The sequence below is a fragment of the Magnetospirillum sp. 15-1 genome (assembly GCF_900184795.1).
GTDB lineage: Bacteria > Pseudomonadota > Alphaproteobacteria > Rhodospirillales > Magnetospirillaceae > Phaeospirillum.
Map to the genome: position 1 here is coordinate 1 of NZ_FXXN01000018.1, position 57,671 is coordinate 57,671.

Genomic DNA, 57,671 nt, shown 5'->3' on the forward strand with positions numbered 1-57,671 from the left:
GTGCTCGCCACCGGGGCCATCGATCTGTGGGTCGCCGATCTGCAGGACGTCTATCCCGGCATCATGGACGTAGCCGAGTGCTTCCACACCAAGGTGGTGACCACCAGCGATTCCGCCCGCCTGCCCGGCGCCATCGCCATGGGCTTCGACCACCGCCACGCCAATATCGGCGTTGATGCTCACCGTGCCGTGGGTGGTGGTCAGACTGCTCACATGGTTGCCGTCGCCGTCCACCAGGGCGTAGTGCAGCTTGTCGGCAATGGCCGGAGTGGCTCCCGCCACGTCGCCGGTATCGACATCGGCACCCACCGCGCTGCCCTTGATGGCGCTATGATCATCGGCGGTGACGAGGTCGTGAACGGTCACCGTCGGCGCGTCGTCGCTGCCGGTGATGGTGACCTTGACCGAAGCCGGGTCACTGGCCAGACCACCGTTATCGATGGACACCACCTTGAAGCTGTCATCCACCGTCTGGTCCTTGACCAGATGAGCGGCATCGGCATTGGGCGTGAAGGTGTATTCGCCGGTGTCGGCGTTGATGCTCACCGTGCCGTGAGCGGTGGTCAGGCTGCTCACATGGTTGCCGTTACCGTCCACCAGGGCGTAATGCAGCGTATCGGCGCTGGCCGGAGTGGCTCCCGACACGTCGCCGGTATCGATGTCGGCGCCCACCGCGCTGCCGGTCTTGGCGGAGTGATCGTCGGCGGTGGTGACGTCGCTCACGCTGACCGTCGGGGCATCGTCGGTGCCGACGATATTCACATGGACGCTGGTGGTCGAGGTGCCACCATGAGAATCGCTGACCTGAACCTGGAAGAGGTCGCTGACGCTCTGCTTGTCGGTCAGGTGCTTGGTCGCCTCATTGGCGACGAAGGTATATTCGCCCGTGGTCGGGTCGATGGTCAGAGTCCCGTGGTCATTGGTGATGGAATCGGTCACCTGACCGTTGGCATCCACCAGATGGAACGACATGGTATCGCCATCGGGGTCATGGGCGAGCACATGGCCGGTCACGGTGCCGGCCTGCAGCGTCGAGGACTCTCCCGCCGCATCGACCACGGGGGCGTGATTGACCGCGGCCTGGATGTCGGGGCCGTTATCCTTGGCCGCCTCGACGGCGCCGGCCGGAGCGGCCACCTGGGTGTTGACAGTGAAACCACCGGGGGGAGCCAGATTGACCGGCTGGGTGACCACCGCATCCTGCGGCTTGAATTCGGCGTCGGGCTTGGCGAGGTCGGGGAGTTCCTGCACGTTGAGCGCCTTGGCGCCGCCGGAGTTCGCCGCGACGGTGGGAGCCGCGTCCTCGACGTCGGCGGCCAGCCCTTGCAACTCGGGCGGCGCCACGGAACCGTCCTTGGCGGCGTCGATATTCACGTCGATGGCGATGTTGGCCCCGCCGGCGATGCCGTGCAGGTTCTGCACCTGCGGGTTACCGGTCGAACCCTGCTGCACGTTGGCGAGGTTGCCCAGTTGGGTATCGCTGACATCGGCGGAGCGCGCCACGTTCAGGCGGGCGTCGCCCATGTTCTGGTTCTGGACGTTCTGCAGCACCGTCAGGTCGTCTAGCGACTGCTGTGCGTTCTCCCCCGCGCCGTCATGCTGGTCTTCGGCATGCTGGTTGTTGGGCGGATTGGAGTTGTTGTTGTCGGCCATAGCAGAACTCCCCAGGCAAAAAAATACCCGGCCTCAAGGAGGTCCGGGTCCGCATCCGGTATTATGCGCGCCTGGCGTATGGATATGCAACCACCTTTCGGTACATACGTATGGCGGAGACCGGCCAGGACGAAGCGCCGGTATGACCATTGCACTCTCGGCATGGCCCCCTTGCGTTCACGGACATGGCATCCGGAAGACCTTCGGCGATACAGTCATTGTGCACCGCAGCAAAAGGAGACGCCGCCGTGCTTGAGGAATGGATTCGTAATATTCCCCTGCCCTTGGTCGAGCGCATCGTCGCCGACCGCGAGGTCCAGGGAAGCCCCATCTGGTCACTGGCCAGCATCGAACTGCTGCGCCGGCAACAGGGAACGCAGCGGGCCGCCTAGCCCACGGCGCCATAACGATCCGACTACATGTCGATGACGTGGAGCATGAATTCCATCGGATAGAACATGCCGACCAGCCCGGCGGCGATTCCAGCCTTGTCGTGGAACACCGACTTGAAGAATACGCCGCGCCGGGTCAGGCCGTCGCCATACCTCACCGAAGACGCGTAGCACTGGGTCCCCCCCGTTTCCATCAACCTGATGTCGGCCTCGTGGTAGACCTGGGCCAGATTGGACGGCGCGATCTCGAAGACGGTCTTGCCCACCACTTCGTCATGGCCATAGCCCAGCATCAGGCAGAAATGGCTGTTGCAGCCGAGATAGCGTCCCTCCCGGTCCTTGAAGAAAATGGGATGGGGAATGACGTCCATCAGCGCCGCCACCATGTCGGTGTCGGTCAGGATGTGCCACGGCGGCGACGGGTTCCCGGACATCAGGCCCTCTGCGCAAGAAATCGGTGGCCCACCTTCTAGCACCGGTGGACCGCAACCGGAAGCCCCGGTACAACCAGCATAATTTTATTACTTTTTGAGGGGGCAATTCGTAAGGGACTTGCGGTCCCGCGGACCCGCCGTCTATTCTTCCGAGCCTTTCGGAAACGGCGCGCGACGTCGAATCGTGCCTGTTTTCCAAGGCCCAAAACGGGCGAATAAACTTAGAGAGTGGGAAAGACATGGCAGACAGGGCTTTGATCACGGTCGACGGCAACGAGGCGTGCGCTTCGGTGGCTTACCGGGTCAGCGAGGTGGCGGCGATCTATCCGATCACGCCCTCTTCCACCATGGGCGAGCTGGCCGACCAGTGGGCCTCGGAAGGGCGCAAGAACATCTGGGGCGTGATCCCCGACGTGGCCGAGATGCAGCACGAGGGCGGCGCCGCCGGCGCGGTGCACGGCGCGCTGCAGGCCGGGTCGCTGGCGACCACCTTCACGGCCAGCCAGGGCCTGCTGCTGATGATCCCCAACATGTACAAGATCGCCGGCGAGCTGACGAGCTTCTGCATGCACGTCACGGCGCGCACCGTGGCGACCCATGGCCTGTCCATCTTCGGCGACCACTCCGACGTCATGGCCTGCCGCCAGACCGGCTTCGCCATGCTGGCCTCGGGCTCGGGCCAGGAAGCCCACGACATGGCCGCCGTCGCCCACGCCGCGACGTTGAAGGCCCGGGTACCGTTCGTGCACTTCTTCGACGGCTTCCGCACCTCGCACGAGGTGACCAAGATCGAGGAACTGAACGACGAGGACCTGCTGGACCTGCTGGACGCCGACGGCATCGCGGCGCACCGCGCCCGCGCGCTGTCGCCCGACCATCCGTCCCTGCGCGGTACCGCCCAGAATCCCGACACCTTCTTCCAGATGCAGGAAGCCCGCAACCCCTGGTACGACGCCTGCCCCGGCATCGTGCAGCAGGAAATGGACCGCTACGCCAAGCTGACGGGCCGCGCCTACAAGCTGTTCGACTATTGCGGCCATCCCGAGGCCGAGCGGGTGATCATCATCATGGGCTCGGGCGCCGAAACGGTGCACGAGACCGCCATCGCCCTGGCCGCCCGGGGCGAGAAGGTGGGCGTGCTGAAGGTTCGCCTCTACCGCCCGTTCTCCATTGACGCCTTCATTTCCGCCCTGCCGCCCAGCGTGCGCGCCATCGCCGTGATGGACCGCTGCAAGGAGCCGGGCGCCATCGGCGAGCCGCTGTATCTCGACGTGCTGGCGGCCCTGGCCGAGGCCAAGGCGGCGGGCAACCGCGCCACCGCCGCCGACCCGCTGATCATCGGCGGCCGCTACGGCCTGGCGTCCAAGGAGTTCACTCCCGCCATGGCCAAGGCGGTGTTCGACGAACTGTCCAAGGCCAAGCCCAAGACCCACTTCACCGTGGGCATCACCGACGACGTCACCCACCTGTCGCTGACCCCGGACGAGTCGTTCAAGCTGGACCAGCCCAAGGTCAAGCGCGCCGTGTTCTTCGGCCTGGGCGCCGACGGCACGGTGGGCGCCAACAAGAACTCCATCAAGATCATCGCCGAGAATGCCGGCTTCCAGGGCCAGGGCTATTTCGTCTATGACTCGAAGAAGTCGGGCGCCATCACCATCTCGCACCTGCGCTTTTCCCCCGAGCCGATCCAGTCGGCCTACCTGCTGGACGAGGCCGATTTCGTCGCCTGTCACCACTTCGTCTTCCTGGACAAGTACGAAGTGCTGCGCTACGCCGCGCCGGGCGCCACCTTCCTGCTGAACTCGCCCTACCCCAAGGACGAGGTGTGGAACCATCTGCCGCGCGAAGTGCAGCAGGAGATCATCGACAAGAAGCTCAAGGTCCATGTGATCGATGCCCGCAAGGTGGCGCTGGCCACCGGCATGGGCAACCGTATCAACACCATCATGCAGACCTGCTTCTTCGCGCTGTCGGGCGTGCTGCCCAGGGACGAGGCCATCGGCCACATCAAGAAGGCCATCGAGAAGACCTACGGCCGCAAGTCCGAGAAGCTGGTCGCCAAGAACTTCGAGGCGGTGGACGAGACCCTGCACCACCTGGAAGCGGTGAGCATTCCGGCCGAGGCCACCTCGAACCGCGCCCTGCCCCCCATCGTGCCCGAGGACTCGCCCGACTTCGTCAAGCGCGTCTCGGCCCTGATGCTGTCCAACCACGGCGACCGCCTGCCGGTCTCCGCCTTCCCGGTGGACGGCACCTGGCCGACCGGCACCGCCCGCTTCGAGCGCCGCAACATAGCCGCCGAGATTCCGGTGTGGGATGAAGGCCCGTGCATCCAGTGCAACAAGTGCGCCCTGGTCTGCCCGCACGCCGCCATCCGCGCCAAGGTGGCCTCGCCCGCCGACATGGCGGCCGCCCCCGCCTCGTTCAAGCGCATGGATTATCGCGGCAACGAGTTCAAGGGCGACGCCTACATCATCCAGGTGGCCCCCGAGGACTGCACCGGCTGTACGCTGTGCGTCAAGGTCTGCCCCGGCAAGGACAAGAAGGACCCCAACCGCATCGCGCTCCGCATGGAGCCCAAGGACCCCATCCTGGAGACCGAGAAGAAGAACTGGGCGTTCTTCGTCGACCTGCCGGAAGTGAACAAGGAGAAGCTGGGCACGCCGACGGTGAAGACCGCCCAGTTGCTGCAGCCGCTGTTCGAATTCTCGGGCGCCTGCCTGGGCTGCGGCGAGACCCCCTACATCAAGCTGATGACCCAGTTGTGGGGCGACCGCCTGATGATCGCCAACGCCACCGGCTGCTCGTCCATCTATGGCGGCAACCTGCCCACCACGCCCTACACCCAGAACGCCGAGGGCCGCGGCCCGGCCTGGGCCAACTCGCTGTTCGAGGACAACGCCGAGTTCGGCTTCGGCTTCCGTCTGGCGGTGGATCAGCACAAGAACCACGCCCGGCTGCTGCTGGCGGCCCTGACCGCCACCGGCCAGGTGCCGGAAAAGCTGTCCAACGAGATCGCCCACGCCCCCCAGGCCACCGAGGTGGAGATCGCCGCCCAGCGCGGCCGCATCCTCGACCTCAGGAAGGTGCTGGCCGGGCTCAAGACGGTGGAGGCCCGCCAGCTCGAGCAGGTGGCCGACTATCTGGTGGAAAAGGTGGTGTGGATCGTCGGCGGCGACGGCTGGGCCTATGACATCGGCTATGGCGGCCTGGACCACGTCTTCGCCTCGGGCAAAAACGTCAACATCCTGGTCATGGACACCGAGGTCTACTCCAACACCGGCGGCCAGCAGTCCAAGGCGACCCCCATCGGGGCCTCGGCCAAGTTCGCCATCGCCGGCAAGACCCTGCCCAAGAAGGATCTGGGCATGATGGCCATGGCCTACGAGGACGTCTACGTCGCCAACGTGGCCTTCGGCTCCAAGGACGTGCAGACCATGCGCGCCTTCCAGGACGCGGTGTCCTGGCCCGGCGTGTCGCTGATCGTCGCCTACTCCCACTGCATCGCCCACGGCTACGATCTGGCTCATGGCCTGGACCAGCAGAAGATGGCGGTGGAAGCCGGCTATTGGCCGCTCTATCGCTGGGACCCGCGCAAGATGGGCACCGGCGAAAGCCCGCTGACGCTGGACAGCAAGGAGCCCAACGGCAAGCTGTACGACTTCATGAAGGGCGAGGCCCGCTTCCAGATGGTGGAACGCGCCGATCCCGAGCGGTACCGCCGGCTGGTGGAAAGCGCCGAAACCCAACTGCGCCGCCGTTTCGCCATGCTGCGCCGCTTCGCCGGCCTGCCCGACGCCCCGCCGCCGGTGGGGGGCAAGGAGGCGGCCGAGTAGAGTTGCCGCCGCGAAATTGGGCTATCGCCCAAACCCATCCGGGGCTTTTGCCCCGGCCCCCCTTTGAATTCATCGGGGGAGCGTGATGAGAGAGCCCCTTCCGAAAACGGGAGGGGCTTTTTCGTTGGTTCATCCGGACTTCCGGTAAAGGACCCAAGCTGACCACCTATCCAGCCATTGGCCGGCACAGAAGACAGGCGGTATGTAATCAGGAATCAATATAGCGTTGGCTGCTCTGCGCCCATGATGGTCGTTAGCTTGATCTTAGCAACGTCTCCATAGCGGACGCGCCCGGTCAGCCCTTGCCTACCGGATGCTGGGGGAGATGGCTACGCTTACGTCGCACAGGCGGAGTGGCGCTTTTGGCTGCGGCCGCGTATAATGAGGCGTCGACTGCGCGCCCCCTCAAACGTTTATATTTATTGCGCCGAACATCTTTTGATCGTAATATCTGGGTGGATTTTTCGGAGGGATTATGCTTGAACATTTCCTGATTGCGATGGCCGCGCATGCCACAGTGGACATCTCGAAAGAAGCGCTCAAGTTCGCGTTCGACTATGTGGCGGCCCGTCGCCCCGATCTTGCTAAAGCCGCTGCGCAAGCGGAGACCTCCGGCAACCTTCAAGATATCGAGAAGGTTTTCCGGGACGCCGTGGGCGTGATCGTCGCCGAGGCGTCCAACGGATTGATCAAGATCGATGCGGGAGTCCTGGAAGCTCTCAACGGGATCAAATTTGACCACCAGCACGGTGAAGTCCAAATCGCAGGAGCACGGATTTCCTCCAAGGTACTTGTGACTGGCGGTGGCGCTGGTGCCACTGGCAAGACGGTGATTGGAGGGAATACCTCGTTGCGCAGCCAGGGAACCTCTATTGAGGTTGGAACCGGGTGTTCCATCGTCATGACCGGCGGCGCGACCATCAAGCAGACCTGAAACTCCGCCGCTAGGCGCTCGGTTCGCTGGGGTGCAACCCAGCACTTGATATCGATGTTATGGCCACCGGAGGACCGACCGAACTCAGGAGAGGGGCTTAGCATACCTGCCCGGCTCAAAGTCTAATTTCATCGACACGCGACAGAACCGGCCCTTTCCGACCGCAGCGGAAAGGGCCGGCATGGAGTCCACCTGACAGTAATCCGTGAGCATCATGCAATCTCCCCAGCCCATCAGGTCCAGGAGCCGAGGCTCCTGGTGGGAGTGCGAGGGCGAAGCTCTCGCATCGGCGTTCCCCGCTTGAATCGAACTCATCCAGGCCGTGCACCTTTCCCCTTGCCGCCCCCTCCCCGTCTCCGTTAGCCTCGGCGCCAGTGGTAATACCGGAGACGAGAGATGCGTATCCTGATCCTGGGTGCCGGGGCGACCGGCGGCTATTTTGGCGGGCGGCTGGCCGAGTCCGGAGCGGACGTGACCTTCCTGGTACGCCCCAAGCGCGCCGCCCTGCTGGCCGAGAAGGGATTGCGCATCCAAAGCCCGCACGGTGACGCCCGGCTGGCGGTCAAGACCGTCACCGCCGACACCCTATCGGGTCACTGGGACGTAGTCCTGCTGTCATGCAAGGCCTATGACCTGGACGAATCCATCAAGGCCATCGCTCCGGCGGTGGGACCGGACAGCGCCGTTCTGCCCATTCTCAACGGTCTGGCCCATTACGGCGCGCTGGACGCGGCGTTCGGGGCCGGGCGGGTGATCGGCGGGCTGTGCCACATCTTCTCGACCCTGGGCAAGGAGGGCGAGATTCTGCACATGAACGCCATCCACCGCATCACCTTCGGCGAGCGTTCGGGCGGCACCTCGCCCCGCACCGAGGCGCTGGCCAAGGCCTTTGCCGGCGCCAATTGCGAAACCCGCCATTCCCCCGAGGTCATGCAGGAAGCCTGGGAGAAGTATGTTCTGCTCGCCCCGCTGGCCAGCATGACCTGTCTGATGCGGGCCAGCGTCGGCACCATCATGGATACCGGGGACGGCGAGGCCCTGATGCGCGAGACGTTCGAGGAATGCGCCACGGTGGCGGCGCGGGCCGGACATGGGCCGCGCCCCGAGGCCCGCGATCTGGCGCTGGGCTTCCTCACCCAGAAGGGCTCGGCCATGACCGCCTCCATGATGCGCGATCTGGAGGCCGGCGGCCCCACCGAGGGCGAGCACATCGTCGGCGACATGCTGCGCCGCGCCCGGGCGGCGGGCGTGGCGGCACCGATGCTGCGCACCGCGCTGGCCCATCTGCAGGCCTACGAAATCAGACGGAAAGCCTGAGAGTCAGGCCTGCGGCCGCAGGAATTCGGCCAGCAGGAGGCGGCCCTCGTCGTCAAGGTCAAGGGAGACCTCCCGGATGACGGCGGGCTGGGCCGCCCGGCGAAAGGCGTCGCGCTCCTCGGCGGACAGGCGGGTGGCCGCCATGCGGCGGAACAGCGCCGGCAGGCCGCGCTCGGAATTCTCGATGCTCCGCGCCAGGGCCCGCCCCACCGTCAGGGCCGCGTCGGCCGCCCGGCGCACCGCCTGCTGTTCCTCGGCGGACAGGCTGTCGAAGCATTGCCGGTTGAACAGCCAGATCAGCGGCGAATACAGGTGATCGGTGAGGGTGACGTATTTCTGCACCTCGTCGAAGCGGCTGGACAGGATGACCTGCGGCGTATTCATCTGACCGTCGGCCACTCCGGCCGACAGGGCGGCCAGTTCCTCGCGGGACGAGATGGCCACCGGCACCGCGCCCAGGGCACCGACCATGGTTTCCTGCGACTTGAAGCCGGGAATCACGCGGATCTTCAGGCCGCGCATGTCCTCCGGCGTTCGAATCGGCCGGCGGGAATTGGTCACCACCGACAGCCCGCCGCCATCGCCGTAGCCCAGCACCATCATGCCGGTGCGCCGCTCCAGCCCCTCGGCCAGCATCATGCCGAACGGGCCGTCATAGACGGCCTGCGCCGCCTCGGCCGAGGCGGGAACGAAGGGAATCTGGGTGATGGCCAGCGGCGGATAGGCCGGGGCGACCCCGCCGATGGTGGCGAAGCCGGTCTGCACCACGTTGCGCCCGATCAGCCGGGCGATCTCGCGGTTGCCGCCCAATTGCCCGGCGGGAAAGATGCCGACCTTGAGGCGGCCTTCGGTCAGTCCCTCCACCTGCCGTTTGAACTCGGCCGCCATGGCGGCGGTGGGATTGCTGGCCGAATTCTGCTTCTGGGTGTGGGCCAGAAAAATCTCGCGGACCGGAGCCGGCGGCGCGGGCTGCTCCGCACGGGCGGCGCGGATGGCGGCCAAGGCTGCCAGGCCGCCGGCGGCGGCGCGGAGAACGGAACGGCGACCGGGCATGCTGCTCATTTCCCCTCGAAGTGAAGCACGCCGTCCCAGCCCTCGCCGGGCGGTGCGGCACGATGACCGGCCACCAGCCCGAGATACAGGCTGGCCGGCCCGTCCTCGCCATGAGCCGCCAGATAGGCCTCGAAAGCCTGGGCGGCACCGGCCCAATCCTGGGCCAGATACAGCTTCAAGGCGGCGTTCCACTCGGAACAGGCCTGGAGCTGCCCTTCGTCGGCGGCATAGGGGGCGCCGGGCTCCAGTGCCCCCACCAGTTCGAACAGCGGCACCGGCTGGCTGACCCCGGCGGGCGCCACCACGCCCAGGGGCCGGAACAGGAAGTGCCCGCGCCCCTCCTTCTCCACCGGGCCGGTGGCCAGGATCGAGGTGCCGAATATCTTGTTCAGACCCTCGATGCGCGACGCCAGATTCACCTCGGCTCCCAGGGCGGTGTACTGCATGCGGTCGCTGCAACCCACATTGCCGACCACCGCCATCCCGGAATGCAGGCCGAAGCGGGTCGGCATGGGCGGGAAGGCATTGGCGACCAGATCGTGGTTCAACTGCTCGGACAACGCCCGGCAGGCCAGCACCGTGCGGCAGGCGTTGACCACATGGTCGTCATCCAGGTTCGGCGCGTTCCAGAACGCCATGACGGCGTCGCCGATGAACTTGTCGATGGTTCCCCGGTGCTGGATGATCTCGCCCGACATCATCTCGAAATAGATGGACAGGCGGTGGGCGACGTCCTCGGGAGCCATGAACTCCGAGGTATGGGTGAAGCCCTGGATGTCGGTGAACAGGATGGTCAGCGGCCGCCGCTCGCCGTCGATGGTGGCGACCCCGCCCGAGTTCATGATGTTGCGGACCAGATCCTTGGGCACATAGGCGGCGAAGCAGCGCAGGGCGGCCTTCATCCGGCTGAAGGCCTCGGCCAGGGTGTGCACCTCGATGACCGCGGAACGGATGACGGTATCGGCGGTGAGGTTCAGGCTCTCGATGTCGCGCACCTCGCCGGTCAACGCCTCGATGGGCCGCGTCAGCAGACGGGATGCCCAGGCCACCCCGGCGCCGGCCAGGATCAGGAAGACGGTGCCGATCAGCAAAATCCGCAGACTGGCCCGGCGCAGCGGCGCGATGAAGTCGCTTTCCGCCGCCACCACGCCGATGGTCCAATGCTTGCCGAAATCCTCGGGAAAGGGCGTGAAGGATACCAGATAGGTCTCGCCCCCGGCTCCCAGCCCGGCCTCGAAGCGGTCCCCCAGGGAGGTGCGCAGGCGGGCGGCGTCGGCCACCACCCGGTCGGCGATCTGATCGACCCGGGCGATCTCCAGCCCTTCGGGTCCCTGGATGACGGCCTGCTCCGGATCGGGATAGCCGAGCAGGCGGTTCTCCTCGTCCAGGATGAAGATCCGCCCCTTGGTTCCCACCGCCCGCTCCGCCAGATGGCGGGACAGGGTCTCGGTCAGCAGATCGGCGGCGAACACCCCCATCAGGGCGCCGTCATCGGTGGTCAGGCGCTGCGACAGGGTCAGACCGGGCTTGCCGATGCTGCTGAACACATGGACGCCCGAGGTGGCGACGCCCGGCGTTTCCGCCGCCGCCTTGTACCAGGAGCGGCGGCGCGGGTCGTAGACCGCCTTGGGAGCCCGCTCGACCCCGACCACGTCACCCCAGGCGGTGATGTAGATCCAACTGTCCACCACCTCGCCCTCGACGGCGTCGATGATGCGAAGGGCGAAGCGGGCCTCGGGCGGCGGATGGCGGCCCAGCAGCCCCTTGCCGCCCGGCGGCGGCAGGCGGATCACCTCGTAGAAGGCGCCATCCTTGGCGAAGCCGAAGAACAGGGCATAGAGATCGGGAAAGGCTTCCAGCGTGTCGATCAGCGGGCGCAGGGTCTCGACCCGCCGCAGCTTCTCCCCCTCGGCCTTGCCGAAGGCGGTGGAGAGGTCCACCACGCGGGCCATGGGGACCAGCAGGTTGCGCACCCCCGACACCACGTCACGGGTGGCGCCGTCCATGGCGTTCTGGGCAAGCTCGGCGGCAAGGTGGGAGTTCTGGCGGTAAAGGACCGTGGTCATCAACCCGGTCAGCGGCAGCATGATACCGAGGAAGATGGCGGCGATGCCGACTCTCAGCCGGATTCTGGGCCGTTCCGACCGCTCACTCACCCTGCCCCCCAAAAACCATAAATTCCATGCGGACTATAGACCAGCCATCCGGATTGGAATAGTTACGGATTGTGTCGGGAACGTGTGAATTCCATGAATGGTCGACGGGCGACCGATCAGCAATCGGCGTACCAGCGGATGAAGAAGGTATCGTCGCCTTCCTCGCGCAGGCCCATGGTGGGAGCACCGGTATCGTCGATCAGCCCCATCTCGTGCAGCCAGCGCACCACCTTGCGGAAATGGGCGAGGTTGTGGAGGCTGGTGCCGCCTTCCAGCCAGTTCTGCTCGAGGAAGGCCAGCACGGCGGGCTGGCCCAGTTCGGCCTCCCACAGGATGCCGAGCAGCGAGCACAGCCCCTCCTCCACGTCGCGTTCGGGCAGGAACAGCGACTGCACCGCGTCGGCCTCGGCCTTGCGGCCGGTTTCCGGCCCGGCCCCCAGACCGAAATCCAGCACCGGCCGGCGCTCGGGCGAGGATAGCTGATAGTGGGCCACCTCATGGATCAGCACGCTGGGCTCCAGATGAACCGCCACCGCCTCGCCGTCCCAGGTGAAGTGCTCCTGGGGGCTCATCTCGAGAATCTTGAAGCCGAAGCGCCGGCACAGTTCCACCGCTCCCTTCTGATGCTCGGGGTCGGTGGACAGCGTCAGCAGATCATCGTCGGGCACCAGGGCGGTGACGCGGCGGAACACGGCAAGCGCCAGCGGGTCGATGGCCAGGGCCTCTTCGAAGCCGCTCTTCAGCCCGGCCAAGCCGGTATGGTCGATGGGAGTGAGGATCATGGCAGGGTTTTAGTCGCGGACCTTGACCTTGGCAAGGGGGGGCGCTAAAGGACGCCTCTGATTCCCCTTCGCCTCAAGGACCAAGCATGGACAGGATCCGCATCGTCGGCGGGACGCCGCTCAAGGGCACCATCACCATCGGCGGCGCCAAGAACGCCGCGTTGGCCTTGATGCCGGCCTGCCTGCTGACCGAGGAAACCCTGGCGCTGTCCAACCTGCCCCATCTGGTGGACATCACCACCATGGCCAATCTTCTGGCCCAGCACGGGGTGACCATGGCGCTGAACGGCAGCGCCACCAATGGCGGCCATACCGGAAGGGTGCTGGAACTGACCGCCGCCACCATCGGCAACACCACCGCGCCTTACGATCTGGTGCGCAAGATGCGCGCCTCGGTGCTGGTGCTGGGGCCGCTGCTGGCCCGCTTCGGCGAAGCCCGCGTCTCCCTGCCCGGCGGCTGCGCCATCGGCACGCGGCCCGTCGACCTGCACCTGAAGGCGCTGGAGCAGATGGGCGCCAGGATCGAACTGGACGGCGGCTATATCGTCGCCTCCGCCCCGGGCCGCCTCAAGGGCGCCCACATCATCTTCCCGCAGGTCACCGTGGGCGGCACCGAGAACATCCTGATGGCCGCCACCCTGGCCGAGGGCGAGACGGTCATCGCCAACGCGGCGCGCGAGCCCGAGGTCTCCGATCTGGCCGAGTGCCTGGTGGCAATGGGCGCCAAAATCGAGGGCATCGGCACCGGCACCCTCAGGGTCCAGGGCGTCGAGCGTCTGCACGGCGCCGAGTACTCGGTGGTCCCCGACCGCATCGAGACCGGCACCTACGCCGTGGCCGCCGCCATCACCAGGGGCGATATCGAACTGGTCGGCGCCCGCTTCGACCTGATGGAATCGGTCAACAAGGTGCTGATGGAATGCGGCGTCCACGTGGAGGAGACTCCGCGCGGCATGCGCGTCTCCGCCGACCGGGGCGAGATCACCGGCGTCGACATCATGACCGAGCCCTATCCCGGCTTTCCCACCGACATGCAGGCCCAGCTGATGGCGCTGATGTCCACGGCCAAGGGCGCCTCCATGATCACCGAGACCATCTTCGAGAACCGCTTCATGCACGTTCCCGAGATGACCCGCATGGGAGCGCGGATCAACGTCCACGGCTCGTCGGCCATCGTGCGCGGCGCCCCCAAGCTGTCGGGCGCCCAGGTGATGGCCACCGATCTGCGCGCCTCGGTGTCGCTGGTGCTGGCCGCCCTGGCCGCCGAAGGCGAGACCATCGTCAACCGCGTCTATCACCTGGATCGCGGCTATGAGCGGGTCGAGGAAAAGCTGGCCGCCTGCGGCGCCCGGATCGAGCGCCTCAAGGACGGCGCGGCGGAGTAGGGTATTTCACGGTTCTAACGCGGATTCGGTGGATTCACCACGAAGGCGCGAAGGCACGAAGAAGGAGGAAGGAATGGAATTTTTCTTCCTCTTCGTGATCCTTCGTGCCCTCGCGCCTTCGTGGTGAACAACCCTATTTGTGCAGCAGGGCGACAGCCTTGGCGAGCCAGCCCAGCTTCCAGGCCAGGGCCACGGCACCCACCACCACCACGGCGAAAACGGCGGAGCGCCACGGCGGCTCCTTCTGGGCATAGGGGTCCTTGAGGGAACGCTGGGCGCCTTCGGGCAGCCTGGCGAGATGGGTCAGCGCCGTTCCGAACGGAATGTTGATGCGGGCATGGGTGTTCACCGCCCAGCCGTTGGCGTCGAGGATCGGCCCCAGGTGGCGCTGGTGCAGCTTGAACGAGGCGATGATCATGCTTGGCCCCGATACCGCCAGCATGGCGCCGAACAGGGCCAGGGGAATCTGCCACCACGGCAAGGCCAGGAAGCCGGTGACCACAGAGGCCAGCGCCGTGCCGATGGCGCCGATGGCCAGACCCAGGGCGGCGAAGATGCCGGCGAAGCGTCCGGCGTCGAAGGGGGCGGGAGCGGCCGGCGCGGCGGCGGACGCCGCCGGGGCCGGTGCGGCGGGCGGGGCGGCCGGCTTGGCGCCCGGCAGGGGAATCTTGGGCGACACGGCGACGGCGGCCACCTGATCATCGGCGGCCTTGGCCCGCGCGGCGGCGGCCTTCTCCACCATCTGGGCGATCATCTTGCCCACCTTCTTGTAGGGCGCCCAGAAGGACTGGCGGATGCTGATGGGATGGTCGATGAGGTGGACGATGGTGGCATCCCAGTCCACGCCCTTGCGGTCATAGAACACGCCGTTGCGCCCGACCATCAACTGGTCGGAATCGCCGTCGGTGACGGCGGCGGCGATGTACATCTTCTCGCTGTCCTCGACGCCCCGGCGGCGGCATTCGCAATAAACCAGGTAGATGCGGCTGAGCGTGGCGATCACCGCGTGCTTGCCCGGCTCCTCCACCTTGACGCACAGGTCGCAGGACCGTCCGTCGATGAACAGCGTGCCGGCCTGGAACACCGCCTTGTGCTTCCTGGTGTAGAAGTCGCGGAAGGCGACGAAATTGTTGAGCAGCACCGCCAGATCACGGCAGCAGCGCAGCAGCTTGTCCACGGAATCGATGGCCATGGCCTCGGCCTCCAGGGCCAGGTCCTGGGCGATCAGCGCTTCGATGGCGGTGCGGGCCTCCATGCCCAGGATGGCCTTGATGCGCTCGGTGCCCAGCGCCCCCACCGGCCCTTCGGGCATATCCTTCGCCCAGGCGGCCCGCGCCGCGAAACGGCGTTTGAGCCCGGCCCAATCCTCGGCCGACAGGGTCTGGCGCTCGCCCAGCAGCGGCACCACCACCTCGGCCCGGAAGCGGTCCATGGCGGCGGCCCAGGCGGGGTTGAGCCCGGCCCCCAGCGGCAGTTCCGCTCCGGCGGTGACCGCCGCCAGGGGGAAATCGGCCAGTTCCGGGGATTCGGGCGACAGCAGGTGCCCGGCCAGCCCGGCCCAATCCTCTTCCGAACGGTTGAGCGGCCCGGCGGCACGGGCGTCGAAGGCGGCCAGGGCGCAACGGGTGAACCAGTCGTCCAGCTTGGCCGCCACCGCCGCCACCGCCTCGGCCGCCTTGCCGGATTCGCCGGCCACCGGGTTGAGATCGGCATCCCCGTCCGCCCTGCCGGCCCAGGCGGCATAGGCCTCGGCGGCCTCGAAGAAGGCCTTCACCTTATCCATGGATACGCCGGGCAGGCCGCCGCGGTCGGTCTCGCCGCCCAGGCAGGCGATGATGTCCTCGATCACCGAGCGCAAGGCCCGGTCCTCGACGATCTCGGCCGGCACGATGCCGTCGCCGTTGAAGTCGTTGGCGGCGAACACCTCCTGCACCCCCGCCACCTCGGTCAGGGTAATGGTGTGGGCGTCGGCCTTGCCGCTTTTCACCAGGATGCGCTTGGCCGCCGCCAGCACGGCGCGTCCCTCGGGCTTGGAATCGTCGATGGCCTCCAGCGGCAGCGCGTCCTCGCGCCGCAGCAGCAGATCGGGCTGCTTCAGCAGGTTTCCCGCCCATTCCACCACGGCGATGACCTCGCCGGCGCGGATACGGCCGTCCTTGTCGGCATCGATGATGTCCAGGGTGCGCTGGTCCAGCTCGATGCCCCGCGTCGGGCAGGACAGCGCCGCCCACAGCTTCTGGTCCAGGGACCCCAGGCTCATCAGCGCCCGGCCGGTGTCGAGCCGGACCTGGTCGAAGCCGCCGGCCCGGAAGAACTTCCACTGCATCGGCCCCTGGTTGCCGCCGGTTTCGTCGCTCATGTCCGCCCCCTGGAATTGAACCGTTCAATCATGCCCGAAGTGAGAGCGGAGGCAAGCGTTACACTGTGTTACCCCCACCCTTCCGGCAGACATCGCCTCGTTACCTTCGCATGTTCTAATACAAACATGAGCGGGGAAGAGTGATAGGAGGCTATCATGAAGACCATCCTCAAGACCCTCGCAGCCCTTGCCGCCGTCGCCGTCGTCGCCTCGTGCACCGCGAATGCGGCCGACCAGTCCACCACCCGGCAGGGCTGGGGTCCGGGCTGGCGCCACGAGCAGATGGTCAAGGCCTACAAGGACGGCACGTTCACCCCCGGCCAGGGTCCCGGCTTCGGGCGCGGCCCTGGGTACGCCATGTGGGGTGGTGGTCCCGGAATGGGACGCGGCATGATGGCTTCGGCCGTCGGCCCGGACGGCAAGATCGATCCGACCAAGCTGCCCGCCGATTGCCCGATGCGCCAGAGCCTGATCCAGGCCCCCACCCAGTAGACCCGGCCCAGTAGCAATCAATTGCGCAAAGTCCCGCCCCCGGCTTGACAGTCGGGGGCGGGACTTTGATTCTAGGGGGATGCGCAAATTCCTCGCCCCCCTGATCGTCTCGACCATGCTCGCCGCCCCGGCCTGGGCCAAGGACGAGCTCGCCATCGGCATCACCCAGTTTCCGGCGACGCTGAACCCGTCCATCGAGTCCATGCTGGCCAAGACCTATGTCCTGGCCTTCGCCCATCGTCCCATCACCGCCTACGATGCCTCGTGGCAGTTGACCTGCCTGCTGTGCGAGAAGCTGCCGACCATCGAGAACGGGCTGGCCAAGGTGGAAACGCTGGAGGGCGGCAGAAAGGGGATCGCCGCCACCTATGCACTGCGCGCCGACGCCAAATGGGCCGACGGCACGCCGGTGACCACCGACGACGTGGTGTTCAGTTGGGAGGTGGGCCGCCACCCCCAGTCGGGCGTGGCGGCGGCCGAACTGTTCCGCCGCATCACCCGGGTCGAGGTCAAGGATTCCCGCACCTTCACCCTGCATGTGGACAAGGTCACCTTCGACTACAACGCCATCAACGACCTGCACCTGCTGCCCGCTCATATCGAGCGCAAGCGCTTCGAAGGCGCCCCCTCCGAGTACCGCAACCGTACCGCCTACGACCAGGATTCCACCAATCCCGGCCTCTATAACGGCCCCTACCGCATCACCTCGGTGGTCCAGGGCAGTCATGTGGTGCTGGAGCCCAACACCTACTGGGGCGGGACAAAGCCGGGCTTCAAGCGCATCGTCATCAAGGCCATCGAGAATACCGCCTCGCTGGAGGCCAACCTGCTGTCGGGCGGCGTCGACATGATCGCCGGCGAGTTGGGCCTGCCGCTGGAGCAGAGCCTGGCCTTCGAGAAGCGCCATGGCGCCCGCTTCAACGTGATCACCAAGCCCAGCCTGAGCTACGAGCACCTGGACCTCAACCTGTCGTCGTCCCTGCTGTCCGAGCCCAAGGTACGCCGCGCCCTGCTGCTGGGCCTCGACCGCGAGACCATCTCGCGCCAGCTTTTCGAGGGCCGCCAGATCGTCGCCGAATCCGTGGTGCCGCCGCTCGACTGGGTCTTCGCCGCCGACCTGCCGAAAGCGAGCTTCGATCCGGTCCGCGCCAATCAATTGCTGGACGAGGCCGGGTGGATGGTCGGACCGGGCGGCGTCCGGGTCAATCACCGGCGCGAGCGCCTTTCCCTGGAACTGGTCACCACCGCCGGCAACCGTTCGCGCGAACTGATCGCCCAGGTGATGCAGGCCCAGTGGAAGAAGATCGGCGTCGAATTGCGGATCAAGACCGAGCCGCCCCGCGTGATGTTCGGCGACACGGTGACCCGGCGCAAATTCCCCCACATGGCGCTGTTCGCCTGGTACTCGGCGCCCGAGAGCGTGCCGCGCTCGACACTGCACTCCTCCATGATCCCCAATGCCGGCAACAACTGGTCGGGCCAGAACTACCCCGGCTATGCCAGCCCGGCCATGGACCAGTTGCTCGATTCCGTCGAGGTGGAACTGAGCAAGGACAAACGCAAGGCCATCTGGCGCGACATCCAGGCCCTTTACGCCGCCGATCTGCCGGCCCTGCCGCTGTTCTTCAAGTCGGATTCCTTCATCCTGCCCAAGGAATTGAAGGGGGTACAGCCCACCGGCCATCAGGACCCCTCCCCCTATTGGGCGGAGAACTGGCGGTGGGAGTGAGCGCCCGCCTGCTCCAGTCCGTCCTCGTCTTGTTGCTGATGTCCTTCGTGGTCTACGGCCTGATGGGTCTGATGCCCGGCGATCCCATCGACCTGATGATCGCCGGCGATCCCCGCCTGACCCCGGACGACGCGGTGCGGCTGAAGGCGCTCTATGGCCTCGACCAGCCGTGGATGGAACGCTGGCTGCGCTGGCTGGGGCAGTTCATCCAGGGAGAACTGGGCTATTCCCGCCTGTACGCCCGCCCGGTGGCAGAGGCCATGGCTCCGGCGCTGGGCAACAGCGCCCTGCTGATGCTGTCGGCCATGGCGCTCTCGCTGTCCGTCGCCATTCCGCTGGGCATCCTCGCCTCGCTCAGGCCCGGCGGTCCGCTCGACCGGCTGGTCAACCTGCTGGCCTTCGCCTCGGTGTCGGTGCCGGTATTCTGGCTGGGCCTGATGCTGATCGTGGTGTTCGCCGTCGGCCTGGGAATGCTGCCGGCCGGCGGAGTCGAGACCGTGGGCGGCGGCGGCCTTGCCGACCGCCTGCGTCACATGGTGCTGCCGGTGGCCGCCCTGGCCCTGGCCGGCATCGGGCAGGCGGCGCGGCACATGCGGGCCGCCATGATCGGCGAGGCCGGCGCCGATTACATCCGCACCGCCCGCGCCAAGGGGTGCGGCCCGACCCGCGTGGTGCTGGGCCATCAGTTGCGCAACGCCCTGCTGCCCATCACCACCATCGTGGCGCTGGAGTTCGGCGGGCTGTTCTCCGGCGCGCTGATCACCGAGACGGTGTTCGCCTGGCCCGGCATGGGCCGCCTGATCTACGAGGCGGTGATGGGCAACGACTTCAATCTGGCCCTGTCGGGGCTTCTGCTGGCCACCGCCATGACGCTGACCGGCTCCATCCTGGCCGACATGGCCTATCTGCGCCTCGATCCCCGGATCGGCCGGAAATGAGGAGCGGCGCCGTCATCCTCGCCCTGCTGCTGGCCGCGATCCTGGCCGCTCCCTGGCTGCTGCCCGCTCCCGACGCCCTGGACCTCATCGCCCGCTTCGGCCCGCCGTCGCCCGAGCATCCGCTGGGGACCGACGATCTGGGCCGCGATATCGGCGCCCGCCTTGCCCAGGGCGGGGTGGTTTCCCTCAGCGTGGCGGCCGTCACCGCCCTGCTGGCGGCGTTGATCGGCACCCTGGTCGGCCTGCTGGCCGGCTATCACGGCGGCAAGGCCGACGCCCTGCTGATGCGCCTGACCGACGGGGTGATGTCGCTGCCCCTGCTGCCGCTGCTGATCGTGCTGGCCGCCGCCGACCCCGCCAAGCTGGGCGTGCCGCCCGGCATGACCGAGTCCGAGGCGTTCGCCGTGCTGCGCCCCGCCGTGATCATCGCCTGCGTCGCCTGGACCGGAGTGGCGCGGCTGGTCCGTGCCGCCACCCTGTCGGTGCGCTCGCGGGATTTCGTCAGGGCGGCCGAAGCACTGGGCGCCAGACCGGCGCGTATCATGCTTCGCCACATCCTGCCCAACGTCGCCTCGCCCATCGTGGTGGCCACCACGCTGTCGGTGGGCAACATCATCCTGATCGAAAGCGCCCTGTCCTTCCTGGGCCTCGGCATCCGCCCGCCCCTGGCGTCCTGGGGCAACATGCTGACCGGCGCCATGGATGTGGTATGGAGTGCCCCATTGCTGGCCTTCTGGCCGGGCGCCGCCATCTTCGTCACCGTGCTGGGCTTCAACCTGCTGGGCGACGGACTGCAGAAGGCGCTGGACCCCAAACGCCTCAGTGACTGAACAGCACCGGCACGGTCATGGAATCCAGCATGTGCCGGGTGGCGCCGCCCAGCACCATCTCGCGCAGGCGGGAGCGGCCATAGCCGCCCATGACCAACAGGTCGACGTCCTCGTCGGCGGCACGGGACAGCAGCATCTCGCCCACGTTGAGGTCGTCCGAGGCCACGTGCTCGCACACCGCGTTGACCCCGTGGCGCGACAGGTGCAGACAGATGTCGGCACCGGGAATATCACCGTGCCCGGCCATGCCGTGGCTGGGATTGATGGCGATGACGTGCACCGTCTCCGCCCCGCTCAGCAGCGGCAGGGCGTCGTGGACGGCGCGGGTGGCCTCGCGGCCGCCGTTCCAGGCGACCATCACCCGGCGCCCCAGGGTGGGAAAGCGCCCGGCGAAGGGTACCACCAGCACCGGACGGCCCACCGCCATGATCAGTTCGTCGGCCATGCGCAGCGCATCGCCGCCCGACTCGGCCTGGCCGATGACCGCCAGGTCGGCGTAGCGGGCGTGCAGCGCCACCGTCTCGGCCATGGGGCCGGTGACATCGCGCCATTCCCGCGTCACGCCCGGCCCGATATCGACGGCATCGACCATGGCCTTGACCCGCCGGGCCGCCTCGGCATCGCCGGCGGCGCGAATCTGGTTGAGGTCGCCGCCGAACTGGGCGGTGAGATGGGAGGGCAGCAATTCCTGATCCCGCACGTTGAGGGTGATCAGATGGGCCTGGAAGCGGGCGGCAAGGCCGGCCGCCAGTTCAAGACGGACCCGGGCGCGCGGGTGATCGTCCACATGGACCAGGATATCCTTGTACGTCATGGCGCACCCCCCGCAAGCTTGGCGACAGGCTATTCTAGCCTGGGAAGGCCGGCTTCACCAAGCCTCCCCACCGAAGGTCAGACCGGCTCAAATGACGTTAATAGCTGGTCGCCTCGCAGGCCTGGCGGTGCAGTTTCAGCACCTTGCACAACTTCACCGCGTCGGAACGGCTCTTCATGGGGCCGGCGACGATGCGCCAGCGGGTGCCCCGCTCACCCTGGTCGACCTTGGGGAAGCTGGCGTCGATGCTTGCCAGTTCCTCGGGGAACTTGGCCTTGATCCTGGTCCAGGTATCACGCGCCGCATCCTCGGTCTTGGCGGTGCCGAGACCGATTCCGGGAGTGCCGCCGCCCGACGGGGACTTGGCGCCGTTGCCGTTGGCCGTTGCCTGGCGCAGCCCGGCGGCGGTGCCCGAGACCGGTTGCTTGGCCAATTGGCTGTCCAGCACCTTCTCGACGGCGGCCTTTTCGCGCTTGGCTTCCTCGGTGGAGACGAGATTGGCGGCGCGCAGGCGCTCGACCCGGCCGACGGCGGTGGCCGCCTCCATCACATCCTTGGGCGGCAGAATCGGCATCTCCACCCTGCGCGGCTCGGCCGGCAGCAGGGCGTCGAGGATGGCCAGACGCTCGGCGCCGTGCTCGGCCGGCGACAACGCGCGGCTTTCCAGCGCCACGCCCAAGGCCCGCAGGCGGTCCACCACCTGCTCCTCGGTCGGGCCGGGACGCTCCAGCCCCTGGGCCGGCGGCAGCGAGGAGGAATAGGGCAGCAGGGCGCCGAGATTGGTATTGCGGCGCCGGGCATGCTCCTCGGGGGTGATCAGCCCCTCGTCCAGCAGGCGGCGCAGGGTGCGGAAACGGGTGGCGACGTTGGTTTCCGCCTGGGTGGCGCCCCGCGTCGACATCATGGAGGCCGGCATGGCCTGCCCCGGCTCGCCCAGCGGCTCGGCGGCCACCGCGCCGCGCGAAACGCCCTGGGGCACCATGGGCTCGAAGGTCTGCGGCGTCATGTCGGTGCCGCGCCCCGAACGGAGCGCCGAGCCGGCCACGGTGCGGCCCAGCAACTTGTCCACCACCAGCAGGTTGGCCTGGGCCACGTCGATCAGCGAGCGCACCTGCGGCCCGCCCTGGGACGGGGTGGTGAGGGTCACCTGCGGCCGGTTGGCGATGATCACCTCGTAATACTGCCGGGCCAGATCGTAGCGGCCGGTAGCCTGATAGACCATGCCGGCGGTATAGAGGGCGTAGGGGTCCTTGGGATTGCGCCGCAGCGCCTCGATGGCCAGACGCTCGGCGGTGCTGTATTCGCCGCGGGTCAGGGCGCTCATGGCCTTTTCGCTGGAATCGTCGTCGAGCAGGGGAGACTTCATCACGGCATCGGTGAAGCCGCGCGGATCGTTCAGCACGCCGCACCCCGCCAGCACTGCCGCCAGCGACACGGCCAGGACGCCCCTGCGCAAGCCTTTCATGCTCATAGACCTCGTCCCCCAACATGGCACGATCATCCGCCCCTCCCGGACTCTCATATCGGGACGGACGGGACAAGACCTTTTCAGCCTTGCCGCCATAATGCGTCAATGAAGGTTCACACTTTGCTAATGGCTGGAAGCGCGGCGGCTGGTATAGTTGCCGGATCGACCGGGGGACGCGATGGACGGCCGGGAAATCGAGTTGAAGCTGGCGCTGGCGCCCGAGGAGATGGCCCGAATCGCCGCGCGCCCCTGCCTGAACACCGGGCGGCTGGCCGACCCGGTGTCGAAGCGCCTGTCCTCCATTTATTACGACACGCCCGACTTCACCCTGGCCGCCCAGGGCATCGCCGCCCGGATACGGCGTACCGGCAAGGGCTTCGTCCAGACGGTGAAGTCCGCCGGCACCAATGTCTCGGGCCTGTTCGACCGCGACGAGTGGGAAGTACCGCTCGCCGCCGCCGATCTGGATTACGGGCAATTGCGTCTGACCGGCTTGGCCGCCTTTGCCGACGAGAGTCTGACCGAACGCCTGTCCCCCGTCTTCGCCACCGAGGTGGAGCGCACCATCCTGCGCCTGGGCGGCAAGGACTGGGAGGTGGAGGTGGCGCTCGACCGGGGCACGGTGGAGGCCGGCGACCGGCGGGAAGAAATCTGCGAGGTGGAGTTGGAGCTGGTGCGCGGCACGCCGGCCCATCTGTTCCAACTGGCGGCCCGCATCATGAAGGAGGTGGCGGCCCACCCGCTCTGCCTCAGCAAGTCGGAGCGGGGATACCGGCTGGCGGCGGGCAAGTCCTCGCCCGTGGTGAAGGCCAAGATGCCGGTCCTGACATCCGCCATGACGGTGGAGGAGGCCTTCCGCGCCATCGCCCGCGCCTGCCTCGAGCACCTGATGCTCAACGAGCGCTGCCTGCTGGCCACCGAGGCCGGCGAGGCCGTCCACCAGATGCGGGTGGCCATGCGCCGCCTGCGCTCGGCCATCAAGGTCTTCAAGAGCATCACCGCCGGCCCCGACCTCGGCCGGGTCAAAGACGACCTGCGCTGGCTGCTGGCCCATCTGGGGCCGGCCCGCGACGCCGAGGTGTTCCTGTCCGAGATCGTTGATCCGGTGCTGGCCGCCCATCCCGACGATACCGGCCTGATCGCCCTGCACACCCATTGGAGCAAGGATCGCGAGACCAAGCTGGCCGCCGCCATCGCCGCCGTGCGGTCGCGGCGCTACGCCGCCATGATCCTCAACCTGGGACGCTGGGTGGAAACCGGTGACTGGCTCGGCCCCCCCGGCGGTCCGCCGCCCAAGCGTCTGGCCGAGCCGGTGGCCGCCTTCGCCGCCCGCCGGGTGGGCAAGGCGGTGCGCAGCCTGCTGAAGGAGGGAGGCGAGGCTCTGTCGCGACTGCCGCCCGAGCATCAACACGCGGTGCGCATCCGTTGCAAGCAGGTCCGCTATGCCGGCGAATTCTTCGCCCCCCTGTCGCCGCGCAAGGGTACCAAGCTGTTCCTGGCGGAACTGTCGGAACTGCAAGATGTGCTGGGCCAGCTCAACGACATCGCCGTGGCCGGACCGAAACTGTCGGGGCGCGGCGCCGAGGCGGGCTCGTCACGCGCCGCCGGCGTGATCGCCGGCTGGCATCAGAGCCGCCGCACCGCCCTGCTCGGCGATGCCGACAAGGCGTGGAAGCGTTGGCGCGCCCTGCCGGTGCCCTGGGACGAAAAATAAGATCGGGCCTCGGAGAGAGCCCTATTCGTCCAGCCTCTTGCCGTCCAGGTCACGGGATTGCCGCTCGGTCTCGCGGCTCGCCGCTTCCTTTTCCTGGCGATTGCGGCCGAAGCGCACCCGGTTGTTCCGGGCAGTCTCCTCGGCCTCGGCCTTGGCGCGCGCCTTGCGCGCCTTGTTGAGATTGACGATGTCCGCCACGGCCACCTCCCATGAGCAATGCACCATCACTCTATAGAGTCGCTTATTCCGCTGTCGAATCGCATCGATGAAAGAAAGAGGCTTGCGCCCCCCGGATTCGACTGCTATATCACCGGCCCTCGCGCGGGTGTAGCTCAGTTGGTCAGAGCGCCGGCCTGTCACGCCGGAGGTCGCGGGTTCGAGCCCCGTCACTCGCGCCATTCCTCTTCTCGAGGAATGGCATCGCAAACGCCGGTCCCTCCAGGGACCGGCGTTTTGCGTTATGGCCCCGCCCAGTTTAATGCACAAATATTCGCCATGAAATATTTTTGCCCATAAACGAGTCACACCCCTTGCCGCAGGCGCCTTGAACGCCATTCTTTGCCGCTTTTTTAAGCCAATGCCTCGGCCCATTGCCCCATTTGCAGGCAATGACCGGCGGCACAAAAAATACGCATACAGCAACTCATTGTTTCCATTAAGCTATCCAAGCTTCTGGCATTTGGCATGCATCTTGAAGCCGGGCCGCCATCCCGCGGCGGCGGCAGCATTTTTGGGCAGAGGAAGCAAATGGAGACCACGAAAACAGGCGCCGATGTATTGTTCATCCTCTTGGGAGCGGTGATGGTTCTGGCCATGCATTCCGGCTTCGCCTTCCTGGAGGTCGGCACGGTCCGGAAAAAGAATCAGGTCAACGCACTGGTCAAGATCCTCTCGGACTTCGCGGTGTCGACCATCGTCTATTTCTTCGTGGGCTATTCCGTCGCCTACGGCACCAGCTTCCTGGTGGGCGCCGACGTGCTGATCGGCAAGACCGGCAACGCCTTCGCGGCCTCGGGCTACGATCTGGTCAAGTTCTTCTTCCTGGCCACCTTCGCCGCCGCCATCCCGGCCATCGTGTCGGGCGGCATCGCCGAGCGCGCCAAGTTCAACACCCAGCTGATGGCCACCGCCCTGCTGGTCGGGCTGGTCTACCCCCTGTTCGAGGGCATGGTGTGGGGGACCCGCTTCGGCTTCCAGGAGCTGATGAAGGGCTGGTTCGGCGTGGCCTTCCACGACTTCGCCGGCTCGGTGGTGGTGCATGCGGTGGGCGGCTGGATCGGCCTCGCCGCCGTGCTGATGCTGGGCACCCGCCTGGGGCGCTATCGCAAGGACGGCCGTCTGGTGGCCTTCCCGCCCTCCAATATCCCCTTCCTGGCGCTGGGCGCCTGGATTTTGTCGGTGGGCTGGTTCGGCTTCAACGTCATGAGCGCCCAGGTGATCGCCGACATTTCCGGTCTGGTCGCCATGAACTCGCTGCTAGCCATGGTGGGCGGCATCGTCACCAGTCTGGTGGTGGGCCGCAACGACCCCGGCTTCATCCATAACGGCGCCCTGGCCGGTCTGGTGGCCGTCTGCGCCGGTTCGGACGTTATGCATCCCATCGGCGCCCTGGCCACCGGCGGCATCGCCGGCGGCATGTTCGTCTGGCTGTTCAATCTGTGCCAGATCAAGTGGAAGATCGACGACGTGCTGGGCGTCTGGGCGCTGCACGGCATGTGCGGCTTCATGGGCGGCATCGCCTGCGGCGTGTTCGGCCAGCAGGCCCTGGGCGGCCTGGGCGGCGTCAGCTTGGGCGCGCAGGTGCTCGGCACGGTCATCGGCGCCGCCATCGGCCTGATCGGCGGCCTGGCGGTCTATGGCGGCCTCAGGGCGACCCTCGGCATCCGGCTGTCGGACGAGGAGGAATTCGCCGGAGCCGATCTTTCCATCCACCAGATCGGCGCCTATCCCGAGGACGCCACCACCGTGCACGACGACGGCCTCGCCATGTCGGTGCACTCGGCCAACAAGCGCCGGGCGGCCGGCTGAATCAGTCGCGCGTCTTGATGAGGAAAGGGCCGCCCCACCGGGCGGCCCTTTTGGTTTTCAGGTCACCACGCTGGAGGCGGGGAAGGTGAGCACCACGCGGGTTCCCTCGCCCACCCGGCTTTCCAGGCTGAGATTGCCGCCGTGCAGTTCCATGAAGCCCTTGGCCAGGGGCAGACCGAGGCCGGTGCCTTCGTGCTTGGGGCTGATGGCGTTTTCAGCCTGCCCGAAGGGCTGCAGCACCATGGGGATGTCCTCGGCGGCGATGCCGACGCCGTCATCCTCGACCACCACGGTGACGCAGCCGTCCACCAGGGCGGCCTCGACCCGGATATTGCCGGATTCGGGGGTGAATTTGGCGGCGTTGGACAGCAGATTGAGAACGATCTGCTTCATCAGCCGCTCGTCGGCGCGGATCATGGGCAGGCCATCCTGGGGGGTGAAGACCAGGGTCTGGCGCTTGTTGGAAACCACGTGGCTGACGAGGCGCATGGCGGCGCGCACCGCCTCGGCCACGTCCACCACGCTTTCGCGCAGGACGACCTTGCCCACCTCGACGCGGGACACGTCGAGGATATCGCTGATCACCCGCAGCAGGTGGTGGGCGGATTCAGAGATGTTGTCGAGAAAGCCGCCATACCGCTCGACGTCGTCGGTCCCCATGATGCTGTGGGCCAGTTCGGAAAAGCCGATGATGGCGTTGAGCGGCGTGCGCAGTTCGTGGCTCATGTTGGCCAGAAAGATGGTCTTGGCCCGGGATGCCGCCTCGGCCGCCTCGCGGGCCGCCTGGGCCTGCTCCTCCGCCTTGGCGCGCCGGCTGATTTCCTTTTGCAGCCAGCGGGTCCGTTCCTCCACCGCCTGCTGCAATTCGTCGTGGGCGCGGCGCAGATAGTCCTCGGCCTGCTTGCGCGCCGTGATGTCGCGGGCGATGCCGGCCAGTCCCACCACCTCGCCGCCCTGGCGGATGGGAACCTTGGTCACCGAATACCACTGGGCATCGCCGGCGGCGTCGGTCACCGCCTCCACCTTGTCCAGTTGCGACGCCCCCTGCTCGATGATGGCCCGCTCCTCGGCCTCGACGGCCTGCGCCCGGTCGGACTCCAGAAGTTCAGCCAGGGTCTGGCCGACCAGATCGCTGGTCTCGGCCAGGCCGATCAGGCGGGCCTGCGGCTGGTTGACGCGCGAGAACTTGAGCTGCAGGTCCTTGATGAAGATGGCGTCGGGAATATTGTTCATCAGGGCCAGCAGCAGGGTGCGTTCCTGCTGCAGGGTCCGGTCCAGGCGCCAGCGGTCGGCGGCGGTGCGCACCACCACCTTCAGTTCCAGCGGGTTCCACGGCTTGGACAGGTAGGCGTGAATCTGGCCAAGATTGACGGCGCTGACCAGGGCGTCCAGGTCGGAATATCCGGTGACCAGCACGCGGGTGGCGTCGGACAGCACCCGCGCCTGCCCCAGGAACTCGGCGCCGCTCATGCCCGGCATGCGCTGATCCGACAGGATCACCGCCATCTCGTGATCCTTCAGGGTCTCCAGCGCCGAGGGACCGTCATGGGCGGTCCACACCTCGAACTCGTCTTCCAGCAGGTCGGTGATGGCCGTGAGGATCTGCGGCTCGTCATCGACGACCAGCACGTGCTCCTTCGCTCCCGTCCGGGAAGTGCTCATCGGCCTCATGCCCCTTCGAGGTTGGCTGGAATCAGAATGCGGATTTCGGTTCCCTGGCCCGGAGTGCTCGACACCTCGATACGGCCGTCATGGCTCTTGATGATGCCGTAGGAGATGGACAGGCCCAGGCCGGTCCCCTGCCCCACCGGCTTGGTGGTGAAGAAGGGGTCGAAGATGCGTTCCCGGATTTCCGGCGGGATGCCGCTGCCGGTATCGCTCACCGCGATGGCGAACATGCCGTCCTGGCGGAAGGTGCGCACCGTGATGGCGCCCTTGCCCTCGATGGCGTCCACCGCGTTGGCGACCACGTTCATGATCACCTGGTTCAGTTGCCCGGCATAGCAGGCCAGCATGTTGTCCGCCGTGTAATTGCGGCGGACCTCGATGCGGTCGCTCATCTTGTGGCGCAGGAACAGCAGAACGGATTCCACCGCCTCCTTGATGTCGACGGTCTTGAACTCGCCCTCGTCCAGACGCGAGAAGGTGCGCAGCTTGACCACCAGCTCACGCACCCGCTCCAGCCCCTGGCCGGTATCGGCGATGCGCTTCCTGGCCTTGTCCAGCTTGGTCACGTGCTCGGGCGACAGGCTGGCCGCCGCCTCGGTCATGACGGCGGCCAGCCAGTTCTCGATGGAGAAGACATTGGACAGCGCGAAGGAGAGCGGATTGTTGATCTCGTGGGCGATGCCCGCCACCAACTGGCCGAGCGACGCCATCTTCTCCGACTGGATCAGATGGACCTGGGTCTCGCGCAGCTTGGTATTGGCCTCTTCCAGTTCGGCATTGGCCCGGGCCAGCCCCTCGGCCAGGGCGGCACGGGCTTCGGCCGCCTCCTTCTCCGCCTTGGCGCGCAGGGTCTCCATCTCGCGCAGGCGGATTTCCTCGACGATGCGCTGGTTCTGCTCCAGCAGGAACTTACGGCGCAGCAGGGCGCGCAGACGGGCGCGCAGCAGACTCATCTCGGTGGACTTGCCGACGAAATCATCGGCGCCGGCCTCCAGCGCGCGGGCGACGTTCTCCTTGTGCTCGTAGGCCGACAGCATCAGCACCACCAGCGGCGCGTCGTCGTCCGAGCGCATCTTGGACAGTTCCTTGCACACGGCGATGCCATCCATCTCGGGCATCACCATGTCGACCATGACGCAGTCGAAATCGCTTTGCGACAGCAGCGCCAGACCATCGGCGCCGCTGGTCACCTGGGTGACGTCGCAGCCTTCGTCGGTCAGTTCCTGGGCCAGGCTTTCGCGGTAGGTGGTGCTGTCGTCGATGATCAGCACTCTGGCCCGGCGGAACAGCGAGCGTCCGACCTCGACGTTGACCGCCTGACGGCGCGCCTTGCGCAACAGGTTATGGACGCGCAGCAGCAGGATTTCCGGGTCCTCGGACTTGGCGACGAAATCGTCGGCGCCGCTTTCCAGGCCGTGCAGCTCGGCCGCCGAGGTCTCGTCGGCGGTCAGCATCATCAGCGGAATGCTCCGCGTGGTGATGTCCATGTGAATCTGGCGGCACAGCTCGTCGCCCTGGATGCCCGGCAGGTGGTAATCGACGATGATCAGGCTGGGACGCTGGCGGTTGATCTCCTCCAGGGCGGCCTCGCCGGAATGGGCGCAGACGGTCCGGAAGCCCTCCTGCTCCATGACCAGTTGGAGCTTCAGCGCCTGGGTCACCGAATCCTCGACGATGAGGATGAGATGGTCGTCGGTCACGTCTTCTCTCCCAGGGCAAGGTCGCGCAGTCTGGAGGCGATGGCGGGCAGCGGCAGGGTTTCGCGCGCGCCGCCCAGCTTGGCGGCGGCGGCGGGCATGCCGTTGACCACGCAGGTGGAAGCATCCTCGACGATAGTGTAGGCCCCCTTGTCGGCCATCTGCAGCAGGCCGTCGGAACCGTCGGAGCCCATGCCGGTCAGCACCACGCCGATGCCGTGTTTGCCCAGGTCACGGGCCATGGCGCTGAACAGCACGGTCCCCGAGGGCTTCTGGTTGCAGACGGCCGGGGAATCGAGAATGGACAGATGGCCGTGGACCAGACCGAGATGCCGGTCGGCGGGGGCGACGTAGACCCGGCCGGGCAGGGGCTTCTCGTCATCGGCGGCGATGCGGACCTCGAAGGGAGTGGCGCCCGACAGCCAGGTCACGAAGCCCTCGAGAAAGCTGGACGTGATGTGCTGGACCAGCAGGATCGGCAGGGGAAAATCGGCGCCCAGGCCGCCCAGCAACTGCACCAGGGCCTGCGGCCCACCGGTGGAGGCGACGATGCCCACCATGGAATAGCTTCCGGCGCGCCCCGGCGACGGCCGGGCCGGCGTTTCGTCGCTGCCGAAATTCAGGCCCCGGCTGATCCCTTGGCGCACCACCTGAACCTGGCTCATGATGGCCAGCTGGGTACAGATCTTGGCGGCCATGGTCTCATAGCCGGCATTGGTGACGCCAACCGGCTTTTCCACCACCGACAGCGCTCCGGCACGCAGCGCGTTCATGGCGATGTTCAGTTCGTTGTCGTCCACCTGGGCGGCCACCACCACGATGGGGGTGGGGCGCCGCGCCATGATCTTGAGCGTGGCGTCCAGGCCGTTCATGCCGGGCAGGCGGATGTCCAGCGAGATGACGTCGGGCTGCAGCGTCTCCAACTGCTCGAGGCATTCCTCGGCGCTGGTCACCGCCGCCAGCACCTCGAACCGCCCGTCGGAACCGATGATGTGGTTCAGCAGTTCCCGGACCACCAGCGAGTCCTCGACGATCAGGACCTTGATCTTCTTTCGCACGGAGCTCATAGGAACTGGCCTATGGTTTCGAGCAGTTCCTGCTGGTCGAACTTGCGCTTGACCACATAGGCGTCGGCGCCCAGTTCCAGGCCTCGCGCCTTATCCTCGCGCGCCTCCAGCGAACTGACCAGGATGAGGGGAATGGCCTTGAGGGCGGGATCGGACTTCACCGCCTGCAGCAGGCCGAAGCCGTCCAGGCGCGGCATCTGGATGTCCGAGATGATCAGGTCGATCTGCTCGGCCCGAAGACGCCCCAGTCCCTCCAATCCGTCATGGGCGAGGCGCACCTGATAGCCGTGGGCCTCGAGGATGCTCTTTTCCAGGGTACGGGTGGTGAGCGAATCGTCCACCACCAGGATGACCGGCACCCGCTTCTCGGCCTGCTTCTCCACCGTGGTCAGCCCCCGGATGCTGCCCGACTTGCGGAAGGTCTCGACGATCTCGAAGGGATTGAGGACCAGGGCGATGTCACCGTCCTCCAGCAATACGCCGCCGGCCACCATGGTGCCGCGCGCACCGGGCACGCCGATATCCTTGACCAGTCCCTCGCGGATGGACAGGAAAGCGTCGATGGCCACCGCCACCCGGCGTTCGCCATTCTTCAGCACCACCAGCGGCACCACGTTGCGGGTCACCTTGACCGAGCTTTCGCCGAACGCCAGCAGATGAGCCAGGGACAGCAGCGGAATCTGCCGGTCGCCCAGGAACACCACCGACTTGCCCTCGACGGTACCCACGTCCTCGGCCCGCACCCGGTAGAGGCGGTCGACGCCCTCGGTGGGCAGGCCGTAGATGTGGCCCTGACACTCCACCAGGAACAGGCGCTGGGTCGAGACGGTCAGCGGCAGCGACAGGCGGAAGCAGGTGCCCACCGGCTGGCGGTCCCGGACCTCCACCGTGCCGTTCATCATGGCCATGGCTTCACGCACCACCGACAGCCCCATGCCGCGCCCGGACAGGTCGTCCACCATGCGGGCGGTGGAAAAGCCGGGATCGAAGATGACGTCGACCAGCGACTGGCGGTCTACCTGGAAGGATTCGGCCTCGGAGAACAGGCCGCGCTCCACCGCCTTGCGGCGGATGGCCTCGAAATTGACGCCGCGACCGTCATCCTCGATCTGTACCACCAGGCGTCCCTCGGACACGTCGAAGGACAGGCCCACATGGGCCGCCGCCGACTTTCCCCCGGCCTTGCGCTCGTCGGGAGGCTCGACGCCATGGGACAGGGCATTGCGCAACAGGTGCATCACCGGGTCCTTCAGACCCTGCAGCACCATGCGGTCGGCCTCGACATCCAGGCCCGACACCTGCACCATCACCTGCTTGCCCGCGGCGCGGGCCAGATCGCGGACCATCTTGCGGAAGCCGCCGAAGATGGAATCGGCGGGCACCATGCGGACCTGCCGCACTTCCTGCTGCAAATCGTTGCCCAACTGACGCAGCGCCCAGCCGGTGCGCTGCTGCCGGCGCCGCACGCCGCGCAGTTCGCGGCTGATGCCGGTCAGGGCCTGCTCCAGGGCCTCGTGCTGGCGTTCCAGCGCAATGGCCCGGTCGTAATCGCCCAGATCGCGCAGCGCGGCGGCCGCGGCCTTGCGGGCCCGGCGCCAGGAGCGGTCGAAATCGGCCAGGGTGCGGTCGAGCCCCAGCAGCGATTGGGTCACCTGCCGCTGGTTCATGGTCTCGGTCAGCAATTCGTTGGAGGAACGCAGCAGCCGGTCGAGGTGAAGGGCCCGCACCCGCACCGTTTCCTCGGGGCGCACCGCCGGGGCGGCCGAACGCTCGGCGGGGGGCTCATCCTCGTCCGCCTCATCCGCCTCGGACCCCTCGGCGGCGGGCGGCGGGGGCACGGGCGCGGGCGCCACGACGACCCGCTCAGGCACCGGTATGGGTCGGGGCGCCGGCGCCTCCATGCTCACCGCATGGCCCTCGATCATGGCGTCGAGGGCGGCAATGGTGGCGGCGGTGTCGGGCAACGCCTCATTGGCCAGATTGGCCGCCACCCAATCCTCGATGACGTCGAGCACCTGGCCCAGGCCGACCGCCATGTCGTGATCCAGCCTGGACTGGCCGGAGCGGACCTTGGCGAACAGCGTCTCCATCCGGTGGGAGATTTCCTCGATGGCCGGCAGGTCCACCGCCCGCGACGCCCCCTTCAGCGAGTGGGCGCGGCGGAAGATTTCGTCCAGCTGCGCGAGTCCGCTTCCCTCCGCCTTGTGCCCGAGGTCGTCGAGCAGCGAGCGGATGGCATCAACATGTTCCCGGTATTCGATCTGAAAGGCTTGCAGCAGCCTTTCGCGGATACTGATCAAAGCCGGTATTTCTCCAAGGTGCGCGACAGCTTCTGGCCCAGCTGGCTGAGGTCGAGGGAGGCCTTCTCCAACTGGGCGGTGGTCTGCGCCGTCTGCTGGCTGGCCTGACGGATTTCATGCAGCGCCTGCGTCACCTGTTCCAGGCCGATCTGCTGCTGGTTGGTGGCGCCGACGATCTGCTGGAAGGCATGGACGCTTTCCTGGATGTTGTCGGCCATCTGGCGGATGACGTGCTCGGACATGGTGGACTTCTCGCGGCCCAGCTCGACGCGCTTCAGGGCTTCCTCGGTCAGCATCACCGAGGTGTTGATGCCCTTCTGGGTCTGCTCGAGGATGCCGCGCACCTGGGCCGTGGCCTCCTTGGCCTGATCGGCCAGATTCTTGATCTCCCCGGCCACCACCGAGAAACGGCGGCCCTGCTCGCGGGCGTCGGCCGCCTCGATGGCGGCGTTGAGCGCCACCAGGTTGGACTGCTCGGCGAGCTCGTTGACCGTGGCGATAATCTCGCCCACCGCCTGGGTCCGCTCCGACAGGGTGATGATGTTCTCGGCCACCGTCTCGGTCTGCTCGCGGATGGCCTCCATGCCGGCCGAGGCATCGCGCACGGCGTGCAGGCCGGCGGTGCCCGAGGTGGCAACCGCCTCGGCGGTGCCCGCCACCTGACGGGAACGCTCGGCCACCTGCTTGCCCGACAGGCTGATTTCCTCGACGGTGGTGGTGATCTCCTGCACGGCGGCGGCCTGCTGCTTGGTGCCGGCGGCCTGTTCCTGGGCCGAGGACAGGATGGCGGCGGCGGCGGCGGTCAGCGCGTCGCAGGCCGAGCGGGTCTGCAACGCGATGTCGCGCTGGCTGCGCAGCATCTCGTCGAAGGCCTCCTGCAGCACGCCGATCTCATCGGACGAGCTGACCTCCAGCGGCTCGATGCGCAGGTCGCCCTCGGCGATCTTGCGGGCGGCCTCGGCGCAGGCGGCCAGCGGGTCGGCGATCTGGCGGCCGATCAGGCTGCTGACCACCAGCCCCAACAGGGCGCAGATCACGCCGACGATCATTTCCAGCCCGATCATGCCGCGGATGGAGCTGTCGGCCTGGAAGCTCAGCATCTTGACCGCCACTTCGGCGGAATCGCTCAACTGGGCCTGCAGGGCCAGCAATTCCTTCAGCTTCTCGGCCCGGCGGACGTCATTGGCGCCCAAGGCCAGCAGCCCGGTCGCCGAGGCTTCGTACTGGCGCAGCAGCGTCGCCTGCTCGGCCAGCTTGGCGCGAATCTCCACGGTGGGAGCCGGCGGCAGGTCGGTCTTGGCGCCGGTGTCGACATTGACCACCACCTCGCCGCCCTCCATCAGGGCGGCAAGGGAATCGCGCATCAGCCGCAGGGTGGCCTGATGGTCCACCGCCACCCCGTTGCCGATCAGCAGCACCTCCTTGGCGAATTTCTGCGACAGCATGCGCTGGCGTCCGGCAATGTCGGTGACCACCGAATTCTGGGTCTGGCTGCGCAGCACCATGACGTTGAAGGCGATCAACCCGGCCAGGACCAGGGTAAAGCCCAGGGACACCGTGGAGAACTTGCGGCGAAGCTTCAGATTTCTCCACCAGGAGCGTTGCGCGGTCTTGGTCATCGGGACTTCCTTCATGACTCATCCGGGCCGTCGATGCGCGTATCCTTCAGCGCGTCGAGGGCCAGAAGCTGTGCGGTATCGAGAAGAATCAGGGCATCGGGGGCGATGCCGGAAATGAAACGTTGCGGCAGGCCGTTGCCGGCCTCGTGGGGGCGGGTCAGCCCGGCGGGATCAAGACGCACCACCCGGTCGAGGGCATCCACCCGGATACCCACCTCGACACCGCCGGCCTTGAGAAAGATCACCCAGGTCCGCGCCTCGGGAGCGGGCGGCGTCAACCCCAGCAGGGAATGCAGGTCGAGGACCGGGCGGATCTCGCCCCGCAGATTGGTGACGCCCAGCAGGTATTGCGGCTGCCCCGGCACCGGGGTCCAGCGGGCCAGTTGCATCACCTCGGACAGGGTGTCGAGCGACAAGGCATAGCGTTCATTGGCGATGTGGGCGCCCAGGACGTCGAAGCCGACGTCCACCTGATCGCCCAGCCCGCGCGGAGCGGCCAGACGCCGGGCGCGGGCCTTGAGCAAGGCCTCGTTGAATTCCGCCTCGCTCCAGCCGGCGGGGCCGTCGCCCAGAGCATGGAGACGGTCAAGAATCGTCGCGGCCTGCCGGGACATCAGGCCCCTCCGACCAGTTTGAGATGCATCGCCACCGCCTCACGCATCTGTCCCACGGTGATCTTTTCGCCGGGGTTTACCGGCTGCTCGTCGGCAAGGCCGGACAGCAGGGCCTGCGCGTTGCGGAACGAACGCTCGGCCCCGGCGGCATCGTCTTTTCGCGCCAGGAACAACCCCAGGTGATAATGGGGCAGAACCAGTCGCCGGTCGAGATAAATGGCACGGCGCAGCGCCTTTTCGCACTGCTCGTCCTCGCCCAATTGCTCGTGGACCATGGCGCGGTAGAAATGCGCCCAGGCATCAAGGGGAACGGCGGCGATAATGGCGTCACAGGCGGCGGCCGCCTTCTCCCACTGCCCGCTGTCGGCCAGTTCCCGCGCCACCTTCAGCCGGTCGACGGGCTGCGGGGCACCCGGACACGGCATGGCGGCCGGCGGGGAAGCCGACGGGACCAGCCGGGACGGCAGGGGACGGCTTCGCCGCGAGGGAGCGGGTCCGGGCGGCTCCCCCCGCCCCGTCGGCAAGGGGATTACCTTGGGCAGGGACGGCATCGGCGGCGCGAACGGGGACAGCGTCCCGACGGGCTCCATCGGCCGGTCAGTCCGCTGATAAAGGACGGCGCCCGGCGTATTGACCGTGCGAAAATTGCTGAACAGCCGCTGGTTGGGCTCGGCATGCCCCATGATCAGCCAGCCGCCGTCGTTCAGGGTCTCGTGGAAGCAGGGCACCAGCCCCTCCACCGTCGCCTGGCTGAAATAGATGATGACGTTGCGGCAGATGATGATGTCGAACCCGGCGATGTTGTCGGCCAGCGAGGGAAATGGGCTCTTGATCAGGTTATGGTACTGGAAGCTGACGTTGCGCTTGAATTCCGGGCGGATTTGCCACTGATTGCCGGCCCGCTCGAAACAGGCGGTACGCAGGGAATCGGGCATGGCCCGGAAGGCCCACTCGTCGTAGCGCCCCTCCCGCGCCCGGGTCAGGAACTTCTGGTTGATGTCGGTCCCCAGCACCGTGACGTGCCAGCCGGCGATGCGCTCGCCGAATTCGCGCTCCAGCATGATGGCCACCGAGTAGGGCTCGGGGCCGGTGGCACAGCCGGCACTCCAGATACGCAGGCGCCGGACCGTGCGGTTACGCTCGATCACATCGGGCAGGATCAGGTCGCGAAGCGCGTCGAATTGTTCCTTGTGGCGGAAGAAATAGGTCTCGCCGATGGTCAGTTCGGCGATCAGCGCGTCCATCTCCGCCTTGCCCTGCCCCAGGGATTGCAGCAGATCGAGATAGCCCGAGCAATCGTCGATGCCGATCTCCGCCATGCGCTCGGCCAGGATGCGGGCGAGGTCGCCGTCCTTGTCGCGGTAGAACGCCATGCCGGTGGTATCGATGACCAGGGCCTTGAGGCGCGGATAGGCCGGGTCATCCAGAATGGCGGCGGTGGTCGGGGACGAACTGACGGCGGAAACACTCACGGCCGGTATCCCGTCATGACCCGGATTCCGCCAGTTCGGCCAGTTCGGCCAGCCGCGCCTGGGCGCGATCCTGGAACTCGACCAGCCTTTCCCGCTCCTGCTCCAGCAGGATGCGGTCCCAGGCCAGCAGGTTCACCGCCTTTCCATCCCGCTCCAGAACCTCGACGAGACAGTCGTTGAAGGACTGGCCCGGCGGGAGCCCCATGGCGGCGAAGGCGCTCATCTCGCGGACACTGTCCACATGTTCGACCAGCAGCCCGAACGTCCCGCCCTCGGGACGGGGACGCATGATCAGAACCGAGGCGTCCAGGCCGTAACACCCGTCCTCGAGGCCGAGCAGCCGGTCAAGGCGCAGGACCGGCACGGCCTGACCGCCGAGATTGAGAATGCCCTCGACCATGGAGGACAGATGCGGCGGGCGATCGAGCCAGGCGACCGGCACCACCTCGCGCACGTCCTCGACCGGCAGGCCGAACCCCTGACCGACCAGCCGGAACACCGCGATACCAGAAACACTGCCCGGTTTGGGGGCCATCACCATACCATCCGTCACACCAGACCGAGGAGCCCGGCCAACCGGCGGGCGCCCTCGATTCCCATGCCCAGCAGGGCAAGCCCGCCCAAGAGCATCAGGACCAGGAACGCTGCCAATACCAAACGATTTTCAATGAAGAAATGCACGACTTCAAGATGCCAACGCTCCATGCGCGTCCGGTCGCCATACAGCATGCGGTCCAGCTGATCGGTCTTCTGGCGCAGGCGGGCGTCATCGGTGGGAACGGCGACCTTGGCGCAGGCCACCTGCCAGCGGGTCAAACGCTCGATGGTTTCGTCACGCGGCAAGTGGGGGGTCACCGTCTCGTTATTCTTGGCGGCGATGGCCACATGGCGGCCGATGAATTCCTCGGTGAAATCCAGGTGGGCCTGCGCCGCCGGCGACTTGGGCGCGAAAACGCAGACCGGCAGCCGCGACGTGGCCGCCTCGATCACCGTGTTGTCGCGCGGGATCTCGGTCCGGTAGACCGTGCCGCCCAGGCGCGAGCGGATCAGTTCGTTGATCTTGCGGGTGGTCTTGTTCCGGTCGTTGATGGTGAACAGCACACCTTGCAGCAGCAGGTTCTTGTTCAGCCCCTCCTGCACGTACTTGATGGAGGGCAGCGTGCGCAGCAGGCCGTCATTGGCATAGGGCGTGGCGGTGACCGGAATGATCACCCCGTGGGCCGAGGCCAGGGCGTTGATGGGCAGGATGCCCAGCGCCGGCGGGCAATCGATCACCACGTAATCGCAGTCCAGCGCCGTGTGGGAGAGGATGTTGGAGAGCGTCCGCTGCGAATTCTGCATCTCGGACAGCTTGATCTCGATTCCGGCCAGGCTGTAGGTGGAGGGCAGAACCCGCACCCCGTCGAACATGGTCTCGACCATGACGTCCTCGACGGCGGCACCGTTGGTGAAAAGATCGTAGATGCCCTGCTTGGTCTTGGGATCAATGCCCAGGCTCTTGGTGGAATCACCCTGCGAGTCCAGATCGATGACGACCACCGATTTTCCGAATGCAGCCAAGCATACCGCCAGATTGGTGCTGGTGGTGGTCTTGGAGATCCCCCCCTTCTGATTGAAGATGGCGACAATATACGGTCTCATGGGAATCCAATACCCGCACGGACCCGCCGATCAACACTTAGATAATTCAGGGTGATTTCCAAAACTCTCCGCCCTCCCCGGCATAATTCGATGCACGTCACCCAGTTCTGTGCTCGACCAAGCCTCTGGTTCTCCCCCGCCCCGTGCGTATAGCTTAAGCATAGAGACAAGGATGTTGCAACGAAAGACACCGTGGAATTCTTGTTTCGCCGGACGATGATCCGCCGATCCGGGGATTTCATTGAGTCGAGTCGAAGGGGGAAATAGCCGGAAAGCCGACTCGACAGTGCCATGGCGGCAAAAGCTGCCTTAATTCGCTACAAATAAAATACCGCCCGCTTTTTCAGCGGGCGGCATGGAATGGAACGATACCCAAATCAGGCGCCGGGATAGCAGCCGGCCATGAACAGCAGGTCGCCGTTGGCCTTTACCCAGGTCTGCTTGGGCGCCAGCTTCTTGGTCTCCGGATGGGTCCAGGTGTACTTGGCCCAAGCGCCGGCCGGGCCAGACTTGCCGGCCTTGATCATCTCCTGGATGATCAGCACGCCGTTGACGTCCTTGAGGCCCGGCAGGTCCGGATTGTCGATCAACTTCGGGTTGATGGCATGGGCCTTGAAGATGCCGTCCATGGTGGCGACGATGACATAGAGCTCGCCGTTGACCCAGTCCTTGTTGCCCTTGTCCATGAAGTCGGCATAGGACTTTTCCTTACCCACCGCCTTGTAGTGGGCGATGGCCTTGTCCACCAGTCCCTGAGCGGCGGTGCACTCGTCGGCGGCCCGGGCGGCGCCCGACAGACCGACCACGGCAAAAGCGGCCAGCACCGCCATCTTCACGAAATTCCTCACGGTTTCCCTCCTGATTGTCGTCATAGCCATTCCCACCGACCGGCGCCGGCCGGCGGGTCCCTAAAACACTCGGGCGCGCTAGGCGGACCGCAAGCGGGCCACCAGCCCGTCCACCTGGGACTGCAGGCGATCAAACTCGCCCACCAGGGTTTCGGTGGTGACGTGGACAGTGGCGGCGGCGTTGCCCACCTGGTCGGCAACGCGGCGCACCTCACCGATGCCCGACGACACGGTACGGGTGCCGTTGGCCGCCTGACTGACCGATTCCGAAATCTCGCTGGTGGCGCGCCCCTGCTCGGCCACGGCGCCGGTAATGGCGGCCAGCGCCTCGTTGACCCGGCCGATGGTGGCGACGATGCCGTCGATGGCCCGCACCGCTTCCTCGGTCGCCGCCTTCATGGCGGTGATCTCGCCGGTGATCTCGTCGGTGGCCCGCGCCGTCTGGTTGGCGAGGTTCTTGACCTCGTTGGCGACCACGGCGAAGCCCTTGCCGGCGTCGCCGGCCCTGGCCGCCTCGATGGTGGCGTTGAGCGCCAGCAGATTAGTCTGGGACGCGATGTCGTTGATCAGGTTGACCACCTCGCCGATCTTGCCCGAGGCCACGGTCAGGGTCTTGACCGTCTCGTCGGTCCGGGCGGCCTCGGCCACCGCCTCGGAGGCGACGCGCGACGATTCCTCCACCTGCCGGTTGATCTCGCTGATGGAGCCCACCAGACGCTCGGCGGCCTGGGCCACGGTCTCCACGTTGCCGTTGGCCAGTTCCGACGATTCCGCCACCTGGGCGGTCTGGGTGATGGCGGTCTCGGCATTGGAGGCCAGCACCTCGGCCTCGCCCCGGATGGAATCGGCGGCGCGCGAGGCATTCTCGACGGCGCCGCGCACGGTGGTCTCGATCTCGCCGGCCAGGTCGGTCATGGCCTGACGCTTGGCGGCCTCGGCCTGACGCTGCAGGGCCTCCTGCTCGTCGGTTAGATTCTTGACGCGCTGGGCGTTGTCCTTGAAGACCTGCACGGTGGCGGCCATGGCCCCGATCTCGTCCTTGCGTCCGATGGCCGGCACCTCCACCGCCAGATCGCCCTGAGCCAGACGTTCCATGGCGCCGGTCATGCCGCCCACCGCGCTGGCGATGGCACGGACCAGCAGGAAGGAAATCAGCGCCAGCAGCCCCAGCACGCCGAGCGTGATGCCGATGAACAGGCCACGGGTGGTTCCGGCGGCCTGACTGGCCGACTGGCGGGCGGCATCGACCATGCGGGCCTCGAGGGCGACCATGGCCTGGGTTTCGGCCATCAGGGCCTGATAGCTGTCCTGGGCGGTCCACATGAAGGATACCGCCGCGGTGAAGTCCATCTTCTGCATGGAAATCACCTGATCGGTGGCGTTCTTGTAGGAGGCCAGCCCGGTTTCGATCCGCTTGAGAAGAGCATCCTCCTCGTTGGTCACCGGGAAGGAGGTCCGATAATCGCCCAGTTGCTTCCTGGCCTTCTTCAGGCCATCGGCGAAGGACGCCTCGATCTTGTCGACCTTGGCGGCCTCGACGCCGGCGGCGTTCCAGGTCAGCAGCCGGTAGAGGTCGGAATGGGAATCCTGGAGCACGTCGGTGAAGTCGCCGATCTTCACCGATTTGGCGAAGGAGACCTCGGCGATCTCGTCCAGCGTCCGGCTCTGGCCGGCCAGCCCCTGCATGCCCACCCAGGCGATGATGACCAGACCGATGGTGGCCACCATCGGAACGATGGCGATCTTGGCCCAAATCTTCATGTCGTCGAGAAAGCTCATCTCATCCTCCGCGGCCGGCAGCTGGCCGGAGGCGATGCCCCCCCATCTCGCCGAAGCCATATGCTCCAGCCACCCAAGATCACATCAAAATGGATGACATGACTATTAAACAGTCATGCGCCCGCCATTCAAACACTCAATTGTAATGAATCTATTCAATATAACTTACGTCTGATCAGGCGTTCACCGTATTATTATTTCTTTTGGATGCGGCTTTGGCCAGGGGCGCCGGCTTTCGGGCGCGATAGGCCTTGAGCACCGCGTCGGCGGCGATCCGGCCATCGACGATGGAGCGGTCCAGGTTCGACCAGCTCCAATCGTAATTGATGTGATGGGCGACGGGAATCTCGATGACCCTTACATCCGAACCGGTCTCCAGCAGATGGTACTTGAACAGCTTGACGTCGTCCTCGCTGGTGGTGGCGGCGAACAGCATCACCAGATTGTTCAGGGCATCGTAGAGATTCTCGGGCCGGCGGATCTGCTTGCGATCGAGGATACGGCTGACCCACACCTCGTCCAGGTCGGGATGGTTGATCAGCAGGTCCTCGAAATTGACGGTGTCGATGGTGGCACCCTCGCAATAGACCTTGCCGTTCATGGTCACCGGCTCCTCGATATAGGGCAGGGCCGAACAGGCGCACAGGGTCTCCGCCGAGATGCGCTGATACTTGCCGTCCTTGTTGCTGAACAGTTCGAGGCGCTGGTCGGTGAGGTTGTAGGAATTGTGATAGAGCACCGGACGGCCAGGCTGGTACAGGGCCTTGAAGTCGATCTGCTGCAGGAAGGCGCTGTCGGGATAGAACACCCGCGACAGCCCCTTGGTGGCGCTCTTGTACATCAGGCTGGTCATGAAGCGCGACATGGGGTTGACCGCCAGCACCTGATTGAGAATCAGGGAGTTGAAATTGGCCGGGGACCACTTGCCGGGGTCCTTGGCGAAGGCGACGATCTCGTCGGACGCCTCCTTGATGGCCTCGGGGATCACCAGATTGCGGTAGCTGTTGGAATCCAGCACGAAGTTCAGGGCATTCTCGGCCGCCGCCTCGAAATCGGGCGCGAAGGCCGCCGCCACCGGAAACTTGTCGTAGACGTCATCGGGTCGGAAGATGCCACGGAAAAAGGAAACGGAGGTCTCGGCCTCCTTGCCCAGCGGGGACTGGTTCCACACGATGCCCAGCCAGGCGCCGATGCAGGCCAGACTCCACACATCGAAGTGGATGTCCGGTTCACGGTGGAGGCGCTCCAGGGCACCGATGGACAGACCGACGGCCGGGCCGCCGCCCGCCAGACAAATCGCGCGCTTGATCGCCATGACTTCCCCCTCGCCTGCTCTCCGTATCGGCACGGGTTGAACGGTATCTTGCGACGCAGTATCGCGCAATAGTTACAAGGTATGTCCCTCGAAAGCTGTAGCAACGATGGTTCTTTCGCCTCGCTGGGATTTCCCCTATGCTGCCATGGCGCGAGCGGGGGAACCTGAGGCATGCATCACGGGGCGGGATCGGCCGAGTTCAAGTGGCGCCATCTCATCGAGGCGGTGGAGGAGTTCGGCCAGGGCTTCACGGTGTTCGACCGCGATCTCAATCTGATCCTGTGCAACAACCGCTTCCTCGAGATGCTGGACTTCCCGCCCAGCCTGGTTCATCCGGGCACGGTCTTCGCCGATTTCATGCGCTATAACGCCATCCGCGGCGAATACGGTCCCGGCGAGGTCGAGGATCTGGTGGCCGAGCGGGTGGAAAAGGCCCGCAACTTCACCGCCCATTGCTTCGAGCGCGAGCGCCCCGACGGCACGGTGATCGAGGTGCGCGGCACCCCCCTGCCCGGCGGCGGCTTCGTCACCACCTACACCGAGATCACCGACCGCAAGCGCGCCGAGCGCATGCTGATCCACGCCAAGGACAAGGCGGAGGAGATGGCCCGGGTCAAGGCCAACTTCCTCGCCACCATGAGTCACGAGATCCGCACCCCCATGAACGGGGTGCTGGGCATGCTGCACCTGCTGACCGGTTCGCCGCTGACCCACGAGCAGCGCGACCATCTGGAGACGGCCCAGTCCTCGGCCCGCGCCCTGCTGGCCATCATCAACGACATCCTGGACTTCTCCAAGCTGGAGGCCGGGCAGATGACGCTGGAGACCACCCGCTTCGACCTGCACCGGCTGATGGAGGAGATGGTGGCGCTGCTGCGGGGCGCCGCCGCCGAAAAGGGCCTGATCCTGCGCTCGCGCGTCGCCGGGAACGTGCCGCGCCACGTCGCCGGCGATCCCACCCGCCTGCGTCAGGTGCTGACCAACTTGATGGGCAACGCCGTCAAATTCACCGAGAAGGGCGGAGTAATGGTCTCGGTCGAGGCGGAACCCGCCGGCCCGGCCCCCAGCTATCTGCGCTTCCAGGTGACCGATACCGGCATCGGCATCGAGCCCGCCGCCGCCCCCGCCCTGTTCTCCGAATTCGTCCAGGCGGATTCCTCCATCACCCGGCGCTTCGGCGGCACCGGGCTGGGGCTGTCCATCTGCAAGAAGCTGGTGGAGATGATGGGGGGCGAGATCGGCTTCGACAGCATGCCGGGCGCAGGAACCACCTTCCACTTCACCATGCCGCTGGCCGCGATGGACGAGGATCGGGCGGCGAGCGCCCCGGAGGGTGATTCCCCGTCCGACCTGCCGCCGCTGTCGGTGCTGCTGGCCGAGGACAATCCGGTCAACCAGAAGCTGACCACCACCCTGCTGGACCGCTGGGGCCAGCGGGTCACCCTGGCCCATAACGGGGCCGAGGCCATCGCCGCCGTGGCCCGCCAGCACTTCGACGTGGTGCTGATGGACGTGCACATGCCGGGCATCGACGGGCTGGAGGCGACACGGCGCATCCGCGCCATGTCCGGCCCGGCGGCCGGCATTCCCATCATCGCCATGACCGCCGACGTCCTGGACGGCGACGCCGCCCTGTGCCTGGAGGCCGGCATGGACGATTACGTCGCCAAGCCGGTGGAACCCGCCCGCCTGCTGGCGGCGCTGAAGGCCGCCGTCAGGCGCTGAAACGCTTCACATAGCGCCCGGCGATGTCGGCGGCGTTGACCACCACCAGCACGTCGGTGGTGTTGAACGGCCGGTCGATCACCGCCCCGTCGCCGATCACCCCGCCCAGGCGCAGATAGCCCTTGAGCAGCGGCGGCAGCGAGGCCAGTACCCGGCGCGCATCCCACGGGGTGTCGATGGCGGCGAAGTCCACCTTCTCGGCACTGTCCAGCGCCCGGCCGCGCAGGGCCGGCGGCGCCAGATGGTTGTCGCGCAGATAGGCCAGCTGCGGCGCCAGCACCTGCGGATCGGTGCCGGGCAGGCTGCCGCAGCCGAACAGCAGGCGGATGTCGTTGTCCACCATGTAGGCGGCCAGCCCCTGCCACAGGGCCTGCAGCGTGCCGCGATGGCGCCAGCGGGCGTCGACGCAGGAGCGGCCCAGTTCGAGAATCTCGCCCTCGACCGCCAGGAAGGGGCTGATGTCGAACTCGCCCGCCGAATAGAAGTGCCCCACCGCCGCCGCGGCCTTGCGGCGGATCAGGCGGTAGGTGCCCACCACCTCGCCCTCGGCCAGCACCAGCAGATGGTCGCAATGGCGGTCGTAATCGTCGAAATCCAGTTCCAGGGTGCGCATGGCGACGCTGGGCTTGGCCCCCATCTCCTCGTAGAACACCCGATAGCGGATGCGCTGGGCGGCGGCCACCTCGGCGCGGGTTTCGGCGAGGCGCACCTCCAGCCCGTCGGAGGAAGCCGGATTGAGGGCGTGGACCGTCGTCACCTGGTGGGTCATGACTCACCTCGTCTGATTGCGGACAATGGAACTTGGATGGAAAAGGGATCAGGCATACCGCTTTCCGGCTGCCCCGGCACAACATGCCGACCTTCGACAAGAGAGTTTTTGGTGCCATCCATGGCTATCCTATAACGCAAGGGCTTGTGCCGCCGGGGTGAAACAATTATTACATCAGGTAGTATCGCCGTTATTTTCGGCAGCCGCCCGTTTCACTGAGGAGCCGCCATGGCCGAGTCCCGTATCGCCTCCGTCGAGGGCTTCCAGTTCTCCTTCCACACCCAGGAGGCCGAGACGCCCATCCGCAAGGTGCTGGACCGCTGGGTGATGCGGGACTGGATCTGCCAGGTGGAGTACGAGGGCGAGTGGTGCCTGTTCACCATCCACGAATTCAATGACGGGGTCTTCGAGCCTTCGGCGGTGCAGGGGGTGTTCAGCGACTTCCCCGGAGCGGCGGCTGTCGAGGTCACCACCCGCTGGTTGCAGCGCCGCATCGAGGAGAAGGACCGCGCCAAGCGCCGGCAGCGCGATATTTTCCTCGGCGCCCTGGCGGTGGTCGCCACCCTGGCGCTGGCCGCCATCTCGCTGCGCTGAGCAAGGCTCCCCATATGGGGAAAAGGACAGCATCAAGGGAGGCTGTTTCATGTCGCTTTGGAATCCCAGCAAGACGGTGATGGTCACCGCCGATCAGGCCCTGCCCGGCCGCGCCAGCGAAATCCACCTGCCCGAGCGCCACTACGTGCTCGGCACCCCGTTGAAGCCTCCCTTCCCGGTGGGCATGGAGGTGGCGATCTTCGCCATGGGCTGCTTCTGGGGGGCGGAGCGGCTGTTCTGGAAGGCCAAGGGCGTCTATTCCACTTCGGTGGGCTATACCGGCGGCTTCACCGAGAACCCCAGCTACGAAGAGGTCTGTACGGCGCGCACCGGCCATGCCGAGGCGGTGATGGTGGCCTTCGATCCGGCCGAGACCACCTATTCCGCCCTGCTCCGCCTGTTCTGGGAGGGGCACAATCCGACCCAGGGCATGCGCCAGGGCAACGACATCGGCACCCAATACCGCTCGGCCATCTATTGGACCATCCCGGATCAGGGCGACGTGGCCGACGCCTCGCGCGAGGTCTACGGCGATGCCCTCAGGCAGGCCGGTTTCGGCGCCATCACCACCGAGATCGCCCAGGCCGGGCCGTTCTACTGGGCCGAGGGCTATCACCAGCAATACCTGGCCAAGAATCCCGGCGGCTATTGCGGACTGGGCGGCACCGGAGTGCATTGTGGCTGATCGGCATACTGGAACTATTCCAATATGATCCCCACCTGAAAACCGGGATACCGGGACATAAGGGGATTCGGGGATGGCGACCTGGCTCGAGGAGCAATGGAGGAGCGGCGACCCGGTCATCGACGCGGAACACCAGAAGCTTCACCAGATGATCTTGTCCATGGCGGCGGTAATACGCAACGACCCCGGCCTCGGCTTGGCCGCTGAGGCGGTGGAAGTCCTGATCGAACGGATGCGCATCCACTTCCGCATGGAGGAGAATCTGGCGGCCCGGTTCAATGCGGAAGCCGCCGCCACCCTCAAGCAGGATCACCAGCGCCTGCTGCGGCTGCTCACTCCGGTGCGCGACGCCTTGCGGGACAACGATCCGGAACGGGCCAGAATGCTGATGGAAGATTTCCACGCCCAGTTGGACAGGCACGATCGCGAGATCGATATTCCGCTGTTCCGTAAATAGGGACGGGACACCGGCCTCAATGCCGGTAGTTCAGCCGGTCGTCGAACAGGTGGCGGGGACCGAACAGGTTGACGCTGACCGCACCCTTGTCGGTATGGATGTCCATGGAGGCGAACACGGCATCGCCGCGCCGCTGGATGCTGCGCGCGCCTTCCATCACCACCGGCGGCGACAGGCTGACGGCGGTTTCCTTCAATTGGAAGTCGGCGGTACACAGGCCCAGCACGGTATTGACCACCTCGGCGGCGGTCTCGCGCAGGTAAAGTTCCCGCTCCTCCTCCGGCACCGGCAGGGCGGCGGTGGCCTTATCGAGGATGTCGCCCAACAGGGTCTGATCGAAGCTGAAGGCGATCAGCAACCCCACCGGCAGCCCGAACCCGGCCACGGCGGTGATGTCATGCAGCCTGACGGTATCCAGGCCCAGTTCGTGAACGTCGAAACCATCGATGCGCGCCACCCCTTCCCCGGCCAGCACGGCGCTGGTCTGCTGGAGAATGGAGGACATGGTGCGGTTCATGAGATCGGTGCGGGACTTCCCGCCCCGCCTCCTTCGAGTGGAGAGGTGTCCATCGTCATGACCGGATGTTGCGGGCATCTTGTGCATGCCCGTAATGATACACTCAACCCGCAAAGCTGCAAACAACGAAAGTTTACATTCACCACGAGACAGCGCAACCAATTGGCTACCTATCTGTGAAAGAATGTTTTTATCGCGAATTTTTTGTAATTTTCACATAAGGAGACGGTAACCCCCCTCGCGCCCGGACAGGGAGCGGGGGGGCCGAAATCCCGCGAAAGGCCCTAGCCGACCGTCGCTCCGCCGAACATGGCCTCATCGTCGGCCTTCTTGGCCGCGCCGCCCCGGCCGCGCGTGGTCTTGGGCGGCAGGGTGCGCCCCAGGTGGACGCCCTTGTCCTGGACGAATTTCTTGCCGGTCTCGTAGCCCAAATCGAACATGCGCTCCAGATTGGACCGTGACCAGTCCAGCGCGGTGGGCAGCCATTCCCTGGGGATGTCGAACTGCACCTTGATCAGTTCCACGTCCTGGCGGGCCGGGTGGTCCTCGTTCCAGTCGTCCAGCATGTGCTCGAAGAAGGCCAGGTCGTGGCGGGTCAGCGAGATCAGCGGCAGGATCAGGTTCTGCCCCCAGGCCTGCCACAGATTGGGCGGGTCCTGGATATAGCCCTCGTTGCCGAAGGCGTCGAACACCACCACGGTGCGGATACCCTCGTCATGCTCGAGCAGTCCCTGGAAATTGAAGGCGTCCTCGGCGGCGCCTTCCAGGTACAGCTTGCCGTTGACCTCGGCCGGCGGATAGATGAAGGGATAGGCCAGGGTGGCGCCGAAATGGGGATAGTCCAGCACCTCCTTGCCGAAGATCGCCATCTTGTGGTCGGTCAGGTTGTAGGCGTTGAGGTAGACATCCTCCTCCACCGTCTTCAGCGCCTCGAAATCCACCATCTCCTGGATGAAGGGGGCGTTGGCGCACAGGCCCTTGCTGAAGATGTTCACGGTGGACGGCGTGGTCAGCGCCCAGAACATCTGGATCAGGTCGCTGTAGAATTTCTCCCGCTTGGTCATGTTGAACTGGTTCATGATCCGGTTGTAGCCGGGCATCTTGGACAGCAGCCAGCGATAGGCCTCGGCCACCTTGCTGCCTTTCATGAACACCTTGTAGTTCATGGGGATGTACTTGTAGATGGCGTCCGAGACGCCGAAATTCACCGAATTGCGCAGCGAGTCCTGCCGGCTCATGCCCTTGGGCGCCAGGTAGGACAGCGCCACGCCGCCGCCGCCGCCGGTAGCGGAGATGACGTCGAACTTGACCCCCGCCTCGTCGAAGGCCAGCAGGGCGCCGGTCATCAGGGTGAAATTGGGGGCGCCGCCCCCCAGCACCAAAGCCATCTTATGCATGTCGTTATCCCCCCTCAGGAAGGTGGCGCCATCAGCTCGCGGCCGATGACGCGCTGGATGAAAGCAGCGTCCTCGAAAATGGAGTAATGGGTGCCTTCGCGCATGTAGACCTGCATGCGCGAATTGGTGAAGCGCCCCCAGCCCAGGATGTCCCGGCGGGAAACGTAGGGATCGCCCTTGGAGACGAAGCAGGTGATGGGCACGTCCCAGGGCTTTTCAGGCTGATAACGGTACTTGCTGGTCATCTCGAATTCGGCCCGCACGGCGGGCAGCATCAGGCGGCGCAGTTCCGGGTCGTCGAGGAACTGGTCGCTGGCCGCCATGTCGAACTGGCGGATGATCTCGGCGAAGATGGGATCGGGCTGGCGATAGGGCGGCAGATTGGGCTTGTAGCCCGGCATGGCCGTCAGATGCATGGCCAGGTTCTTCTCGAACGGCCCGACGATGCGCACCCGGTCGGGGCACCGCGCGCCCGAGCAGAACAGGTGGCGCGGCTTGGTCTCGGTCTCGTGGATCAGGGTACGCGCCACCTCATAGAGCGTCAGCCCGCCCAGGCAATGGCCGAACAGGGCGAAGGGCAGGTCCAGCTTGCCCGTCGCCTCCATCTCGTCGATGACGTGATCGACGAAGACGTCCATGTCGCGCACCGGCGTCTCGCTGATGCGGGCCAGACGTCCGGGAGGCTCCACCGCGATGACCTCGATGGACGGATCGGTGGTGGCCGACCACGCCTGAAAGGCGGCCGAGCCGCCGCCGGCGAAGGGAAAGCAGAACACCCGGTAGCGGGGATTGGCGCGCGGCGCCACGGTGACCAGCCACGAGCCCGCCCCGGTGTTGACGGAAGGCTTGGGCGCCTCGTCCTCCACCAGCGCGTCGACGGCGACGTCGGAAATGGCCGGCGCGGCGACCTCCACCCCGGCCAGATCGGGCCAGACGTCGACCACCAGTTCGTCGATGCTGGGCCCCTTGATCAGCTTGACCGCCGGGATGCGGATGCCGGTGGCGCTTTCCACCCGGTTGATCAGGGTTACCGACATCAGCGAGTCGAGACCCAGCTCGCGCAGCGGCCGGTCCGGATCGACCCTGGCGGTCATGCCCAGCGTGGTCATCACCTGACGCGCCAGGAAGTCGGTGATGGCGGCGCGGCGTATCCCGGCATCGGCCGAGGCCATGGCCTGCTTCAGCGCCTCGATGTCGGCGGCCAGCCCGCCGGCCGCCGCTCCCTGCAACTCGGCATAAAAGCGCGGCGGCACCTGGAACTGGCGCAGGAAGGTGGGCCAGTCGGCGGGGATCACCACGCCATGGCCGGCGTCGCCGTCGAACAGGGCCTCGAACGCTTCCCGCCCCAGACCCGGCTCGATGTAATGGATGCCGCGAGCCCGCCAGATGGCCTCGCCCTGAGCCCCCAGCCCGTCGGCCATGCCGGCGCTGGCCCAGGCGCCCCAGTTGACCGACAGGGCCGGCAGCCCCAGGGAACGGCGATGGGCGGCCAGGGCATCCAGGCAGGCATTGCCGGTGGTGTAGTTGGTCTGCCCCGCCGAGCCGATCACCGACAGCACCGAGGAATAGAGCACGAAGTCGTGCAGGTTCAGATCGCGCGAATGCTTGTGCAGCCACCATCCGGCATCCAGCTTGGGGGCCAGGGCGCGCCGGAACTTGCCCCACTCCATCTGATCCACCAGGCCATCGTCCAGCACGCCGGCGCTGTGAAAGATGCCCCTGAGCGGCGGCTGGGCCTTGGCAAGCCCCCCCAACAGCTTGGCGACATCGGCCTCCCGGGCGGTATCGGCCTTGGCGATGGTCACCTTGGCGCCCAGCGCCTCGAGCCGCGCCGAGACCTCGGCGGCGTTGGCGGCCTTGTCGCCCTGGCGGCTGACCAGCACCAGATGGGCGGCCTTGCGGGCGGTCGCCAGCCATTCGGCGGTCAGCACGCCCAGCGCCCCCAGACCGCCGGTCACCAGATAGGTGCCGCCGTCGGCCACCGCCGGGCGGCGGGGCGGCACCGGGGCACGCACCAGCCGGGCGGCCAGACGCTTGCCGCCGCGCAGGGCGACCTGCGCCTCGTCATCGGCGGCGGCCAGATGGGCGGCCAGCAGGCCGGCCTCGGAACCGGGGACGCCGCCGGCCTCCAGGTCCACCAGACCGCCCCACAGGGCCGGCGCCTCCAGGGCGAAAGAGCGTCCCAGCCCCCACAGTCCGGCGCCCAGCACATGGGCGGGCGGCTCGGTCCCCAGGGCATCCACGGCGTTGCGGGTGACCAGATGCAGCTTGGGCGCCACCAGGAAGCCGGTCCGGTTGACCCCCAGGGCACGGGACAGGCAGAGGACCGAATCGTAGAGCCGCCGTTGCGCCGCCTCGTCGCCCCAAAGCTCCTCGCCCCAAAGCTCCTCACCGGGAGCATCCACCGCCCCCAGATGGATGATGCCGGCCTTGCCGGCCCCCGCCTCGGCGGCAAAGCCCTCCAGCAGGCGCGAGAAGCCTTCGAGATCGGTGGGGCAATCCTTGGCGGATACCACGCGGCAGGCGGCGCCGGTGCGCCCCAGGGCCTCCTTCAGGGATTTGGCGAAGCCGTCGCCACCCAGCAGCAGCCAGGTCAGCGGCCCCGAGGCCTTGGCGGCCAAAGCGGGTACCGGACGCTCGTCCCAGCGCTTGGCGTACAGCCATCCGTCCTCGCCGTCGGCCCGGCGCGGCCTGAACAGGGAGGCCGGCAGCTTCTTGACCGACAGCCCCTCGAAGGCGGCCACCGAACGGCCATCGGGGTCGAAGGCCTCGATGTCGATCACCGTGATATCGGCGCCGTGGCCGTTGGGCTTGCGCCGCTTGGCGTGGACCCAGACCTCGCGCTCCTCGGACTTGGCGCCGCTGAAGCGCTCGAGGCCCAGGGGCAGATGGGCCGACGAGCCGTCGGGCGGCGGCTGGGTGAAGTCGCCGTATTCCTCGATCACCGCCGGATAGACGTGCAGGCAGGCGTCCAGCAGGGCCGGATGCATCAGGCCGTTGCCCAGCGGCTCCACCTGATCGGGCAGACGGATGCGGGCCAGGGCCTCGCCCTCGCCGCGCCACAGGCTTTCGATGGCGCGGAAGCTGGGGCCGTAGGCCAGACCCAGGCTGCGCATGCCGGCATAATAGCTGTCGGCCTTGACCGGCAGGTGACAGCGCCGCTTCAGGGCCTTGGCGTCGAAGGTGCTGGATTTGCCCGGCTTGGCCCGGCGAACCTCGCCACGCATATGGGTCCGCCAGATCTCGTCGTCTCCGCCCCGGCTGGACAGGCTGAAGCCCGCCCCGTCGCCGTTGGGCTCCACCACCAGATGGCCAAGCCGGGCCTCGTCATCGGCCAGGACCAGGGCGTCGCCGTGGCTGAACCCCGCCACCTCCAGCGGCCCGTCGCCCAGCCGCGCCCTCGCCCCTTCCAGGGCGGCCACCAGTCCGGCGGTGGTGGGAAGCACCATGGCGCCGTGCACCCGGTGGTCGTCGAGCCAGCCGAAGCGCTCGCGACTGAACTCGGTCTCGTACTGATGGGCGGCCAGCGGCGAGGGCAGCCGCCGCCCGGCCAGCCCGGTCCCCTGCGCCACGGCGGGGCGGCGCCCGCCCACCGGCTCGTAATCCCGGGCGGCCCACACCCGCTCGTGCTGGAAGGCGTAGACCGGCAGCGACATCCGCCGCAGGTCGAACGGCGCGTCGAAGGTCTGCCAATGGGGATCGTTGCCGGCGCAATAGAGGGCGCCCACCGTCTCCAGCAGGCTCTGATGCCCGTCGCCCTTGCCCAGCGTCGGCAGCCAGCCCAGCCCCTCCGCCCCGGCGACACTGCGCCCCAGGGCCAGCAGGGCGCCGCCCGGACCGATCTCGACGAAATCCTTGATGCCGGACTTGACCAGGGCCGCCACCGCATCGGCGAAGCGCACCGCCTGGCGGGCCTGGCTGCACCAGTATTCCGCGTCGGGGGCATCCGTCTTGAGCTGGCCGGTATAGGTCGACACCCAGGCCAGGGCGGGAGCCTTGGCGGTGACCGCCCAGGCCGCCGCATCCAGTTCGGGCAAAGCCGGGTCCATCAGCGGCGAATGGAAGGCGTGCGACACGGTCAGCGCCTTGGAGGGAAAGCCCTTGGCCTCCAGTGCCTTGACCGCCTTGTCCACCTCGGCGGCCTCGCCCGAGATCACCGTGCCCTGCGGCCCGTTGACAGCGGCGATTCCGATCCTGCCGCCATCGAGAGCGGCCAGAACCTCGGCCACCACCGCCTCCTCGGCGAAGACGGCGCTCATGGCCCCGCCCGCCGGCAAGGCCTGCATCATGCGGCCCCGCGTCGCCACCAGACGGGCGGCATCCTCCAGGGAGTACACTCCGGCGACCACACAGGCGGCGAACTCGCCCACCGAATGGCCGCACACCGCTTCCGCCTTGATGCCCCAGCCTTCCAGGGTGCGGGCCAGGGCCAGTTCGACGGCGAACAGGCAGGGCTGGGTATAGCCGGTGCGATGGATATCCTCGCCATCGGCGAACAACACGTCGAGCAGTGGGCGGTCGAGATGGGGATCAAGAGCGGCGGCCACCTTGTCCAACTCGGCGCGGAAGGCCGGCTCGGTCGCGTAGAGGCTGCGGCCCATACCCGCCACCTGGGCGCCCTGGCCGCTGAACAGAAAGGCCAGACGCCGGGGCTGCGACTGCTTGCGCGCCGCCTTGGGATCGGCCTTGAAGCCCGCCAGCGCGGTGGCCAGTTCGGCGGGCGACGCCACCACGCAGGCGAAGCGGTGGTCGAAATGGGTGCGGCCTACCGCCATGGTGTGGGCGTAATCGCCCATGTCCATTTGGGGATGGGACTCGGCCCAGGCACGGTGGCGGGCGGCGTTGGCATCCAGGGCGGCGGCCGATTTGCCCGACAGCACTACCAGATGGCGGGGCCGGGGGGGAGCCCCGGTGCGCGGACGGGGCGCGGGTGCCTGCTCCATCACCACCACGGCATTGGTGCCGCCGATGCCCAGCCCGTTGACCAGGGCGCGGCGCGGATGGTCGGGGTTCTCCGGCCAGGGCAGGCGCCCGGTGTTCACGAAGAACTTGGACTGCTCGATCTTCATGCGTGGATTGGGGATACGGTAGTTGATGGTCGGCGGGACCACGCCTTCGCACATGGACAGCGCCGTCTTAATCATGGAGGCCAGACCGGCCGATTGCTCGGAATGGCCGATATTGGGCTTGGTCGAGCCGATGGGGCACTTGCCCTCACGCCGGTCACCCTCGAACGCCCGCTGCAGCGCCGTGAACTCGCGCGGGTCGCCCACCGTGGTGCCGGTACCGTGGCATTCCACCGAGCCGATGGAGGTGGGATCGAAGCCGCTTTGCGCCAGGGCGGCCTTCATCACGTCGGTCTGGCCGCGCACGCTGGTGCCGGCATAGGACGCCTTGCGGCCGCCGTCGTTGTTGAGTGCCGTGCCCCGGATCACGCCGTAGATATTGTCGCCGTCGGCCACCGCCCGGTCCAGGCGCTTGAACAGCATGGCGGCGACGCCCGACGAGAACACCGTGCCGCCGGCCTCGGCGTCGAAGGTGCGGATGTGACCGTCGGGAGCGAAGATGGCGCCCTTCACCCCCATATACCCGGCCGCCTGGGGCACCCGCACGATACCGGCCGCCGCCAGGGCCATGGCGCACTCGCCGCCCTGAATGGCGTTGCAGGCCAGATGCACCAGCACCAGCGAGGTGGAGCACGCCGTCTGCACGTTGAGGCTGGGACCGGTGAGGTTCAGCTTGAACGATACGCGGGTGCCGGCGAAATCCTTGTCGTTGCCGATATGCAGCAGGCTGGCCGTCGCCCCCCTTGCGTCGGGATGGTCGGCCAGCTCGTTCATCATGTAATTGGTGACCACGCTGCCGGTGGCGGCATAGACGCCCACGGGGCCGAAATCCTGGCCCGGGGGATAGCCGGCATCCTCGAACGCCTCCCACGAGACTTCCAGCAGATGACGCTGCTGCGGGTCGATCAGCCGCGCCTCGTGGGGGGAATAGCCGAAGAACGACGGGTCGAAGGCGTCGGCCTCGGGCAGCAGGAAGGCCGCCTTGACGTAATCGGGGTGGCGCAGGCGGGCCGGGTCCACCCCGGCCTCGATCATCTGCGCGTCGGACAGGAAGGTGACCGATTCGGTCCCTTCCAGCAGGTTGCGCCAATAGGCGCGCCAGTCCGACGCACCGGCGAAGCGGCACGCCATGCCGATGATGGCGATGTCCAGCGGCCTGCGGACGCCCCCCATGCTCACCCCCCTCCCCTAAACCCTATTTCCCGAGGATCACCACTCCTTGCCGTCCTCGTCCTGGCCGCCGCCACCGCCGCCCATGAAGCCACCGCACAACTCCATGTCGCGCAGGCGGTCCAGCGCCCGCTCGAACACCTCCTGCATGGCGCTCAGGTAGTCCAGCCAGGTCTCGACCATCCACATCATCAGTTGCAGTTGCATATTGGCCATGCCGGCGCCGGGCATGCCGCCGCCCATGGCCATCATCAGGGGCAGCATCTGCATGAACTGGGCCGGGCCGAAGCCCCCTCCGAACGGACCGCCCCCACCGAATCCCTGGCCAAAGGCGTGGGCACGATTGAATCCACCCTCATTGCGATAGCCTGATCTACGCTTTTTTCTTTTTTTACTTCCTTCCCCCGCCTCGCTATCGCTATCGGCTCTCATTTCTGGCTTATCATCTCGCATCTTACCACCCCAGCCTGCACGACTATCGTTTCAGATAGCACAGCTCGGCGGCGAGCGTCTATTCATTGATGCTGTGTTCGGCGTCCGGAGCCTTGCCCGGCCTCGCGCTGTTCCGCCGCATGCAGTTCTACCGGAACGGGTGGCGGTGGTGATTGAACCTCGCTCCAAAGCAACGTAGGCTGAGCGCAGCGGGTGGCATGCCGGGTTGGAGCGGCGGGCTGAGGTCAGGTTCTGTTCTGGGGGTCTGGGGAACGATGAGCGTCCCATCCGAGGTCAAGGTCGCCGATATCCTCTGCCGGGACGAGGAAACGGTACTGGTGCGGGGCATCGCCGCGGGCGGACGGCCCCTCCTCGTCCGAAGCGCCGCATCCGATCGCCCGGCGCAGCCGGTGATCGACAGGCTGCGCCGGGAATTCGCGCTTCGGGGCGAAATCGACGCCACCTGGGGAGCCATCCCCCTGTCCCTGGAAGAAGCCTCCGGCCGTCTGGCGCTGACCATTTCCGATCCCGGCGGCGAGCCGCTGGTCCGTCTGGTTTCACCTCGCTCCGGCCCGCTGCGCCACGCCGACGTGGCCCGGCTGCTGCGCCTGTCCGCCCTGCTGGCGCGCACCCTGGGGCGCATCCATGCCAAGGGCCTGATTCACAAGGATATCACGCCGACCAACGTCCTGGTCGACGAGGCGTTGGGCAAAGCCATCTTCACCGGCTTCGGCTCGACGTCGCAGTTGCGGCGCGAGCAACGGCACAATCAGGCGGCGGAAAGCATTTCCGGCACCTTCGCCTACATGGCGCCGGAGCAGACCGGGCGCATGAACCGCTCGGTGGATTCGCGCAGCGACCTCTATTCGCTGGGCGTCGTTCTCTATGAAATGTTCACCGGCCTGCGCCCGTTCTCGGCCTTCGACCCCATGGAATGGGTGCACTGCCATATCGCCCGTCAGCCCTCGCCGCCGCGCGAGCGGGTCAGCGGCCTGCCCGAGCAGGTCTCGGCCATCATCATGAAACTGCTGGCCAAGACGGCGGAGGAACGCTACCAGACCGCCGACGGGCTGGCCGCCGACCTGGAACGCTGCCTGGCCGAATGGGATGCCGACGGCCGGATTTCCAGCTTCCCCCTGGCCGGCAGCGACCATTCCGGCGTGCTGACCATCCCCGAGCAGCTCTATGGCCGCGAGGCGGAATCCGCCACCCTGCTGGCAGCCTTCGGCCGGGTCGCCGAGGACGGCACGCCCGAGCTGGTGCTGGTGTCGGGCTATTCCGGCGTGGGCAAGTCGGCCCTGGTCAACCAGATCCATCCGGCCATGGTCGAGCGCGACGGCATGTTCGGGGCGGGCAAGTTCGACCAGCACAAGCGCGACATCCCCTATTCCACCTTCGCCCAGGCCTTCCACACACTGATCCGCCAGATTCTCGGCGCCCCGGAATCCGACATCCGGCGCTGGCGCGAGGCGTTCCTGGACGCCATGGGTCCCAACGGCCGCCAGATCATCGACCTGATCCCCCAGCTGGAACTGGTGGTCGGCGAACAGCCGCCCATGCCCGAACTGCCGCCCGGCGAGGCGCAGGTCCGCTTTCTGACGGTATTCCGCCGCTTCGTCTCGGTCCTGGCGCGGCCCGAGCAGCCGCTGGTGCTGTTCCTGGACGATCTGCAGTGGATGGACGGCGGTTCCATGAAGCTGCTGGAACACCTGATGACCCACCCGGAGGTGAGGCATCTGCTGCTGATCGGCAGCTACCGCGACAACGAGGTGGATTCCGCCCATCCGCTGATGCTGTCCGTCGACGCCATCCGCAAGGGCGGGCGGCGGGTGGACAATATCGTGCTCAAGCCGCTGGGCGAGGCCGACCTCACCCACATGGTGGCCGACACCCTGCACGCCACGGCGGAAAGCGTGTCGCCCCTGGCGCGGCTGATCCACCAGAAGACGGCGGGCAATCCGTTCTTCGCCATCCAGTTCCTGACCACCCTGGTGGAAGAGAAGCTGCTGTGGTTCGACCAGAGCCGGGCGGAGTGGATCTGGGACATCTCGCGCATCGGCGCCATGGGCTTTTCCGACAACGTGGTCATCCTGATGGCCGCCAAGCTGCGCCGCCTGCCGGAAGCGGACCAGGCGGAACTGCGCCGCATCGCCTGCCTGGGCAACGGCACCACGCTGGGCACCCTGGCCATGGTCTACGACAGGACCGAGGACGAATGCCTGGCCAGCATGGAACTGGCGGTGCAGGCCGGCTTCCTGATCCGCAACGGCGATCGTCTGGCCTTCGCCCACGACCGCATCCAGGAAGCCGCCTACCTCTCCATCCCCATCACCGAGATGGTCGCCACCCACCTGCAGATCGGGCGGCGGATGCTGGAGCGGCTGCCCGAGTCCGAGATCGACGACCGGCTGTTCGACGTGGTCCACCACCTGAACCTGGGGCGCCAGATGATCACCGCCCAGGCGGAGCGGGACGCCCTGGCGCGGCTGAACGTCCAGGCGGGGCGCAAGGCCAAGTCGTCCTCG

The 57,671-nt window shown here is 66.8% G+C and carries 42 protein-coding genes and 1 tRNA gene (1 of these 43 running past the window's edge); 17 read left to right on the forward strand and 26 right to left on the reverse strand.

Annotated elements, in window-relative coordinates:
- Window positions 1-1,653, reverse strand: a 1,653-nt coding sequence (locus tag CP958_RS26240) for an Ig-like domain-containing protein (RefSeq protein ID WP_197706346.1), incomplete at its 3' end; no start/stop codon positions are given.
- 248 nt (window positions 1,654-1,901) lie between these two features.
- On the opposite strand from CP958_RS26240, the gene CP958_RS26245 reads away from it, so the two are divergent.
- Window positions 1,902-2,045 (forward strand): hypothetical protein, encoded by a 144-nt coding sequence (locus tag CP958_RS26245; protein WP_170958830.1) that lies wholly within the window; start codon window positions 1,902-1,904, stop codon window positions 2,043-2,045.
- A gap of 23 nt (window positions 2,046-2,068) precedes the next feature.
- On the opposite strand, the gene CP958_RS04315 is transcribed toward CP958_RS26245, so the two are convergent.
- Window positions 2,069-2,479 (reverse strand): PAS domain-containing protein, encoded by a 411-nt coding sequence (locus tag CP958_RS04315; RefSeq protein WP_096700766.1) that lies wholly within the window; start codon window positions 2,477-2,479, stop codon window positions 2,069-2,071.
- Window positions 2,480-2,718: 239 nt separating this feature from the next.
- Here CP958_RS04315 and nifJ point away from each other — a divergent pair, with 239 nt between their 5' ends.
- From nifJ to panE, 3 genes are all read left to right on the forward strand, one after another.
- Window positions 2,719-6,315, forward strand: a complete 3,597-nt coding sequence (gene nifJ / locus CP958_RS04320; protein WP_096700767.1) for a pyruvate:ferredoxin (flavodoxin) oxidoreductase — start codon at window positions 2,719-2,721, stop codon at window positions 6,313-6,315.
- Window positions 6,316-6,790: 475 nt separating this feature from the next.
- Window positions 6,791-7,249 carry a hypothetical protein gene (locus CP958_RS04325; RefSeq protein WP_096700768.1) on the forward strand — a complete coding sequence of 153 codons (459 nt, stop codon included), beginning with the start codon at window positions 6,791-6,793 and terminating at the stop codon, window positions 7,247-7,249.
- Window positions 7,250-7,645: 396 nt separating this feature from the next.
- Window positions 7,646-8,566 (forward strand): 2-dehydropantoate 2-reductase, encoded by a 921-nt coding sequence (gene panE / locus CP958_RS04330; protein WP_096700769.1) that lies wholly within the window; start codon window positions 7,646-7,648, stop codon window positions 8,564-8,566.
- Between the two features lie 3 nt (window positions 8,567-8,569).
- Here panE and dctP read toward each other — a convergent pair whose 3' ends face one another.
- From dctP to CP958_RS04345, 3 genes are all read right to left on the reverse strand, one after another.
- Window positions 8,570-9,628 (reverse strand): TRAP transporter substrate-binding protein DctP, encoded by a 1,059-nt coding sequence (gene dctP / locus CP958_RS04335; RefSeq protein ID WP_096700770.1) that lies wholly within the window; start codon window positions 9,626-9,628, stop codon window positions 8,570-8,572.
- A complete protein-coding gene (locus tag CP958_RS04340) occupies window positions 9,625-11,775 on the reverse strand; it encodes an adenylate/guanylate cyclase domain-containing protein (RefSeq protein WP_096700771.1) in 2,151 nt (716 codons plus the stop codon). Before CP958_RS04340 ends, dctP begins: the two co-directional genes overlap by 4 nt.
- A gap of 116 nt (window positions 11,776-11,891) precedes the next feature.
- The gene (locus CP958_RS04345) at window positions 11,892-12,557 is read right to left on the reverse strand and encodes a hypothetical protein (protein WP_096700772.1); all 666 of its coding nucleotides are present in this window, start codon (window positions 12,555-12,557) and stop codon (window positions 11,892-11,894) included.
- Window positions 12,558-12,643: 86 nt separating this feature from the next.
- Here CP958_RS04345 and murA point away from each other — a divergent pair, with 86 nt between their 5' ends.
- Complete coding sequence (murA, locus tag CP958_RS04350; protein WP_096700773.1) at window positions 12,644-13,942, forward strand: UDP-N-acetylglucosamine 1-carboxyvinyltransferase; 1,299 nt, start codon at window positions 12,644-12,646, stop codon at window positions 13,940-13,942.
- Between the two features lie 133 nt (window positions 13,943-14,075).
- Here murA and CP958_RS04355 read toward each other — a convergent pair whose 3' ends face one another.
- Entirely contained in the window at window positions 14,076-16,301 is a 2,226-nt protein-coding gene (locus tag CP958_RS04355) for a hypothetical protein (protein WP_096700774.1), read from the reverse strand.
- Between the two features lie 156 nt (window positions 16,302-16,457).
- Here CP958_RS04355 and CP958_RS04360 point away from each other — a divergent pair, with 156 nt between their 5' ends.
- The 4 genes from CP958_RS04360 to CP958_RS04375 all read left to right on the forward strand — a co-directional run bounded on the left by CP958_RS04360 (window position 16,458) and on the right by CP958_RS04375 (window position 20,290).
- Window positions 16,458-16,793, forward strand: coding sequence for a hypothetical protein (locus tag CP958_RS04360; protein ID WP_096700775.1), 336 nt, complete (start codon window positions 16,458-16,460; stop codon window positions 16,791-16,793).
- A 79-nt stretch (window positions 16,794-16,872) separates the two neighbouring features.
- The gene (locus tag CP958_RS04365) at window positions 16,873-18,522 is read left to right on the forward strand and encodes a peptide ABC transporter substrate-binding protein (RefSeq protein WP_096700776.1); all 1,650 of its coding nucleotides are present in this window, start codon (window positions 16,873-16,875) and stop codon (window positions 18,520-18,522) included.
- Window positions 18,513-19,460 (forward strand): ABC transporter permease, encoded by a 948-nt coding sequence (locus CP958_RS04370; protein WP_242442739.1) that lies wholly within the window; start codon window positions 18,513-18,515, stop codon window positions 19,458-19,460. The genes CP958_RS04365 and CP958_RS04370 overlap by 10 nt, the downstream gene beginning before the upstream one ends.
- Entirely contained in the window at window positions 19,457-20,290 is an 834-nt protein-coding gene (locus CP958_RS04375; RefSeq protein ID WP_096700777.1) for an ABC transporter permease, read from the forward strand. Before CP958_RS04370 ends, CP958_RS04375 begins: the two co-directional genes overlap by 4 nt.
- On the opposite strand, the gene CP958_RS04380 is transcribed toward CP958_RS04375, so the two are convergent.
- Together CP958_RS04380 and CP958_RS04385 are read right to left on the reverse strand one after the other, a co-directional pair.
- Window positions 20,280-21,104, reverse strand: coding sequence for a universal stress protein (locus tag CP958_RS04380; protein WP_096700778.1), 825 nt, complete (start codon window positions 21,102-21,104; stop codon window positions 20,280-20,282). The genes CP958_RS04375 and CP958_RS04380 overlap by 11 nt on opposite strands.
- Window positions 21,105-21,201: 97 nt before the next feature.
- On the reverse strand, window positions 21,202-22,569 hold the full coding sequence (locus tag CP958_RS04385) for a tetratricopeptide repeat protein (RefSeq protein ID WP_242442740.1): 1,368 nt from the start codon (window positions 22,567-22,569) through the stop codon (window positions 21,202-21,204).
- Between the two features lie 181 nt (window positions 22,570-22,750).
- On the opposite strand from CP958_RS04385, the gene CP958_RS04390 reads away from it, so the two are divergent.
- Window positions 22,751-24,286 (forward strand): CYTH and CHAD domain-containing protein, encoded by a 1,536-nt coding sequence (locus CP958_RS04390; protein WP_096700779.1) that lies wholly within the window; start codon window positions 22,751-22,753, stop codon window positions 24,284-24,286.
- Window positions 24,287-24,307: 21 nt separating this feature from the next.
- Here the strand turns inward: CP958_RS04390 and CP958_RS04395 are convergent, their stop codons facing one another.
- Window positions 24,308-24,484, reverse strand: coding sequence for a DUF4169 family protein (locus CP958_RS04395; protein WP_170958831.1), 177 nt, complete (start codon window positions 24,482-24,484; stop codon window positions 24,308-24,310).
- A gap of 123 nt (window positions 24,485-24,607) precedes the next feature.
- Here CP958_RS04395 and CP958_RS04400 point away from each other — a divergent pair.
- Both CP958_RS04400 and CP958_RS04405 read left to right on the forward strand, forming a co-directional pair.
- Window positions 24,608-24,684: transfer RNA gene (locus CP958_RS04400), tRNA-Asp, on the forward strand.
- A 349-nt stretch (window positions 24,685-25,033) separates the two neighbouring features.
- A complete protein-coding gene (locus CP958_RS04405; protein WP_096700781.1) occupies window positions 25,034-26,314 on the forward strand; it encodes an ammonium transporter in 1,281 nt (426 codons plus the stop codon).
- Window positions 26,315-26,371: 57 nt separating this feature from the next.
- Here CP958_RS04405 and CP958_RS04410 read toward each other — a convergent pair whose 3' ends face one another.
- From CP958_RS04410 to CP958_RS04465, 12 genes are all read right to left on the reverse strand, one after another.
- Window positions 26,372-27,976: an ATP-binding protein gene (locus CP958_RS04410; RefSeq protein WP_096700782.1), complete on the reverse strand. Its 1,605-nt coding sequence runs from the start codon at window positions 27,974-27,976 to the stop codon at window positions 26,372-26,374.
- A gap of 5 nt (window positions 27,977-27,981) precedes the next feature.
- Window positions 27,982-29,682 carry a response regulator gene (locus CP958_RS04415; RefSeq protein ID WP_096700783.1) on the reverse strand — a complete coding sequence of 567 codons (1,701 nt, stop codon included), beginning with the start codon at window positions 29,680-29,682 and terminating at the stop codon, window positions 27,982-27,984.
- On the reverse strand, window positions 29,679-30,737 hold the full coding sequence (locus CP958_RS04420) for a chemotaxis protein CheB (protein WP_096700881.1): 1,059 nt from the start codon (window positions 30,735-30,737) through the stop codon (window positions 29,679-29,681). Before CP958_RS04420 ends, CP958_RS04415 begins: the two co-directional genes overlap by 4 nt.
- A gap of 5 nt (window positions 30,738-30,742) precedes the next feature.
- Window positions 30,743-33,046 (reverse strand): response regulator, encoded by a 2,304-nt coding sequence (locus CP958_RS04425; RefSeq protein ID WP_096700784.1) that lies wholly within the window; start codon window positions 33,044-33,046, stop codon window positions 30,743-30,745.
- Window positions 33,043-34,665: a methyl-accepting chemotaxis protein gene (locus CP958_RS04430; RefSeq protein ID WP_242442741.1), complete on the reverse strand. Its 1,623-nt coding sequence runs from the start codon at window positions 34,663-34,665 to the stop codon at window positions 33,043-33,045. The genes CP958_RS04425 and CP958_RS04430 overlap by 4 nt, the downstream gene beginning before the upstream one ends.
- Before the next feature lie 11 nt (window positions 34,666-34,676).
- Window positions 34,677-35,279 carry a chemotaxis protein CheW gene (locus CP958_RS04435; protein ID WP_096700786.1) on the reverse strand — a complete coding sequence of 201 codons (603 nt, stop codon included), beginning with the start codon at window positions 35,277-35,279 and terminating at the stop codon, window positions 34,677-34,679.
- Complete coding sequence (locus CP958_RS04440) at window positions 35,279-36,751, reverse strand: CheR family methyltransferase (RefSeq protein WP_096700787.1); 1,473 nt, start codon at window positions 36,749-36,751, stop codon at window positions 35,279-35,281. The genes CP958_RS04435 and CP958_RS04440 overlap by 1 nt, the downstream gene beginning before the upstream one ends.
- A 13-nt stretch (window positions 36,752-36,764) precedes the next feature.
- Window positions 36,765-37,286 carry a chemotaxis protein CheW gene (locus CP958_RS04445; RefSeq protein WP_096700882.1) on the reverse strand — a complete coding sequence of 174 codons (522 nt, stop codon included), beginning with the start codon at window positions 37,284-37,286 and terminating at the stop codon, window positions 36,765-36,767.
- A gap of 14 nt (window positions 37,287-37,300) precedes the next feature.
- Window positions 37,301-38,392, reverse strand: coding sequence for a ParA family protein (locus tag CP958_RS04450; RefSeq protein ID WP_096700788.1), 1,092 nt, complete (start codon window positions 38,390-38,392; stop codon window positions 37,301-37,303).
- Between the two features lie 377 nt (window positions 38,393-38,769).
- A complete protein-coding gene (locus CP958_RS04455) occupies window positions 38,770-39,240 on the reverse strand; it encodes a cache domain-containing protein (protein ID WP_096700789.1) in 471 nt (156 codons plus the stop codon).
- A gap of 78 nt (window positions 39,241-39,318) precedes the next feature.
- The gene (locus CP958_RS04460; RefSeq protein ID WP_242442742.1) at window positions 39,319-41,019 is read right to left on the reverse strand and encodes a methyl-accepting chemotaxis protein; all 1,701 of its coding nucleotides are present in this window, start codon (window positions 41,017-41,019) and stop codon (window positions 39,319-39,321) included.
- 175 nt (window positions 41,020-41,194) lie between these two features.
- Window positions 41,195-42,334 (reverse strand): patatin-like phospholipase family protein, encoded by a 1,140-nt coding sequence (locus CP958_RS04465; RefSeq protein ID WP_096700790.1) that lies wholly within the window; start codon window positions 42,332-42,334, stop codon window positions 41,195-41,197.
- 171 nt (window positions 42,335-42,505) lie between these two features.
- On the opposite strand from CP958_RS04465, the gene CP958_RS04470 reads away from it, so the two are divergent.
- Entirely contained in the window at window positions 42,506-44,059 is a 1,554-nt protein-coding gene (locus CP958_RS04470; RefSeq protein WP_096700791.1) for a PAS-domain containing protein, read from the forward strand.
- Here CP958_RS04470 and CP958_RS04475 read toward each other — a convergent pair.
- Complete coding sequence (locus CP958_RS04475; protein WP_096700792.1) at window positions 44,049-44,828, reverse strand: GNAT family N-acyltransferase; 780 nt, start codon at window positions 44,826-44,828, stop codon at window positions 44,049-44,051. The genes CP958_RS04470 and CP958_RS04475 overlap by 11 nt on opposite strands.
- Window positions 44,829-45,056: 228 nt before the next feature.
- On the opposite strand from CP958_RS04475, the gene CP958_RS04480 reads away from it, so the two are divergent.
- From CP958_RS04480 to CP958_RS04490, 3 genes are all read left to right on the forward strand, one after another.
- The gene (locus CP958_RS04480; protein WP_096700793.1) at window positions 45,057-45,422 is read left to right on the forward strand and encodes a hypothetical protein; all 366 of its coding nucleotides are present in this window, start codon (window positions 45,057-45,059) and stop codon (window positions 45,420-45,422) included.
- A 49-nt stretch (window positions 45,423-45,471) separates the two neighbouring features.
- Window positions 45,472-46,107: a peptide-methionine (S)-S-oxide reductase MsrA gene (msrA, locus tag CP958_RS04485; RefSeq protein ID WP_096700794.1), complete on the forward strand. Its 636-nt coding sequence runs from the start codon at window positions 45,472-45,474 to the stop codon at window positions 46,105-46,107.
- A gap of 73 nt (window positions 46,108-46,180) precedes the next feature.
- Window positions 46,181-46,564, forward strand: coding sequence for a hemerythrin domain-containing protein (locus tag CP958_RS04490; protein WP_096700795.1), 384 nt, complete (start codon window positions 46,181-46,183; stop codon window positions 46,562-46,564).
- A 16-nt stretch (window positions 46,565-46,580) separates the two neighbouring features.
- Here the strand turns inward: CP958_RS04490 and CP958_RS04495 are convergent, their stop codons facing one another.
- The 4 genes from CP958_RS04495 to CP958_RS04510 form a co-directional block, all read right to left on the reverse strand.
- On the reverse strand, window positions 46,581-47,069 hold the full coding sequence (locus CP958_RS04495) for a chemotaxis protein CheX (RefSeq protein WP_242442743.1): 489 nt from the start codon (window positions 47,067-47,069) through the stop codon (window positions 46,581-46,583).
- Between the two features lie 296 nt (window positions 47,070-47,365).
- Entirely contained in the window at window positions 47,366-48,478 is a 1,113-nt protein-coding gene (locus tag CP958_RS04500; protein ID WP_096700797.1) for a patatin-like phospholipase family protein, read from the reverse strand.
- Window positions 48,479-48,492: 14 nt separating this feature from the next.
- Entirely contained in the window at window positions 48,493-54,717 is a 6,225-nt protein-coding gene (locus CP958_RS04505) for a type I polyketide synthase (protein ID WP_096700798.1), read from the reverse strand.
- Between the two features lie 36 nt (window positions 54,718-54,753).
- The gene (locus tag CP958_RS04510; protein ID WP_096700799.1) at window positions 54,754-54,984 is read right to left on the reverse strand and encodes a hypothetical protein; all 231 of its coding nucleotides are present in this window, start codon (window positions 54,982-54,984) and stop codon (window positions 54,754-54,756) included.
- Between the two features lie 437 nt (window positions 54,985-55,421).
- Here CP958_RS04510 and CP958_RS04515 point away from each other — a divergent pair, with 437 nt between their 5' ends.
- A protein-coding gene (locus CP958_RS04515; RefSeq protein WP_170958832.1) for an AAA family ATPase crosses the window boundary here: on the forward strand, window positions 55,422-57,671 show its beginning. 3,630 nt of this gene lie beyond the right edge of the window; only the first 2,250 of its 5,880 coding nucleotides appear in the window; it begins with the start codon at window positions 55,422-55,424; its stop codon lies off the right edge, out of view.

What these genes read in the sequence shown, in the direction of transcription:
- CP958_RS04380 (WP_096700778.1), bottom strand. Translation starts at nt 21,104, where the DNA reads ATGACGTACAAGGATATCCTGGTCCATGTGGACGATCACCCGCGCGCC.
- CP958_RS04410 (WP_096700782.1), bottom strand. Translation starts at nt 27,976, where the DNA reads ATGAGCACTTCCCGGACGGGAGCGAAGGAGCACGTGCTGGTCGTCGAT.
- CP958_RS04430 (WP_242442741.1), bottom strand. Translation starts at nt 34,665, where the DNA reads ATGACCAAGACCGCGCAACGCTCCTGGTGGAGAAATCTGAAGCTTCGC.
- CP958_RS04325 (WP_096700768.1), top strand. Translation starts at nt 6,791, where the DNA reads ATGCTTGAACATTTCCTGATTGCGATGGCCGCGCATGCCACAGTGGAC.
- CP958_RS04365 (WP_096700776.1), top strand. Translation starts at nt 16,873, where the DNA reads ATGCGCAAATTCCTCGCCCCCCTGATCGTCTCGACCATGCTCGCCGCC.
- msrA (WP_096700794.1), top strand. Translation starts at nt 45,472, where the DNA reads ATGTCGCTTTGGAATCCCAGCAAGACGGTGATGGTCACCGCCGATCAG.
- CP958_RS04500 (WP_096700797.1), bottom strand. Translation starts at nt 48,478, where the DNA reads ATGCATAAGATGGCTTTGGTGCTGGGGGGCGGCGCCCCCAATTTCACC.
- CP958_RS04355 (WP_096700774.1), bottom strand. Translation starts at nt 16,301, where the DNA reads ATGAGCGACGAAACCGGCGGCAACCAGGGGCCGATGCAGTGGAAGTTC.
- CP958_RS04495 (WP_242442743.1), bottom strand. Translation starts at nt 47,069, where the DNA reads ATGTCCTCCATTCTCCAGCAGACCAGCGCCGTGCTGGCCGGGGAAGGG.
- CP958_RS04510 (WP_096700799.1), bottom strand. Translation starts at nt 54,984, where the DNA reads ATGCAGATGCTGCCCCTGATGATGGCCATGGGCGGCGGCATGCCCGGC.
- CP958_RS04460 (WP_242442742.1), bottom strand. Translation starts at nt 41,019, where the DNA reads ATGAGCTTTCTCGACGACATGAAGATTTGGGCCAAGATCGCCATCGTT.
- dctP (WP_096700770.1), bottom strand. Translation starts at nt 9,628, where the DNA reads ATGAGCAGCATGCCCGGTCGCCGTTCCGTTCTCCGCGCCGCCGCCGGC.
- CP958_RS04465 (WP_096700790.1), bottom strand. Translation starts at nt 42,334, where the DNA reads ATGGCGATCAAGCGCGCGATTTGTCTGGCGGGCGGCGGCCCGGCCGTC.
- CP958_RS04445 (WP_096700882.1), bottom strand. Translation starts at nt 37,286, where the DNA reads ATGGCCCCCAAACCGGGCAGTGTTTCTGGTATCGCGGTGTTCCGGCTG.
- CP958_RS04375 (WP_096700777.1), top strand. Translation starts at nt 19,457, where the DNA reads ATGAGGAGCGGCGCCGTCATCCTCGCCCTGCTGCTGGCCGCGATCCTG.
- CP958_RS04390 (WP_096700779.1), top strand. Translation starts at nt 22,751, where the DNA reads ATGGACGGCCGGGAAATCGAGTTGAAGCTGGCGCTGGCGCCCGAGGAG.
- panE (WP_096700769.1), top strand. Translation starts at nt 7,646, where the DNA reads ATGCGTATCCTGATCCTGGGTGCCGGGGCGACCGGCGGCTATTTTGGC.
- murA (WP_096700773.1), top strand. Translation starts at nt 12,644, where the DNA reads ATGGACAGGATCCGCATCGTCGGCGGGACGCCGCTCAAGGGCACCATC.
- CP958_RS04435 (WP_096700786.1), bottom strand. Translation starts at nt 35,279, where the DNA reads ATGTCCCGGCAGGCCGCGACGATTCTTGACCGTCTCCATGCTCTGGGC.
- CP958_RS04315 (WP_096700766.1), bottom strand. Translation starts at nt 2,479, where the DNA reads ATGTCCGGGAACCCGTCGCCGCCGTGGCACATCCTGACCGACACCGAC.
- CP958_RS04450 (WP_096700788.1), bottom strand. Translation starts at nt 38,392, where the DNA reads ATGAGACCGTATATTGTCGCCATCTTCAATCAGAAGGGGGGGATCTCC.
- CP958_RS04405 (WP_096700781.1), top strand. Translation starts at nt 25,034, where the DNA reads ATGGAGACCACGAAAACAGGCGCCGATGTATTGTTCATCCTCTTGGGA.
- CP958_RS04360 (WP_096700775.1), top strand. Translation starts at nt 16,458, where the DNA reads ATGAAGACCATCCTCAAGACCCTCGCAGCCCTTGCCGCCGTCGCCGTC.
- CP958_RS04470 (WP_096700791.1), top strand. Translation starts at nt 42,506, where the DNA reads ATGCATCACGGGGCGGGATCGGCCGAGTTCAAGTGGCGCCATCTCATC.
- CP958_RS04345 (WP_096700772.1), bottom strand. Translation starts at nt 12,557, where the DNA reads ATGATCCTCACTCCCATCGACCATACCGGCTTGGCCGGGCTGAAGAGC.
- nifJ (WP_096700767.1), top strand. Translation starts at nt 2,719, where the DNA reads ATGGCAGACAGGGCTTTGATCACGGTCGACGGCAACGAGGCGTGCGCT.
- CP958_RS04490 (WP_096700795.1), top strand. Translation starts at nt 46,181, where the DNA reads ATGGCGACCTGGCTCGAGGAGCAATGGAGGAGCGGCGACCCGGTCATC.
- CP958_RS04505 (WP_096700798.1), bottom strand. Translation starts at nt 54,717, where the DNA reads ATGGGGGGCGTCCGCAGGCCGCTGGACATCGCCATCATCGGCATGGCG.
- CP958_RS04475 (WP_096700792.1), bottom strand. Translation starts at nt 44,828, where the DNA reads ATGACCCACCAGGTGACGACGGTCCACGCCCTCAATCCGGCTTCCTCC.
- CP958_RS04385 (WP_242442740.1), bottom strand. Translation starts at nt 22,569, where the DNA reads ATGAAAGGCTTGCGCAGGGGCGTCCTGGCCGTGTCGCTGGCGGCAGTG.
- CP958_RS04480 (WP_096700793.1), top strand. Translation starts at nt 45,057, where the DNA reads ATGGCCGAGTCCCGTATCGCCTCCGTCGAGGGCTTCCAGTTCTCCTTC.